The organism is Aquabacterium sp. TM01 (assembly GCF_057808345.1).
Window position 1 is genome coordinate 453085 of record NZ_AP046529.1, and the last position, 56270, is coordinate 509354.

Sequence of the window (56270 nt, forward strand, 5' to 3'; positions counted from 1 at the left end):
TCGCTCGCGCGCCAGGTCGGCCTGCTCGGTGTCGGCTTGCGAGCTGACCGACACATACTCGCCAGCGGCCATCGACATGGCGCCCGCCACCAGGCCGGCCACGCCCGCGACCAAGATGGCTTTGGCGTCGGCACCGGCCGCCGCCACCCCCAGCACCAGGCTCGCGGTGGAGACGATGCCATCGTTGGCCCCCAGCACGGCGGCGCGCAGCCAGCCAATGCGGTGAGTTCGGTGTCCTTCGGTGTGTCGCATGGGGTGCCTTCCTCGTTTGTGCCTGATGGGCTGCCGGGGCCCGGTGGGTGTGGAGGGTGCCACGGCAGCGTTGGGGCTTGATTGTGCGCCGCCCTCACTCCACCGACATCGCCCGCCATACGATGTTGAAAAACTCGTCGAACTGCTCGGTCAGCGGGCGGCGCTCGCCGCGCACGATGTGCATCAGGATCACGCGGCCGATGATGCCCATGAACACGTCCAGCAGCACCTTGGAGGACACGCTGTGGTTGAGCACCCCGCGCGCCTGCCCATCCTTGAGCACCCCGCGAAACGCGCCCATCAACTCGGCGCTCTCGTAGATGCCGATCTGATTGTGGCGGGACACCGGCACGGCAGTGAACAGCAGCAGGATCACGGCGGGGTGCTTGTCCATGTAGTCCACCGTCACCCACAGGGTCTTGCGCAGGCGCTCGCGGGCATCGTCAATGCCTTGCAGGTGGTCGAGCATGCGCTCGGCCAGGCGCCCCAGCATCACGTCGAGCATCGCGTACACCAGCACCTCCTTGCTGCCGAAGTACTTGTAGATCGTCTGCAAGGACACGTGGGCGGTGCGCGCCACATCCATCAGGCTGACCTCGTGGAAATCGCGCTGCGAGAACAGGCTCAGCACCGCGTTCTCGATGCGCTGCAGCGTGTCGGCGCGCATGGTTGCCAGCATGGCGCGGCGCTCGGCGTGGGTGCGGGGTGGAGGGGGGCTGGCAGCGGGCTCAGACATGAGGAATCCATCTTTCCAAACAGGTAATTCATATTACCAAATGAACGATCATTCGCCGAATCAGGCGCAATCCTCTTGCCTTGTCAGGCGGCCTTGATCAACATGAGATATCTGCCGCAGACGCGATGCCAAAAGGCATTCCATGCGACACGACGACAGAATGTGTCGTTCAGGATGTCTGTTCTACGGGTTTCCACCAACGGTAATTGAAGTTACCGTTAAGGGTCTGAAGGGAAGGCGTCGCGTCATGCGGTTCGCGCACCCACGTGTACGTGCCCGTACACGCCACCTCAGGAGACCCCATGCCCATTCAGAACTTCGAATCCACCTGGATGACCGACGAGCACAAGATGCTGCTGGAGTCGGCCACGCGCTTCTTCAAAGAACAGTGGGGTCCGAAGGACGAAGCCTGGCGCGCCCAGGGCATGATGGACCGCGAGGCTTGGCGCGAGGCTGGCGCCAACGGATTCCTGTGCGCCTCGATGCCGGAAGAGTACGGCGGCGCGGGCGGCGACTTCGGCCACGAGGCCGCGCTGATCCTGGCGCAGGCCGCCGCCGGTCAGTCCGGTTTCGGTGGTTCGCTGCACTCGGGCATCGTCGCGCCTTACATCCTGCACTACGGCACCGAAGAGCAGAAAAAGCGCTGGTTGCCCAAGATGGCCTCGGGCGAGCTGATCGGCGCCATCGCCATGACCGAGCCCGGCACCGGCTCCGACCTGCAGGGCGTGCGCACCTCGGCCGTGCTCGACGGTGACAGCTACAAGATCAACGGCAGCAAGACCTTCATCACCAACGGTCAGCTCGCCAACCTCATCGTCGTGGTCTGCAAGACCGACAAGAGCAAGGGTGCGCAAGGCATCTCGCTGTTGATGGTCGAGACCGATGAGGTCACCGGCTTCCGCCGCGGCCGCAACCTCGACAAGATCGGCATGGATGCGCAGGACACCTCCGAGCTGTTCTTCGACGACGTGGTGGTGCCCAAGGAGAACCTGCTGGGCCTGCAAGAAGGCATGGGCTTCTTCCAGCTGATGCAGGAGCTGCCGCAAGAGCGCCTGATCGTGGCCGTCGGCGGCGTGGGCGCGATGGAGCTCGCCATGCAGGAAACCCTGGCCTACACAAAGGACCGTCAGGCCTTTGGCAAGCCCATCTTCAACTTCCAGAACACCCGCTTCACGCTGGCCGAATGCCAGGCCCTCTTGATGGCCTCGCGCGCCATGGTGGACGCGGCCATGGTGTCTCACCTCAAGGGCGAGCTGGGCGTGGAGCGCGCCGCGCTGCTCAAGTACTGGATCACCGACCAGCAGTGCAAGCTGATCGACGAGTGCCTGCAGCTCTTTGGCGGCTACGGCTACATGAAGGAGTACGTGATCGCCCGCCTGTATGCCGACGCCCGCGTGCAGCGCATCTACGGCGGCACCAACGAAATCATGAAGGAGCTCGCGAGCCGTTTCCTGTGATCTGACGGTCGCGTCATCCAGCCATCTTTGAGGAACCTTCCATGATCGAAGCGTATATCTACGACACCGTGCGCACGCCGCGCGGCAAGGGCAAGAAAGACGGCAGCCTGCACCAGGCCACCCCCGTGTGGCTGCTGCGCACGCTGCTGCAGGCGCTGCAACAACGCCACCACCTCGACACCGCGCTGGTCGATGACGTGGTGCTGGGCTGCGTCACGCCGGTGGGTGAGCAGGGCGCCGACATCGCGCGCACCGCCGTGCTCGATGCCGGCTGGGCCGAGTCGGTCGCGGGCGTCACGCTGTCGCGCTTTTGCGCCTCGGGCCTGGAAGCCGTGAACCTGGCCGCCGCCAAGATCATGTCCGGCATGGAAGACATGGTGGTCGCAGGCGGCGTCGAGTCCATGAGCCGCTGGCCCATGGGCAGCGACGGCGGTGCTTGGGCCATGGACCCACGCGTCAACACCGCGCTGAGCTTCATCCCGCAGGGCGTCAGCGCCGACCTGATCGCCATGCTCGAAGGCTTCAGCCGCTCGGACCTGGACGCCTTCGCCGCCGAGTCGCACCGCCGCGCTGCCGCTGCGCAGGCCGCTGGCCACTTCGACCGCTCGGTCGTGCCCGTCACCGACCTCAATGGCCGCACGATGCTGGCGAAGGACGAAACCATCCGCCCCGGCACCTCGGTCGAATCGCTGTCCAAGCTCATGCCCTCGTTCGAGATGATGGGCACCATGGGCTTTGACGCCACCGCGCTCGACAAGTACACCACCATCGAGAAGATCCAGCACGTGCACCACGCCGGCAACTCCTCGGGCATCGTCGATGGCGCGGCCCTGGTGCTGCTGGGCAGCAAGGAAGCAGGCCTCAAGGCCGGCCTCAAGCCACGTGCCAAGGTGCGCATGTGCTCGGTCATCGGCTCCGAGCCCACCATCATGCTGACCGGACCCACGCCCGCTTGCCTGAAAGCGCTGGGCAAGGCCCGCATGCAGGCCAGCGACATCGACCTGTGGGAAATCAATGAGGCCTTCGCCACCGTGCCGATGAAGACCGCGCGCGACCTGGGCGTCTCGCTCGACCGCGTCAACGTCAACGGCGGCGCCATCGCGCTGGGCCACCCGCTGGGTGCCACCGGCGCCTTGATCTTGGGCACCGCCCTGGATGAGCTGGAGCGCACCGGCAAGGCCACCGCGCTGGCCTCGCTGTGCATCGGTGCCGGCATGGGCATCGCCACCATCATCGAACGCGTCTGATCGGGAGGCCTCGCACCATGACCGCATCCACCACATCCCCAGCTTTCACCCTCGCCATCGACGCCGACGGCATCGGCCTGGTCACCATCGACATGCCCGGCCGGGCCATGAACGTGCTGAACCCGACGCTGACCGCGCCCTTCGCCGAACTTGTCCAACGCCTGGAAACCGACGCCGCCCTCAAGGGCCTGGTCATCACCTCGGGCAAGTCCACCTTCATCGTCGGTGCCGACATCGACCAGCTCACGCAAATCACCTCGGCCGACGAGGCCTACGAGCTGTGCGAAAGCCTCAAGGGCATGCTGCGCCGCATGGAAAAGTGCGGCAAGCCGGTCGTCGCCGCGCTCAATGGCACCGCCCTGGGCGGGGGCCTGGAGCTGGCACTGGCCTGCCACGCCCGCATCGCGCTCGACGACCCCAAGCTCAAGCTCGGTCTGCCCGAAGTCAAGCTGGGCCTGCTGCCCGGTGGCGGCGGCACCCAGCGCGTGCCGCGCCTGATCGGCATCCAGAAGAGCATGGAGCTGATCACCCAGGGCAAGGAGCTGACGGCGGCCAAGGCCAAGGAAATGGGCCTGGTCACCGACCTGGCAGGCTCACGCGATGAGCTCATCGCCAAGGCCAAGGCCTGGTGCCTGGCCAACCCGAAGGCCGCCGCACCGTGGGACACCAAGGGCTTCCGCATCCCCGGCGGCGACAGCAAGAGCCCGGCCGTGGTGCAGGTGCTGGCCATTGCCCCGTCGATGGCCAACGCCAAGGCGCACGGCAACTACCCCGCGCTCACCCACATCATGAGCTGCCTGTTCGAGGGCTGTCTGCTGGACTTCGATGCCGCCTCGCAGGTCGAGTCGCGCTACTTCGCTGCTTGCGTCGTCTCGCAGGTGTCCAAGAACATGATTGGCACGCTGTGGCACCAGCTCAACTCCATCAAGAAGGGACAGTCCCGCCCGAAAGGCATCGCCGAAGGCAAGGTCAAAAAGGTCGGCATCCTGGGCGCCGGCATGATGGGCGCGGGCATCGCCTATGTGTCGGCCAAGGTCGGCATCGACGTGGTGCTGCTCGACACCACCCAAGAGAACGCCGACAAGGGCAAGGCCTATTCGCAAGGCATCCTCGACAAGGCCATCTCTCGCGGTCGCAGCACCGCCGAGAAGCGCGATGCGCTGCTGGCCCGCATCCAGACCACGACCTCGTACGACGACCTCAAGGGCTGTGACCTCGTGGTCGAGGCCGTGTTCGAAGACCGTGACATCAAGGCCGCCTGCACGCAAAAGACCGAAGCCGTCATCGCGCCCGATGCGGTGTTCGCGTCCAACACCTCGACCTTGCCCATCACCGGTCTGGCCAAGGCCAGCGTACGCCCGGCCAACTTCATCGGTCTGCACTTCTTCTCGCCTGTCGACAAGATGCCGCTGGTCGAGATCATCGTGGGGGCCGACACGTCGGACGAGACCCTGGCGCGTGGTTTTGACTACGTGCTGCAGATCGGCAAGACGCCCATCGTGGTCAACGACAAGCGCGGTTTCTACACCTCGCGCGTGTTCGCCACCTATGTGATGGAAGGCCTGGCCATGGTGGCCGAAGGCGTGCACCCGCGCTCGGTGGAAGTGGCTGGCATGAAGGCGGGCATGCCCATGCCGCCGCTGGCCCTGCAGGATGAGGTCTCGCTGAGCCTGTCGCTGCACATCTCGGCCCAGACCCGCAAGGACCTGACCGCCGAAGGCATCGACTACCCGGCCCACCCTGGCGAGGCCGTGCTGCAAGAGGTGTGTGGCGTGCGGGGCCGCGTTGGCAAGAAGAGCGGCCAGGGCCTGTACGACTACCAGGGCAAGGACAAGACCCTGTGGCCTGGCCTGCTGGAGATCTATCCACCCAAGGCCGCGCAACCCAGCCAGCAGGACATCATCGACCGCCTGATGTTCATCCAGGCCAACGAAGCCGCGCGCTGCTACGAGGAAAACGTGGTGCGTTCGGTGGCCGACACCAACATCGGCTCCATCTTCGGCTGGGGCTTTGCGCCCCACCAGGGCGGTGCGCTGCAGTTCATCAACGCGATGGGGGCGCAGGCTTTTGTGGCCCGCTCCCGCGAGCTGGCGCAGCGCCATGGCGCTCGCTTCGAGCCTGCGGCCATCGTGGTGAAGATGGCCCAAGAGGGCGGCCGCTTCGAGGATGTGCTGTGAGCTCTGCCCGCGGCGCGGCAGCCAGCCCGGTGGCCTCCACCGGGCCCGGCGCGACGGGCTTGAGCGGGCTGCTGAGCGGCTTGCGCGTGATCGACCTCACGCGCAACCTGCCGGGGCCCTTCAGTACCCGCATGCTGGCCGACCTGGGGGCCGATCTCCTCAAGGTCGAGCCGCCCGAGGGCGACCCTGCGAGGGCCCTGGGTTCGCTGTTTGACAAGCTGAACCACGGCAAGACCTGCCGCCACATCGATTTTCGGCAGGCCGATGACCTGGAGCAGTTGCGCGACTGGCTGGCCACCGCCGACGTGATGGTCGACAGCTTTCGCCCGGGTGTCCTCGCGGCCATGGGGCTGGATGCCGCCACCTTGCACGCCCGCAACCCGCGGCTGGTCATGGTGTCCATCACCGGTTATGGCCAGACCGGTCCCTGGGCGAGCAAGGCCGGACACGACCTCAACTTCATGGCGATCTCAGGCGCACTCGATCAGATGCGCGCACCCGATGGCGCCCTGGCCCAGTCCAATGTGCAGTGGGGCGACCTGGCTGGCGGCAGCGCCATGGCCACCATCGCCATCCTGGCGGCGGTGTTCGCGGCGCAGCGCACGGGCCAGGGCCGCCACATCGACGTCAGCATGACGCACGGCCTGCACGCGCACCTGGTCATGCCCCGCTCCACCGCAGCCCTGCTGGCGCCCATGCTGGGCCACCGCCCGGGCGCCGGCGAAGACATGCTCAACGGCGGCCTGCCTTGCTACAGCCTCTACCGCACGGCCGACGACCGTCACCTGGCCGTGGGGGCGCTGGAACACAAGTTCTGGCGTGCCGCCTGCGAGGTGTTCGGGCGCGCGGACTGGACCGACCGACATTGGCAGCGGGGCGCCCTGCCTGGCACCCCGGACGCTTTGGCGCTACGCGATGAAGTCGCTGCGCTGGTGGCGTCTCAGCCCTTGGCGGTGTGGGCCGAGCGATTCGCCGAAGCCGATGCTTGCGTGACCCCGGTGCTCACCCTGGCCGAGGCCGAGGATCACCCGCTGTTTGCGGGCGACGCCGGCACGCAACCCTGGCACGCCGTGACCGGAGGCTGACGCGGCGTTACGGCCCGTTGCACAATCACCCCATCAGGGGGGCGTCCCCGCGCAGCCCGCCCTCCTAGACTCCCTGACAAACGAATTTCATCCAGGGACACCATGATTTTGTCGGGCCGACCCGGTCAACTGGCCGGCATGCCGGGGCTGCCGCCATTGCCATCTTCTGCCGCGCCGCTGTGGCGCGCGCTGGTGGCTGCCTGGCACACCGACACCCGTCTTTACCGTCTCACATCGGCCAGCCGTGAACGTGCGCTGCCTGGCGACCTGATGGTCGAGAGCTTCACGCTCCACGATGCCGTCTCAGAGCCCTTTTCCCTCTACGTCAACACGCTGGTGCTCGACGCCCATGTCGAGCTCAAACAGCTGTATGCCCGTCCCATCACCTTGCTGACCACGTTGGCCGATGGCAGCCTGGCACGCCGCAGCGGCTACGTGACCGAAGCCTGGTCCCTGCAAAGCGACGGCGGCCTGGCCCGCAAGGCCTTGTTGGTGCGCCCCTGGATCGCGCTGCTCGGCCACAGTCTGCAAAGCCGCGTCTGGCAAGACAAAAGCGTGATCGAGATCGTCGAAGACGTGTTCGCCGACCACGCTGGCATCGCGGCTTGGCACTGGGACGAGGACGTGCCCACCTACGTTGCCCAGGGGCTGTCTGCTCGCAACGGTGGTCGGCGCAGCTACTGCGTGCAGTACCGCGAAACCGATCTGGCTTTTGTTCAGCGCCTGTTGGCCGAAGAAGGCATTGGCTGGCGGGTGGAAGAAGACGAGGCGGCGCCAGGCGGCCACCGCGTCGTCTTTTTCGTGGACAGCAGCCGCCAACCGCAAGACTTCACCAGCCAAAGCAGCCTGGGCGGGCATGGCATCCGCTTTCACGGCAGCAGCAGCCAGGAGGCGCAAGACAGCATCCAGGCCCTGGCCGCGCTGCGCGAGCTGGGCCCCACCGCCACCGTGGTGCAAGGCTGGGACTACAAGGCCAACGCCGCCATCAGCGCGGAGGTGCCCACGGCACACCACTGGGGGGGCACCGAAGCCAGCAGCCTGCAGGGCTGGCTGAGCAGCTACGACCCCAGCGGCGACTTCCTCTGGGGCACCGCCGCCGAGGCCCAGTTTGCCGCCACCCGCCTGCAGGAAGCGCTGGAGGCCCGCTACAAACGCTGGTTGGGCCGTGGCACGGTGCGCACCCTGCGGGCAGGCACCTGGGCCACCGTCACCCAGTCCACCCTCGATCCCCTGGCGCAGTTCGGTCAAGCCGAGGGTGACAAGGATTTCTTCTTCACCCGCGTGCACGCCCTGGGCATCAACAACCTGCCCAAGGACCTGAGCGAGGCGATTGCCCGCAGCCTCGGCGATGCCGAGTTGCCCGTGCCAGACGACATACGGGGCTCGTCGGCTGGCGATGTGGGCGAGGCGGTGGCCGACACCGATGCCTTGCGCGAGCGTGCCCAACGCACAGGCTATGCCTGCCAATTCGAGGCGCTGCGCCGTAAGGTACTCTGGCGTCCCGTGCTGCTTGACGACACCGGGGCCCGGCCACGCCCGCGCCCGACGGCGCTGGGCCCGCAAACGGCCATCGTCGTGGGCCCCCAGGGGCAGACCAGTCCCCAAGGGGCCGACGAACTTCACACCGATGCGCTGGGCCGCATCAAGGTGAAGTTTCATTGGCAAGCCAACCCCTTTGCCCCGCAGCGCGCCAACAGCGACCACAGTTGCTGGGTGCGGGTGGTGCAGCGCGCCGCCACGGCGGGCGGTGGGCATCAGTTCATCCCCCGCATCGGGCAGGAGGTGCTGGTGGGCTTCCTGGGCAACGACATCGACCGGCCGGTGGTCATCGCCAGCCTCTACAACGGTCGGGGGGCGTCGGGCGTGCCGGCCACCCCAGGCGGTGCAGCCGCAGCGTCAGACACGGCCGCCCTGGCCGAGTCCGCCGACCATCGCCCCAGCAGCCAGATGAACCAGGTCAACAGCGGCAGCGGTGGCCACAGCCCGGCTTGGCATGGTGCAGCTCCCGGGGCCGCCACTGAAGGCAGCCCGGGCCAGGCGAACGCCGCCGCACTCAGTGGCGTCAAGAGCAAGGAATTTGGGGGCAACGGCCACAACCAGCTCGTGCTCGACGACACGCCCGAGCAACTGCGCACCCAGCTGCACAGCACCCAGCATCAGACCTGGCTGCAAATGGGGCACCTGCTGCACCAGGCCGACAACCACCGCGGCAGCTTCCGGGGCCAGGGCTTTGAGCTGCGCACCGATGCCTGGGGTGGCCTGCGCGCCGCGCGCGGTGTGATGCTCACCACCTTTGGCCTGCGCAACGGACTGGGGCAAACGCCTGAGCCGGCCGGAGACAACGCGCCCGGCATGGCCTTGGCCAAACAAGCTCAGCAGCTGAGTCAGACCTTTCACCAGGCGGCCACCACGCACCAGACCGTCGGCGTGGCGACAGCGGTGGGCAGCCAGCAAGCCGGCCAAAGCGCCTTGGACGACCAGGCAGCACCCGCTGCGGCCTTGACCAAGAGCCTGAGCGGCATGGTCAGCCACACCAGCTTGCCCAACGCCCAGGCCGATGCGGCCGCCAAGCTCACACAAGGAGGTGCCGACAAGGTGCCTCACAGCGCTGACCCGGACATCGCCCTCGTTGGCAAGGCCGGCATCGGATTGACCGCCGGACAGGACTTGCACCTGAGCAGCGGCGACACAACCCAGATCGCCAGCGGGCAAGACACCCACTGGGCGGTAGGGGGGCAGGCGCGGGTTCAGACCGGGCAGGCCATTGGCGTGCTGGCTGGGGCCATCCAGCCCGGTGGCGAAGCGGCGGGCAAAGGCCTGACGATGATCGCCGCCCAAGGCCCCATCGACTTGCAGGCGCAGGCCGGGCCTGCGCAGGTGGCCGCCAAGCAAACGCTGGAGTTGAAGACGGCCAGTGGGGTTGTCAACATCGCCGCGGCCAAGAAGGTCGTGCTGGCGGTGTCGGGTGGGGCGAGCATCACCATCGAAGGGGGGCAGTTCACGGCGCAGTGTCCGGGGAAGATCACGGTGAAGGCTGGGAAGAAACCGATGGTGGGGCCCGGAACAATGGGGTGGAGCTTTCCGGCCATGCCCAGGACTGTTTGCGTCGAGTGCTTGCGCAAAGCCATGGCTTCTGGTAGCCCAGTCGCTGCACTGAATTGAGAAGGTCGCCCGGATGTCCGTATCAAGAAAATGTCTGAGCTACGCCTTGTCTCACCATTCGAAAACCATCTGGAAAGAAGATGAGGCAGGTGGGTTGGCGTTGATCGACGCTGGACAGATCAATGGGTTGGCTATGCGCCTACGCAAACTGTATCCGCCGGAGAAATGCTTCTTGCTGTACGAGGGCACTTTTGCAGAAAACGTGGCCGAGCTTTCTCCGATGTTGGTGGAGTTGAGCTCAGACCCACATCAATTGGCACTGGAGTTGCGTGATCTGGACGGGCTGTGCGCAAGCTTGCCCATCCTGACATTGATTCAGACACACAAGAGTACCGCTCAATGGCTGCGGCACCTTCGCTCCTTGCTGCGTCTTCAAATGGATGGTTCCGAATACTTATGGCGCTTCGCAGACACGCAGATGCTGCAAGCAACCAGCATGATCATGACCCCAGAGCAGCGCATCGCGGTATTTGGTGGGTGTCGATCATGGTGGATCGTGACGGCTGATGGCACACCCAAAGACATGGCGTTCTCGACCGCCAAACTAAATGCTGAAACCACTCAGCCTCTGCGGTTAGATGCCAGCCAGGAGCATGCACTGTTGGCCCAGATCGCCCCCTTTATGCTGGCAAGCCAGTTGAGGTCAATGGACGCGCGTTTCAAAAATGAACTCACCCACGCAGAGCAAAGCACCTTCTCAGCGAAGTGCATCGAAGATGCGAGAGGCGAGTTCCTTGATGAGGACACAGAGCTGCTGTCCTGGGCATTGTCGAAATGGCAAGAGGTTCCCCATGCCCAAGACTGACATCTCTCTCATGCGTGCACATGTCATGTTCATGCTGCTTTGCCTGGTCGCTGCGCTGGTCGGCTGCAAGCCGGTCACACCCATGACCAACGTCGGTGCGTCTGCGTCATCCGCTCATGCCAATCAGGCAGGCGATGCGAACAGTTCGGTTATGAGCGACAGCGTCAACTACATGCACGACAGGGGGGTGAAGTACACCCTGTATGACTTGTCCACCACCCCTCCAACGGCCATTGGTGGATCGATCGTGGACATGCTGGGCACTGGCGGTGAAAAAGGCTGCTGCCTCAGTCTTCCCAAAACCTGGCGGCCAGGCATCAAGTTACGTCTGGTCTGGGATGAAGCCGACCGGCAGCAAACCTACCCCGAGAAATACGCCCGCGACTTTGAAGTACCCAAGTACGACGAGCCCGCTGATCTGTACGTGGTGTTCTACCCAAAGAACGAGGTCGAAATCGTGGTCTCCAAGGGAGAGCCTGGTCATCCAGACTGGAAAGGTCGTGTCAAGGAAACGCCCTGGGAAAGCTGTCTGGCTCACCTTGAGCGCAAGGTCTGCAAGCGAGCTACTGCGAGGATTTTTGATACGAACGCTAAAGGCTATTGCGCCTACACGAAGGATGCTGATTATCCAAAGGAAAACTACGACGGGGAACTGCTCTGCGCGGCAGCCATGCATCAGTGCATGCAGGACTATGAGGATGAGCCTTTCTGCAAAGGCATTCTGTGGGGGCCAAGAAAAAAATGAATGTGCGCTTTTCAGAACCGTGCCGATCCAGCCACTTGACCTTCTCGGCGCGGAACAAGATATTAGCAACGTCAATTACCTTGATGGCCGCACCCAAAAAGAACTCGCCCTGACCTGCCAGAAAGACATCTTCATCGGCGTCTTCTTCGACGGCACCAACAACAACAAATTCCGCGACACGCCAGGCTTCGTGTGCCAGGAAATACCGCATCTCCAATGACGATAATTACATCACTCGGTCCTGCGCCGATTCTGCCTGTGCGCGGACTTGCCGTGCTCGTGCTGCTTTGCTTGGTTACTCTGCTGGTTGGTTGCAAGCCAGTCACACCCATGACCAGCGTCGGGGCGTCTGCGTCATCCGCTCCTGCCAATCAGGCAGGCGATGCGAACAGTTCGGTCATGAGCGACAGCGTTAACTACATGCACGACCGGGGTGTGAAGTACACCTTGTATGACTTGTCCACCACCCCTCCAACGGCCATTGGTGGATCGATCGTGGACATGCTGGGCACTGGCGGTGAAAAAGGCTGCTGCCTCAGTCTTCCCAAAACCTGGCGACCAGGCATCAAGTTACGTCTGGTTTGGGATGAAGCCGACCGGCAGCAAACCTACCCCGAGAAATACACCCGCGACTTTGAAGTACCCAAGTACGACGAGCCCGCTGATCTGTACGTGGTGTTCTACCCAAAGAACGAGGTCGAAATCGTGGTCTCCAAGGGAGAGCCAGGTCATCCGGACTGGAAAGGTCGCGTCAAGGAAACGCCCTGGGAAAGTTGTCTGGCGCACCATGACCGTAAGGTCTGCAAGGCCGCTTTGCCCGTCTATGGAGGCTTGAGTTGGGATGAAATGCAGGGATATTGCACATACATCAAAGAAGAGAAAGAGGACATGCAGAACTGCGATTCCGCTCTGATTCAGTGCATACGCAACTACGAAGACGAAGAGCGATGTAATAAAGCGCTGTTTGGGGAGCGGAAAAAATGAATGTGCGTTTTTCGGAAAGCTCTCGTGAAAGCCCGCTTGAGTTGATGGGGCCAGAGATCAAAGTATTTAATGACAGTGTGACGGACGGCCGCACCCAAAAAGAACTCGCCCTGACCTGCCAGAAAGACATCTTCATCGGCGTCTTCTTCGACGGCACCAACAACAACAAATTCCGCGACACGCCAGGATTCGCGCACAGCAACGTGGCACGTCTGTACGAGGTTTACCCCGGCACCAATGCCGCTCAAACCCCACCGACTCTGTTGCCCAAGGTCAAACCCAATGGCAGCAAGGAAGCGAGACCGGTCTTTGCCGACAAGTCGTTCAAGTCCCCATCGGTGCCTGCGGACGACCAGCCCTACTACCGCAAGATCTACATACCTGGGTTAGGCACACCAATGCCTGATATCCGGGATACCGGTACGGGGCTGCAAAAAGCCGGTGGTCTCGCAACTGCCCTGCTGGGACAGGCGCGGCTGGATTGGGCCTTGCTGCAGTTTGTCAATCAGCTTCATGCTGCAGTGTTCAGAACGCCTCTACACGCCACGGTGGACCTGGGGCAGTTGTACCAACGCAAGACCACTGAGGCTCAGGTGCCCGCGTGGTTGAAGACGCTGGGCATCCATGGGTTGGTCGCGAGCATGGCCCAGCAGCAGCTCAAGAATGCCTGGGACAGCTACGCTCAAACCACAGGGACGTATGATTCCACCGCTTTCAACAGGTTGCTCGACAGTTACGTTCAGAAGCTATCTGCTGCCCTCAAGGCGCGTGGCACCAGCAAGCCAGATCTGCGCAAAATCCGCTTGTCGGTGTTTGGCTTCTCTCGGGGGGCAGCAGAAGCGCGAGCGTGGGTGAACATGTTGAGCAACCGCTGGGGAGGTGCCTTGGCGGGCATCCCTCTGCAGGTCGATTTCTTGGGCATCTTCGACACGGTCGCTTCGGTCGGCTTGGCACATTCGACACCGCCTGTGTTTGGTCAACAATTTGATGGCCACGGAGCCTGGTCAGAGGGCCAGAACATGGTGGTACCTCCCCACGTCAAGCGCTGTGTGCACCTGGTTGCCGCGTTTGAAATCCGTGGCTCGTTTCCCTTGGATTCAATCTGCCAGGGTGGTGTCCTGCCCGCGAACTGCAAGGAAATCGTTTACCCAGGTGTCCATTCTGATGTCGGCGGCGGCTACCCCCCGGATGATCAAGGCCGCGCCTTGGGTGGCGCTCAGGGCGATCCGCTCAAGCCGTCGCAAATTGCACTGGCGCAAATGTACCGGGAGGCACGTATGGCGGGCGTTCCTTTGGCACCACCCAATGCCATGTTGGACTACCAAAAGACTAACTTCGCGATTTCTCCCAAGCTGCGCGAAGACTTCAATGCATACGTCGCTGCCACGCGCACAGGCAGCGTGCCGCCTACCCAAGGTAAAGGGCAACAAGCTTTTGCCAGCATGTTCCCGACCGAAACACAGCCACGCGGTGAGTTGCACCGTGTGATGCGTCACCACTATGGCTTCTTGCTTCGTTGGCGAAAAGCCCAGATGAACCGACCGGGCGGTGCCAGCGCGTTGCCGGGTTTGATGGCCAGCCCCAGCGTTTCGAAATATCAGGACATCGAAGACATTCGAGGCGCTGAGCAAGAGTTGCGCAAAGAAATCATCTTCCTGGAAAGCAAGGACCCCAAGAAATTTGATGTCATCGATGACACATTTTTTGATAAGGTATTTAGCTGGGCTAGCATCGTCTCGAATGTTGCCGGCGTCAGTCGAATCCCCCCAGCTCAGCTGTTGGCACTGAGCTCGACGGCATTGACTTGGGACTTGAAGTCCGCCTTGCGCGCCGTGATGCAGGAGAAGCAGCAGCAGTGGGATACGTGGTTGCATGCCGAATGGGCAAGTCATTCAACCAATGCCCTGCCCGCAGCCGCCGCGCATTGGTTTGAACACTACGTCCATGATTCCCGCGCCTGGTTCAAGCCGTTCATGCGCTCAGATGTTGAAAGTATGGTGCCGGACGATGAGGCTTGGTTCGTTTTTGGCGAGCGCGAAAAGGACTTCAAAATTCAGATGAAAGCAGCCGAAGATCGTATCGCTGACGCCCGAGATTCAGGTGAGAAGAAGGCCTTGGCTGAAGCAGAAAAGAGCTTTCAGAGATTGAAGCAAGATGGGCAACCCTTGCTCATGGGGGGGCGAGAGCCATATCGATTATGGGGGTACGTCCGGCATCGGCGTATTTTTCAGGCAGGGCAACTCAACGATCCCGGCTATCGCAGCAGGCAAGCTGCCATTGAGCGAGAAGAAGAAGACCGAGTTCGAGAGAGAGCGCGTATCGACCGAATCGCCAAAGAGAACGCCCGCCATGAAGAAAAGATGCGCAGCCTCATGGCGCGTGACGCTGAAGTGCGGGCAGACTCAAGGTTGCCGTCCCACAAGAAGGATGAGTTCACTGAGGGCACCCGTGCTCAAATTGCACGAGAGAAGCGCGAGCATGCAGAGAGCATTGCTCAGATTGAGCGCACGACGACGCCGAGTAAATGAGTTGGTGTTAGAGCAGAGGATGATGCGGGCGGCGTCCCATCCGCCAATGACGTTGGTATTGCGCACAATCACCCCTCCATGCCCCGGGGGCCGCAGTTACAGATACTGGGCCGATCTTTCTTATGCCTCAACTTCTGCGTGTCGCACATACTCGCAAGACACTGTTCCTAGGCTTGATCGTCATCGCGCTGGTGATCATGGTGGTTGGTGCGTATGGCGTTCAACGCCACTTCTTTCCCAGAGATACCCGCATGACCATCACTGCCACACCCGACATGGCCGGCCTGAGGCCCGATGCCGCCTTCACCTGCGCCAAAGAAGCTGACCGCATTCCCCCGCGAGATCCTGAAGCCGAGCAGCTTTACCAACATGCCCGGTGGCTGCGGCGCAACAACCTGCTCAAGGACGATCCAGCCGTCTACCCGGCCATCGAGCGCTTGGTGCGAATTGCGACCGCACATGGGCACGACAAAGCCAACCTGGCCCTGCGCGGTATGCTCAAAAACGGCCAAGCCCAAAGCCCCAACCCCATAAAAGAGAGCGTTGATCTGGTCGAAGACATGATTCAGCGCGGCATCCCTGGCGGCTACTACGACATGGGCAACTACCTCATGCAGGGCTACGGCGTGGTCGGCGACTTTGATCTTGGCAAGCGCTACTACCGCAAGGCCGCAGACTTGGGTAGCCCTGATGCGCAGTATCTGATTGGAGACAAACTCATTGACACAAGGTATCAACCGCCCGAGGTGGTGGGGATCGGTCTGCAGATGCTGCGCTGTGCAGCAGAGCAAGGTCACAAAGAGGCAGCCTTGGGCCTTGGCGTCTACATTTACGAAGAAAAGCCAAAGGAGGCCATGGAGGCATACCAGTGGGGCGCCAAGGCAGGTCATGCTCAATCTGCGAGTCGGCTGGCCAAAGGATTCAAACTTGTAGACCCCGCGGAAATTGGATACTTGGGCGTGGAGCCTGACCTTGAGCGTGCGAGGCGCTACAAGATCATTTGGGATTTCCTTGCCGACTACGACTATCTCGACCCCAAAGTCCCCGAGATCGACGAGATCGTGCCCTTGCCCCCGACCCAGCTGCCACCATGGGACGGCAAGTTCAAGTGGCTGGAGGAGCACAAGGCCAACGTGCCGCCGCCTTTGCCAACTGAGAAGCGCATCGAGGAGATGGCACGGTCCAAGGGTCTCGACCCCAAGACAGGGCGGCCTGTGAGTGCGCGCAAGTAAGCGTCTCTGTGACACGATCAGCCCGCAAGGCGCAGACGAGCGCTACACCGACCGCCTGGGCCGCATCAAGGTGAAGTTTCACTGGCAAGCCAACCCCTTTGCACCGCAGCGCGCCAACACCTTTGCAAGGAAGTTGAGATTGGACCTGTGGGAAAAGCATCTCGGTTTTCACATCAAGGCCGGTGATGGGAGCGTTGTGCAGTCAGGTAGAAGCGAGTTCTCTGCCGCAATACAGATGCCTGCTGCGGGCGAAACAATCGAAATGCTTCAAGACTTGGCTGCAAGCAACGAGAGGCAATATACAAAGATATTCAATTTTGTGCCCGTTGGTTTCTCGAGGGAGCATAACGGCAGCTTATGGCCTACATTGCCTGCCGCGCAAAGACGTGACGAAGACGCTGCCAAACAGGCGGCTTCCGAGATGCCCTTTAGTGAAGATTTTTGGCTCAGGCCGTTTGCTGATGCAATGAATAATGATGGCGTGAAGGGATTCTTCTGCCGTCTCCCAAGCTATTGGACGTTTGAAGAAAACAATCATCCAGCGGGCATGAGCATCAAGGCGTTGTCTGACGCCAATCAACACATTCATTCGGATCCCCATTCAGTGGGGGTAAGCCATGCAGCTTAAGGCCTTTGTCCTCACAATCGCGGCGCTCTTGAGTGCCATGCTCGCCGAGTCGCACGCCACCAATCTCAGAATTTTCTCTGGCAAGAATGAGCGCGCTGCGCAGCCCTCCGTTTGTCTTGGCCTGCTGGCCATCCAAGTGCCGGGTTCCGTGATCATGGGCGAGTCCACCAAAAAGGTACTCGCCAATCCTGGCGGGGCCGGCTTTCAGAGGATGGGTACGCAACTGCCTGGCTATCCACTCTCGACTCATGGCGCGCGCGTTGCAGTGTGGAATCTGGAGGAGCTTGGGACGAATCACAAACAGTCTGTCGCCGAGATCAAGTCCGAAGGCGAGGAGTTTGTGCAACGGTCTCGAACGCTGAAATATGGATGGTTGGAGCACGACTACAAGGACATGGTGAAGTTTCTCCAAGACCAAGAGAGAAAAAATCCTGGGGCAGCGAGCTACGTTCAGAATAATTTAGCGATGTGGGGACGACGGGCTGCGGAAGTACGTTCTTCGATTGCCGCAACCGGCACGGCCACCCTTCCGTCAGCGGCTCCACCCACCGGCTTTGCCTATCGGTGGGGCAATAACTTCGCCGCAGGTTTCCAAGACCCCAAGGACAAGCGTATTCGGATCATCACGGGCGCTGTCAGCCGCCCTGAGCTGGGAGTGCAGGCCGCCGCTCACGAGTGGCAGTCCTTTCATGGCCGCTTCAGCAGCCGCCGACCTGAAGAGTTGCCCCGGCAACCAGGGGTGTGCACCGCCTTTGGCTTTGTGGCCGATGATCCGCAAGACCCCACGAAGGGCGACTACAGCCTGGACATTCCCTTCTTCGTCAAGGCGCAGCCCAACCTCGTGTTTGAGCTGGAGACCTGGATGGTGCGAGCTGAATCCAAGCCTCGTCCTGACATCCGTGATGGTGGCGACCCGCACGTTCTCACCGCCGAAGACCTCAGTCGCTCATCGGGCGTGGGGTTCTTGAGCGGCATCATCAACATGGCTGGCATCAGCCACAGCTACGGCCCGATCTATGTGAACGTGGCGGGCCAGGTGGGGCGCATCATCGGCAGACGCTATGCCAAAGACAGCGGGATGGACGTCACCTATGAGTTCGAGTTCATGGCCCACGGTGTGCCTGGGCAGCTTGACAAGCCGTATATCAAGCTGACGATGGCAGGCGTGTTGCCTGGGAAATACCGTACTGCCATTGGCAATAAGCAGCCACCGAAGTTCAAGGAGGCAGAGGAGGTATTTCGCAAGATGGTCGGCTCCATGCGCTTGCACTCGCCTGTCTCGCCTGCGCACTGAGTCACCCCCACACCACCTCCCCCACTGTGCGGCGCACAATCACCTTCCCGTGCCGCACCGACAGCAGCGCATGCCCTTGCGTGCGCAGCACCTCATAGTCGTTCTCGGCAGACAGCACCACCAGGTTCGCAGGTCGGCCCACGGCCAGGCCGTAGCCCTCGCCCAGCGCCATCGCTTGGGCGCTGTGGTCGGTCACGAAGTCCAGCGCACGTTGCAGGTCCTCGTAGCCCAGCATGTGGCAGATGTGCAGCCCCGCGTCCAGGATGCGCAGGATGTTGCCGTTGCCCAGCGGGTACCAGGGGTCCACGATGGAGTCCTGCGCAAAGCACACGTTCAGGCCCGCGCGGTCCAGCTCGGGCACGCGGGTCAGGCCGCGGCGCTTGGGGTAGGTGTCAAAGCGGCCCTGCAGGTGGATGCTCTCAGTGGGGCAGGAAATGAAGCTCAGTCCCGCCTGCTTCAGCAGCCGGAACAGCTTGGAGCAGTAGGCGTTGTCGTACGAGCCCATGGCCGTGGTGTGGCTGGCCGTCACGCGCTCACCCATGTCCTTCACACGGGTGAGCTCGGCCAGCACCTCCAGGAAGCGCGAGTGAGGGTCGTCGGTTTCGTCGCAGTGCACGTCCACCAGGCGGCCGTGGCGTTCGGCCAAATCCATCAGGAAGTGGAGGGACGAGACGCCCTGGTCGCGCGTGTTCTCGAAGTGGGGGATGCCGCCCACCACGTCCACGCCCATCTCCACGGCCTCGGTCATCAGCGCGCGACCATTGGCAAACGATTCAATGCCTTCTTGCGGGAAGGCCACGATCTGCAGGTCCACCAGGTCGCTGGCCTCGTCGCGCACGGCCAGCATGGCCTTGAGCGTGCCCAGACCCGGTTCGGTGACATCGACGTGGGTGCGCACGTGCTGGATGCCGTGGGCGGCCAGCATGCGGATGGTGCGGTGTGCGCGCGACTTCGTGTCCTCGGACGTGACCAAAGCCTTGCGCTCGGCCCAGCGTTCGATGCCTTCGAACAGGGTGCCGCTGAGGTTCCAGTTGGGCTCGCCCGCGGTGAGGGCGGCGTCCAGGTGGATGTGGGGCTCAACCAGGGGCGGGATCACGAGCTTGCCGGCGGCATCGAAGCCGGTCGAATCTGCTGCAGGTGGGGGCAAGGTGTCGGCTTGTGCCTCAATGGCACTGATCCGGCCGTCAAGCCAGCGCAGGGTGAACAAGCCAGGGCGGCCGCGCAGGCGCGCATTGATGAGGTGGTTCATGCGGGATTCCTCGTGGAGTGGTTGTGGGTCGACAGTCGCCAGATCATCAACGCAATGGCGATGTTCAGGCGGTGTTGGGCATCGTTCAGGTCCAGCCCGGTCAGGGTCTGGATCTGCTGCATGCGGTAGTTCAGGGTGTTGCGGTGCACGCCCAGGCGCTGCGCAGCGGCCACCAGGTTGCCGTTGGCCTGGGTCCAGGCCTCCAGCGTCTGCGTGAGCACGGCGTGGTGTCCCAGGTCGTGCTGCAGCAGCGGGCCCAGGGTGGTGTGCAGGAAGCGGTCCAGCAGGCTGCGGTCGCGGATGGCCACCAGCAGTTCGAGCACGCCCAGCTCCTCAAAGCAGCACAGGCCCAGTCGCTCGGGAAACGACTGGGCGGCCATCAGGGCCTGGCGTGCCTGGCCCAGCCCGCGCGGCAGCTCGGTGGGCTGCGGGCAGGTCGCACTCAGGCCGGCAAAGACGCGCAGCGGCGTGTCTCCCTGGTTGAGCGTGTGCAGCAACTGTTCCACGCTGGCGCGGTGGCGGGCGAGCGCGTCGGCTTCGCCAGCCGGCAGCAGCGCGATCCACTGCTCGGCCTGGCTGATCACCGGCAGGGGCTGACCCAGGGTGGCCAGGCTCCGGCTCAGCTGCGACAGCACCTCTTGCCGAAACGATTGCAGCAAGGTCTCTGCCATCTCGGGCGCAAACGAGCGGAACATGGCGGCGGTGCCCGCCAGTTGCAGCACCAGCACCTGGCGTGGTTGACGCAGGTCGATGGCCAGGCGGTCCGCCCGGTGGGCGAGCACCGTGGTGTCGGCGAGGTTGCCATCGAGCAATTGCTCGATGAGCTGCTGGCGGGAGCTGCCCAGCAACTGTGCCTGCACCAGGGCCGAGCCGATCGCCTCGGTCACTTCGATCATGGGCAGGGCGTAGGGCTGCTCGATCAGGGGCACGCCCAGCGCATTGGCGTCGGCCAGGACGCTGTCGGGGATGTGGCGGATGTAGCGCGGGCCGGTGAGGATGACCAGGCCCGCGCAGCGCCGTTCATGCGCTTCGCGCACCAGTTGCCGCAGATTGGCCTCATCGCGCGGCTGGTTGATGCCGGTGACGAACACCAGTTCGCCCCCCAGCACCCACTCAGCAATCGACTCGTTCTCGGCCACATAGGGCCAGCGCACGGTCTGGTGCTCACCGGCCTGCCCGGCACGCAGGCGCATGGCCTGGAGCCGGGGCAGGAGCAGCACATCTCGGATGCTCAGGCTCATGCGCCCACACCCGCGTTCGCTTCACCCAGCTGGCGACGGCCCACGCGCACGCGCTGCACCTCGAACAGCACCACATAGCTCAGCGCCGCTACGCCAATGCCGACCAGCGGTGCCACCCAGGGCGAGACATAGGCACACACGGCGCCGATCGCATAGGCGCCCAGGCCGACGCCGTTGAAGCGGGGCAGGGTGGTGGTGCTGAGCTGCGGGTAGCGGCCTTTGTGGCCGTGGAAGAAGTCGGCCATGATCACGCCGCCGATCGGCGGGATGATGGAGCCCAGCAGGATCAGGAAGGGGATCAGCATGTCCGACATGCCGGCAATCGCCAGCAGCGTGCCGATGCCGGCGCCGACCAGGGTGATGGTGCCGCGGCGATCCTGGCGGACCAGGTTGCAGCCGGCGGCGGCGAAGTTGTAGATGGTGTTGTCCTGGGTGGTCCACAGGTTCAGGAACAGCATCACCACGGCCGCGACCGACAGACCTTGCAGCACCATGACTTCGACGATGTCCGGCTGCTGGTACACCATCGCGCCGTAGGCGCCCACGACGATCATCAGGCCATTGCCGATGAAGAAGCCCACCAGGCTGGAGAGCACGGCGGTCTTGCCGTCACGGGCAAAGCGGGTCCAGTTGGTGGCCTGGGTGGCGCCACTCACAAAGGTGCCAAACACCAGGGTGATGGCCATGTGCCAGCTCATGCTCTCCTTGGGCTGGATGGCGAGCAGCCCTTCGAGGCCGCCCACGTCCCGCGTGGCGATCCACAGCGACCACACCAGCAACGCGAGCATGGCGGGCACGGCGACGCGCGACAGCAGGTCCAGACCCTTGTAGCCGATGAAGGCCGTCAGGCTGAAGCCGAAGCCGAACAGCACCATCAGCGGGATGGTCCAGCTGGTGGGCAGTGACAGCATCTTGACCAGCACCAAAGCGATGGTGGCCGTGCCCCAGGCGTACCAGCCGATCTGGGTGAAGCCGAGCAGGACGTCCGACAGCTTGCTGCCGGTCTCGCCGAAGCAGAAACGGCCCATCAGCACGGAGTTGAGGCCGCTGCGGCAGGCGATCAGGCCTAGCACGGCGGCATACAGGCCCAGCAACAGGTTGCCCGCAATGGCGGCCCAGATCAGGGTCTTGAAGTCGAAGGCCATGCCCATCTTGCCGCCGGCAAACATGGTGGCCGTGAAGAAGGTGAAGCCGAACAAGAGGATGGAGGTGGACAGCAGCCCCTTGCGGGCGCCGGCGGGGACTTCACTGAGGGGATAGTCGTGATCGAGGTCGGGGGCTTGGGCCATGGTGGTGACTCCGTTGGGGGTTGGACCCTGGTGACAGTGCAAACCCTGTGCCATCGATCCACGCGTTGAGTTGACGATGCCGCCGTTCAGCCCGAACAAACGGATTTGTGCAGATTGCACAAATGTCCGGCCGGAGGACGGTGCGTTGCACCATGCGCAGGCGGGCCAGTCGGCCCGTGCCTCACGGCGGTGCGCTCAAGCCCGACTTCGGTGTGGGGCCTTGCCCTCGCGGTAAGCTGCCAGGCAATCCTTCCGAAAGCCACCGCCATGCTCACCCTTGTTGCCCCCCTGCGTTCCTGGATCCTGTCTGGCGTGTTCGCGGCCCTGAGCGGCGTCAGCGGCCTGACCCAGGCGGCCCCGCCTGCCACCGCAACGCCTGCGGCCTTGCCCGTCCCGGCCGCCACCTCTTGTCCGGCGCTGCTCAACAAGACCTTCCCGCGCCTGCAGGACGAAAAGCCTCAGTCGCTGTGCCAGTACAGCGGGCAGGTGATCCTGGTGGTCAACACGGCCAGCTACTGTGGCTTCACCTCGCAGTACAAGGGGCTGGAGGCTTTGTACGCCAAGTACAAGAGCCAGGGGCTGGTGGTGCTGGGTTTCCCGTCCAATGACTTCGGTCAGCAGGAGCCCGACTCGGGCCAGCAGATCGCCGAGTTCTGCGCCAACACCTTCGGGGTGAAGTTCCCGATGTTCGCCAAGAGCAGCGTCAAGGGGGCGCAGGCCAATCCGCTGTTCGCCGAACTGACCCAGCTGTCGGGTACAAGCCCCAAGTGGAACTTCTACAAGTACCTGATCGCCCGCGATGGGCGCACGGTGGAGGCCTACAACAGCCTGACCGCGCCCGACAGTCGCAGCCTGGTGGCCGACATCGAACGGGCGCTGGCGGCCAAGCCCTGACCGAGACAGGGGCGCGCGCGAGGGGCAAGAGCGCGGCGCGCCCAAGAAAATGGCCCCGACGGTAACCGACGGGGCCATTCATGCGTGATGTCTTCTTTTTCTTGTCTTTCCCTGGTGTTCCGTTAGGCGGAACCGTGTGACAGCACTGGGTGCAACTGTAGAGGGGAAGCGCGTCCGGCGCATCCCTCTCAGGGGGGAGGTTCACACAGCTTTTCCAGCTTGGGGGGAAATGTGCACTTGGACACACCTTGGTCATTTTCCTGTGCGCCGGTCTTCAAGCCGGGGGGCGCCAAGCCGAAGAAAGACCCATGATGGTCTTGCAGACCGCGGCCCCGGCCCGATCTGCTGACCTGAAAGATGGATCACACCAGGAGTCACATCCATGCACATGCTCTACAACTCCGACAGCTATGCCGTGGTGCAGATCGAGATGCTGCCAGCGCTGGGGGTCGCCACGACCGAGGGCACCAACCCGACGCTGACGCGTGGGGGCTACGAAATCGTCGACAAGCACGCTCGCAAGGAGCTGTTCCTGGAAGGCGCGCTGGCCGAGTCCTTCAAAGAAGGCGTGGACGCCCTGATCGAGGCCGCCCACAGCGTCGAGGACTTCGACGCCTTTCTGGAGCGCTTCGCCGGGATGGCGCAACAGCCAGTCGTGATGCATTAACGAAAACGCGCGCGGGGTGGCCCATCGGCCCCCTGCAGCTGGGGTGAGTGCCCATGACGGTGGCACCGACCCCTGCCTAGACTGCGAAACCTTTCAAAGCCCTTTCGCATGTCACCGCCCTTCATGGACGCCCATTTCCAGCTGTCGACCCAGCTCCTTGCCTGGTCGCTCGGCTTGTACGCCCTGTTCCTGCAAGGAACGGTGGTGCGCTGCGTGCGGGCCAACGACCGGGATGCCGGCCTGGGCTGGTGGCTGGGCGGCGCGCTGTGCGTGGGCACGGGCTTCTGGGCGCAGGCCCTGCTCAACCTGGCGGCGCTGCAACTGCCCATCCGGGTGGGCTTCGTGGCACCGGTGGTGCTCGCCGCCTGGATGCCGGCCGTGGTCATCAGCGCGGCGGCGATCTGGATGCAGATCCGCGTGCACTTCCCGGTGCGCCTGCGCATCATCGGTGGGGTGCTGGTCGCCCTGGGCTTGTGCCTGCTGATCTTCATCCATGCGTCGGCCATCATGTTCCAGCCCAGCGTCACCTGGGATGTCGGGCGACTGGCCGGTGCCGTGCTCCTGACCCTGACCGGTTGCCTGCTGGGCTCGCTCGCCTTGCGACGCAGCTTGGTGGCCGAGCCGCCGTTGTGGCGGCGCGGCCTGTTGGTGCTGGGGATCAGCGCCCTGTTCAACGCCGGTCAGGTGTGCATGGTGTGGGCCATGCGGGTGCCAGCGGGGGCCGAGTGCCTGAGCGTGGACCACCTCTCTGGCGAGGGCCTGGAGCTGCTGTTGTTCGGGGCCGTGCTGATGCTGCTGCTGATGGGGCACCTCAGCATGCGGCTGGATGCCCGCGCGCGGCGGCGCCAGCAGGCGCTGGTCGACTCGCTCAAGGTGGCCCAGGCTGCCCTGGAGGATGCCGCCCAGCATGACCCCCTGACCGGCTTGCTCAACCGCTCCGGCTTCGAGCGGATGCTGCGCCAGCGCTTCGAGGACGCCAGCGCCCCGGCCGTCGGGCCCTTGTGCGTGATGCGCCTGCACGTCGATGGCGTGCGCACCTTGACCGAAACCTATGGCCACGCGCAGGGTGATCAGCTGATGCGTCACCTGGCCCTGCGCCTGCAGGTGGCCATGCGGGAGGGCGATGTGCTGGCGCACGCCGAGTCCGATGAGTTCCTGCTGCTGTCGTGCGGCCTGGCCGAGGAGCACGAGCTTGCGCAACTGGCCCAGCGCCTGTCGGCCGCCGTGCACGAACCCTGCCTGTTCGAGGGGCACGAGTTGTCGGTCAGCGCCTCCATCGGCATAGCCCGCTACCCGGAGAGCTTCAACGCCCGCCTGCTGCTGACCCATGCCAGCGACGCCATGCTCACGGCGCGCAAGGCCGGCGGCGGCGTCTACTGCTTTCACCGCAGCGGTGAAGACCAGGTGGGCGTGGACCAGGTTGCTTTGCAGCGCGATCTGCGCCATGCCATCGCCCGCGACGAGCTGATGCTGCACTACCAGCCCAAGCTGCGCGCCGGCAGCGGTGAGCTGGCCGGGGTCGAAGCCCTGCTGCGCTGGCAGCACCCGGTGCGTGGTCTGGTCAGTCCCGCCACCTTCATCCCCGTGGCCGAACGCTTTGGCTTGATCGGCGAGCTGGGCCTGTGGGTGCTGGACGCCGCTTGCCGCCAGATGCGCCTGTGGCACGAAGCCGGCGTGGACGTGCCGGTGGCGGTGAACCTGTCCGCCCATCAACTGCGTCAGCCCGATCTGGCGCAGCGCGTGCGCGAGGCCCTGCTGCGCCACCGCGTGCCCCCGGCCATGCTGATCCTGGAGATCACCGAATCGGTGGCGATGGACGACATCGAGGCCTCGATCCGGGTGTTCGACCTGCTCGACGAGATCGGCGTGCGGCTGTCGATCGATGACTTTGGCACGGGCTACTCCAGCCTGAGTTACCTGCGCCGACTGCCTGCGCGCCAGCTCAAGATCGACCGCAGCTTCATTGGCGACCTGGAAGTCAGCCGCGACGCCCAGGCCATCGTCGAGGCCGTGGTCCGCCTGGCCCATGCCCTGGGTCTGAAGGTGGTGGGCGAGGGCGTCGAAACCCCCGCACAGGCGGCCATCCTCACCCGCCTGCAGTGCGACGAGTTGCAGGGCTATCTGTTTGCCCGGCCCATGCCCGCCCAGGACCTGCTGCCGTGGCTGGGGCAGCGAGGTGCCGTGCCCCTGGCGCATGTGGTGCGGGGGGCTGTGCAGGTGGCGCAGGACGCGCCGATCGACCGTGACGGGGTCGACGACGAGGCGCTCACCAACTGGTCGGATTTGGGGATGGAGCCCCTGCTGCGCGCCGTCAAGCGCTAGTTGCGCACCGACGCGCTCACCGACGTCATCGTCCCAGCAGATCGGCACCGCATCGCCAGCAGTAGCGCCCTTGCGGGTGCTGGTCGATGGCATCGCAGCGCGGACAACTCACGTCCGAGAACTGGCTGGGGGTGGGGCTCAGCGGCGCACCGATGGCGGCCTGGCGGCGCTTGGCCGTGAGCTCGGCGGTCACGATGCCTGTGGGCACGGCCAGCACGCTCCAGCCCATCAGCATCACGAACGAGGAAATCAGGCGGCCGATGTCGGTCTTGGGCGTGATGTCACCAAAGCCCACCGTCGTCATCGTCGTGATGGCCCAGTACATCGCCGTGGGGATGCTGGTGAAACCGTGTGCGGGCCCTTCGAACACATACATGGCCGTGGCCATCAGCAGCGAGATCATCAGCACGAAGGACATGAAGACCATGATCTTGCGCCGGCTCGCCAGCAGCGCCATGCCCAGGATGGTGTACTCCGAGACAAAGCCGGTCAGCTTGAAGACGCGGAACACCCGCATCAGGCGCAGGATGCGCACGTCCAGGAAGAACAGGGCGCCCGGCTCGATCAGCGCCAGGTAGGACGGCAGGATGGACAGCAGGTCGATGATGCCGAAAAAGCTCAGGGCGTATTTGCGCGGGCGCTCGATGCAGGCCAGGCGCAGCACATACTCGACCGTGAAGACCACGGTGAAGCCCCACTCCAGCACGTGCAGCAGCGGCCCGTAGGCGTCGGCGATGCTCGCCACGCTGTCGAGAATGACGGCCACGATGCTGATCAGGATGGTCCAGATCAGGATCTGGTCGAAGCGTCGTCCGGCGGGCGTGTCCGACTCGTAAATGACGGCGTAGAGAGTGCGGCGCCAGCCTTGGGTGGGTTTGTCCAGATCGGTGTGCATCCTCGCTTTATAAGCTTTCCGCAGGGGGATGCACATGGGGCGGGCGCAACACGCAGGCAAACTCTAAAATGGGCGCATGAATGCCTCTGCTTCCCCCGCTGCCCGCACCGACGCCACCCCGGTTTTGCCCCCGGTCGAGCGTCGCCCCTACACCCGTGCGGCCCAGTTGCCCCAGATCATGCGTGAGCGCATCGTCGTGCTCGATGGCGCCATGGGCACCATGATCCAGCGCTACAAGCTGACGGAAGCCGACTACCGGGGCAGCCGTTTTGCCGACCACCCGAAAGACCTCAAGGGCAACAACGAGCTGCTGCAGCTCACCAAGCCCGAGGTGATTCGCGAGATTCACGAGCAGTACCTGGCCGCTGGCGCCGACCTGATCGAGACCAACACCTTCGGCGCCACCACCGTGGCCCAGGACGACTACGAGCTGCCCGAGCTGGCCTACGAGATGAACCTCGTCGCTGCCCAGCTGGCACGCGCCTGCTGCGACAAGTACAGCACGCCCGACAAGCCGCGCTTCGTGGCCGGCGCCATCGGCCCGACCCCCAAGACGGCCAGCATCAGCCCGGACGTGAACGACGCGGGCGCCCGCAACGTCGACTTCGACACGCTGCGCCAGGCCTATTACGAGCAGGCCAAGGCCCTGATGGAGGGCGGCTGCGATGTCTTCCTGGTCGAGACGATTTTCGACACGCTCAATGCCAAGGCCGCGATCTTCGCGCTCGACGAGCTGTTCGAGGACACCGGCGAGCGCCTGCCCATCATCATCTCGGGCACCGTGACCGACGCGTCGGGCCGCATCCTGTCGGGGCAGACGGTGAGCGCCTTCTGGCACTCGGTGCGCCACGCACACCCCATTGCCATCGGCCTGAACTGCGCGCTGGGTGCCACGCTGATGCGCCCCTACATCGAAGAGCTGGCCAAGATCGCCGGGGACACCTACATCAGCTGCTACCCCAACGCCGGCCTGCCCAACCCGATGAGCGACACGGGCTTTGACGAGACGCCCGAGATCACCGGCAGCCTGGTCGAAGAGTTCGCCAAGGCGGGCTTTTTGAACATCGCCGGCGGCTGCTGCGGCACCACGCCGGACCACATTGCCGAGATCGCCAAGCGCGTGGGGGCCTGGAAGCCGCGCTGCCTGCACGATGGCGGCACCACGGGCTTCCTCAGTGGCTTGAAAGCGGCCTGAGCGCCGCCATGGCGTGGTGATGACGCCCCGCCCGCTCAGTTCGTGGCGTAAGGGTCGTCGAAGCCCAGCGCGGCCAGGATCTCGCGTTCGCGCTGCTCCATGGCCTGGGCTTCATCCTCTTCCAGGTGATCCCAGCCCTGCGCGTGCAGGGCGCCGTGCACCAGCATGTGGGCGTAGTGCGCCACCAGCTCCTTGTGCTGCTCTTGCGCTTCGCGCTCGATCACGGGCGCGCACAGGATCAGGTCGGCCATGACGACCGGCTCTTGCGTGTAGTCGAAGGTCAGCACATTGGTGGCGTAGTCCTTCTGGCGGTAGTCGCGGTTGAGGGTTTGGCCTTCTTCGGCGTCCACCATGCGCACGGTCAGTTCGGCGTCGGTCTCCAGCGCGGCTTTCAGCCAGCGGGCCACCTTGTGGCGGGGCAACTGGTCGCGGTGGCGCTTGTCAGCAAATTGCAGGCTCAGGCTCAGGCTCAGGGTCGGTTTCATAGCGTGGGCAAGTCGGAGTCGGGTGCATCGGCACCAGGGCGCGCGGTGGCGCGCGGAGGGCGGCCGGTGCGCGGCGCCTCGGGCTCGCTGGCCTGTGCCGCATCGTAGGCCTCGACGATGCGCTGCACCAGCGGGTGGCGCACCACGTCGGCCGAGGTGAAGCGGGTGAAGGCCACGCCATTGACCCGCTTGAGGATGCGCTCGGCCTCGATCAGGCCGCTGCGCGCGCCGCGTGGCAGGTCGATCTGGCTGACGTCGCCGGTCACCACCGCACGCGAGCCAAAGCCGATGCGGGTGAGGAACATCTTCATCTGCTCGGGCGTGGTGTTTTGCGCCTCGTCCAGGATGATGAAAGCGTGGTTGAGCGTGCGCCCGCGCATGAAGGCCAGCGGCGCGATTTCGATCAGGCCCTTCTCAAACGCCTTGGTGACGCGGTCAAAACCCATCAGGTCGTAGAGTGCGTCGTACAGCGGGCGCAGGTAGGGGTCGACCTTTTGCGTCAGGTCGCCGGGCAGGAAGCCCAGGCGTTCGCCGGCCTCCACCGCCGGGCGCGTCAGGATGATGCGCTGCACGCTGCTCCGCTCCAGCGCATCCACCGCACAAGCCACCGCCAGGAAGGTTTTGCCCGTGCCCGCGGGCCCGATGCCGAAGCTCAGGTCATGGCCCAGCACCTGGCGCAGGTAGCTCACCTGGTTGGGCGTGCGGCCTTGCAGGTCGGCCCGTCGGGTGTGCAGCGTGGGGCCGTCCGCGCTTTCGTCCGGCAGGGGCGCCGCTTCATCGGCGCGGCCCCGTTTGGGTTGCAGGGCGCGTTGCCGGGCCGCCAGCACGGAGGTGATGGCCAGTTGCACCATCTCGGCGCTCAGCGGCCGCGCACATTGCGCATAGAGGGATTCCAGCAGTTCGACGACCTGCTGCGGCACGCCGCGCGCGCCCTCGATGCGGAAGTGTTCGCCGCGCCGGCTCAGCGTCACATTGAAGGCTGCTTCGATGGTGCGCAGATGTTCGTCCAGCGATCCGCACAGATGTGCAAGTCGGGAGTTATCCGGGGGTGAAAAGCTGTGGCGCAGTTGCATGGAGGCCTGTATTGAGCGAAAGCAGGCAAATTGTCGCTTGCCGTGCGCGTCAATGCACGACATCTCTTGCGAAAATCAATTGATCTTTGGAGCGCACGGAGGCCGTGCCGCAGCAGGAGTCGTTTTGAGCATGTCGTATCGCGGGTGGCAATCATGGGCCCGCCGTTTCCGTCAGGAGTGGAGTGCCGCCGAAGAGGTCGGGGGCGACGCCGTGCCCGATCGCACCGGCGGGGTCTCGCGGCGCCTGTTCTGGATGGCATTGTTCATGGGCTTGCTGCTGGCCGGGGCTGTGGGCTGGGGCCTGCTCTTGCTCAACCGCGAGGCGGTGCGCCTGAGTCATCCGGCCGCCGGCAACCTGGCTGGCGCGGGCGTCCAGACGCTCAGCCAGGCCTGGGTGGTGGCCAGCGACACGCCGCGCTTCCCGGAAGGGGCGACCGGACGGGTGCTGTCCTTGCCGGACGAATGGGCGATCAACCACCCGCGTTATCAGGGCGGCATCTGGTATCGCTTCCAGCTCGATGCGCCCATCCGTCACCTGGGTGGCGATGGTCTGCGCGCCATCTACATCGAGCGGGCCTGCTCCAACGTCGAGGTGTACCTCAATGGCCAGGTGCTCTACCGGGGTGGCCGCATGACGGAGCCCTACGCCCGCCATTGCTATCGCTCGCACGTGGTCTCGCTGCCGCTCGCGTTGCTGAAGGCGCAGGGCAATGTGCTGGACCTCAAGGTGGTGGGCTACCCGCTGGAGCAGGTGGCGGCCCGCCAGCGTGCCGGGGGCCTGGCGTCGGTGCGCATCGGCTCACTGGCCGACATCCGCGTTTTGCACGCCGATCAGGAGTTCTGGACCTCGACCCTGGCCGGTGTGTTGGGCGGCATCCTGGCCGTGATGGGCCTGTTCGCGCTGGGTCTGGCCTGGATCCGTCGCCTCGATTACCTGGCCTACTTCGGCCTCTTGACCACGGGCTGGGCCCTGGCCACGGCGCGCTTTTGGCTGACCGAGCTGCCCGCGCCCAATGCCACGGTCGAGGTGCTGATCGCCATGATGTTTGCCCCCTTGGTGGGCTGCGCGGTGCAGTTTGTGCTCTGCTATGCCGGGGCACGCTTGCAGCCCATGATCAGTGCCGTGTGGATGTGGCGGGTGCGGGCGTGGCTGTGGGTGCAGTGCGTGCTGGTGCCGCTGACCCTGGTGTGGCTGGGCTTTGATCGCATTTTCGAGGGGGTGAGCCTCTGGTACCCGGTCTTTGCCGTTGAAATCTGCGCCGGCATCGGCTACTTCCTGTGGGCGGCCGGCAAGCGGCGCCGCCCCGAGTTCTGGTTGATGTCGGTGATCATGGGCGTGGTCGTGGCCGTGCTGGGCATCGAGCTGTCGTACCAGGCGGGCTGGATCAAGCTCTGGGGCGTGCACGTCACCCACTTCGTGATGCCGCTGCTGTATGCGGCGGTGGCCACCCGACTGATGCAGGTCTATGCCAAGGCCCTGCAGGCGGCGCAAGGCGCCAAGGCCAAGCTGGAGCAGCGCGTCAAGGAGGTCACGGCCGAGATGGAGCGCAACTTCAATCAGATCGCCGAGTTGCGCGCCGAGCAGGTGGCCGAGAAGGAGCGTAAGCGCATCGCCTCCGACCTGCACGACGACCTGGGCGCCAAGCTGCTCACCATCGTCCATACCAGCAACAACGACCGCATCTCGACCCTGGCACGCGAGGCGCTCGAAGAGATGCGCCTGTCGGTGCGCGGCCTGACCGGGCGGCCCATGGTGCTGTCCGACGCCTTGGCCGACTGGCGCGCCGAGGTGGTTTCACGCCTGCGCCAGGCCGGCATCGAGTGCGAGTGGCGCAACCCCCACGAGATCATCGAAGAGCCGCTGTCCTCGCGCACCTATGTGCAGACCACGCGCATCCTGCGCGAGGCCGTGAGCAACGTCATCAAGCACAGCGGAGCCTCGCACGTCGTCGTGTCGGCCGAGGTGCACCTGGACCTGCACGACTTCGTGCTGGTGATCCAGGACAACGGCAAGGGCATTGCGCTGGAACTGGATGACCGCACCGACCGCGGTCACGGCATGACCAGCATGAAGCACCGCGCCAAACAGCTCAGTGGACAGTGTCTGGTGGAGTCCGGCCCCGGTTTCGGGACCATCATCCGCCTGACCTTGCCCCTTGAAGTCGCCACCATGCAGCATCCCGGGCCCGCCCTGGCGCCGCGCATGGTGGATCACGTGCGCAGTCAGTGAGCGCGCCCGTTCCATCCGTAGAGAGAGGTCACCCCCCATGAAGCAAATTCTGCTCCTCGAAGATCTGCCCGAGATCCGCGCCTGGCTCAAGGCCCTGGCCTTGCAGGTGTTCCCGGATGCCCAGATCAGCGAGGCATCCCGCATCCATGACGCGCTGGAGTTGGTCAATGCCGTGCGCTTCGATGTGGCCATGCTGGACCTGGGCCTGCCCGATGGCTCGGGCGTGGAGGTGGTGCAGGCCCTGCGCGAGAAGCAGCCCGAAGCCCAGTCGGTCGTGGTGACCATCCACGAAGACGACGATCACCTCTTCCCCGCCTTGCAGGCCGGCGCGTTTGGCTACCTGCTCAAGGAGCAGTCGCGCGAGCAGCTCTCCGAGCAGCTGCAGCGCATCAGCCAGGGCGAGCCGCCGCTGTCGCCCTCGATCGCCCGCCGCGTGATCCAGTACTTCACCGCGCAGGCCCGCCAGCAACCCATGCGCGAGCCCGACAACGTGACGCCGCACGTGCAGCTGACCGACCGCGAAAACGAGGTGCTGCTGCGCGTGGCCAAGGGCTTCACGCTGCCCGAAATTGGCGTGCAGCTCAATCTGTCGCGCCACACCATTGCCGATTACGTCAAGCAGATCTACCGCAAGCTCAATGTCTCGTCACGGGCCGAAGCGGCGCTGGAAGCGCAGCGCCTGGGCCTGTTCCGCCGCTAAACTGCTCGCATGATCTCTCGACTGACCGGGGTGCTGGCTGAAAAAGCACCCCCCTTTGTGCTGGTGGACGTCAACGGCGTCGGCTATGAAGTGCAGGTGCCCATGAGCACCTTCTACAACCTGCCCGAGCTCGGTGCCAAGGTCACGCTGCTGACCCAGTTCATCGTGCGCGAGGACGCACAGCTGCTCTACGGCTTCCTCACCCCCCCCGAGCGGGCCTCGTTTCGCGAGCTGATCAAGATCAGTGGCGTGGGACCGCGCATCGCGCTGGCGCTGCTCTCGGGTCTGAACACTGACGAGCTGGCCCAGGCCGTGTCGACACAGGATGCCAGCCGCCTGGTCAAGGTGCCCGGCATCGGCAAGAAGACCGCCGAGCGCCTGCTGCTCGAGCTCAAGGGCAAGATGGCCCCGGTGCTGGCCACGCCCGACTGGAGCACGGTCAGCGACGCACAGACCGACATCTTGCAGGCCCTGATCGCCCTCGGCTACTCCGACAAGGAGGCGCAGTTGGCCCTCAAGGCGCTGCCCCCCGATGTGTCGGTCAGCGACGGCATCAAGCAGGCCCTCAAGGCCCTGGCGCGCTGAACGCCACGCGTGGCGTGAAGTGCATGATGCCGGTATCATCGGTCATCATGCGTTTCTTTCGTTCATTTGCCTGGCTGGCTGGCTTGAGTGTGCTGGCCTCGGCCGCCGCGACCGCCGCCCCGGCCCCTGTTCGTGAGGCGGGGCGTCCGCCCGCGTCGATCCAGTCTCACGCACGCTTTTGCGAGCTGATGACCGTCAAGCTGCCGAATGTGACCCCGGCGCTGTGCGCGCTGGCGCAGTTGCAGCCCGGCCCAGCCCGCTCGGTGCAAGGCCACAACCTGCTGACCCGCGATGTGGTGGCCCCGAATGCCGCCCTGCGCGTGCTGGTGGTGGGCGGGGTGCATGGTGATGAGCTGTCCTCGACCTCGCTGGTGCTGCACTGGATTGGCGCGGCGCAGGACGCGCCCGCCAACATCCACTGGCGTTTCGTGCCGCTGATGAACCCGGACGGCATGCTCAAGGCTCGCCCCACGCGCACCAATGCCAATGGGGTGGACCTGAACCGCAACTTCCCCACGCCGAAGTGGGACCAGGAAGCGCCGCGCTACTGGCAGCACCGCACCAGCAAGGACCCGCGTCGCTTCCCGGGGTACCAGGCCTTGTCCGAGCCGGAAACCCGCTGGCTGCACGACGAGATGGAGCGCTGGCAGCCTCATCTGATCGTGGCCGTGCATGCGCCCTATGGCGTGCTCGACTATGACGGCCCGGTGGTGGCCCCCAAGAAGCTGGGCAGCCTGGTGCTGGACCAGGTGGGCATCTTCCCGGGCAGCCTGGGCAACTATGGCGGCGTGCACAAGAAGGTGCCGGTGGTCACCATCGAGCTGCCCAGCGCCCTGCGCACCCCGCAGGAAGCCGAGATGCGCAAGATGTGGCAGGACCTGCTGCGCTGGACGCAGCTGCGTCTGCGCCCCCCGACCAGCTGACCGTCAGGCGGTCGGCGGCGCGGCCTGCGTGCTGGGCAGCGTGGCCAGGATGGACAGCAGACGCTGGATTTGCAGCGGCTTGACCAGGTAGTGGTTGAAGCCGGTCTGCAGCGCGCGGGCGATGTGCTCGGGCAGGGCGTCGGCGCTCAGCGCAATCAAAGGCAGTTGCTTGAGCGTGGGGTTGGCGCGCACGCGCCGGCACAGGTCCAGGCCGCTGCCGTCGGGCAGGTTGATGTCGACCAGGGCCACATCGGGGTGAATGCGCTCGATGCTGGCCAGGCCCTCTGTGGCGGTTTCGGCCGAATGCAGGCGCACCTGGGGATAGGCCGCAAACAGCGCTTCGACCAGGCTGCGGTTCAGGGCGTTGTCCTCGATGTGCACCACGCGCAGCGGCGGCAACATCACGGCGGGCTCCGGGTGATGGGTGCCGGGCGTGTGGGGGCCGACGGCGCTGTCGGCCAGGGGCAGACGCAGGGTGAAGATGCTGCCGCGCCCCAGGGTGCTGGTGACGTCGATGCGGCCGTGCATCAGCTCGGCCAGACGTTGGGAGACGGCCAAGCCGAGGCCGTTGCCGTGGCTGCGCCCGTTGGCGGTTTCGAGCTGGACGAAGGGCTGAAAGATGCGCGCCTGGTCACCGGGCTCGATGCCGAAGCCCTGGTCGCGCACCTCGATCAGGGCCACACGCTCGTTGGGGGCCGGTCGGGCTTGCAGCCAGACCGAGGCCCCGCTCGGGCTGAACTTGATGGCGTTGCGCGCCAGGTTCAGCAAGATGGCGCGGGTGTGCTGCGGGTCGGCCCACAGGGTCAGGGGCGGGCCGTCGAGCAGCACATTGATGTCATGGGCCAGGGCTTCGCCCTCCAGCTCGTTGCGGATGTCGCGCAGCAGCAGCGACAGCTCAATGCGCTGGGGGCGCAGGTTCAGCGGCCGGGTCTCGAGGCGGGCGTACTCAAGGGCCTGGTCGAGCAGGCCCAGCAGCTGCTGGCCCGCCGTGTGGATGTGGCCGACCTGGCGACGCTGCGCCTCGGGCAGCAGGCCGTCCACGCTCATGTCCAGCAGCTGGGTGAAGCCCAGGATGGCGTTGAGCGAGGAGCGCATGCTGTGGCTCATGCGCGAGAGGAACTCGGCCTTGTTGGCCAGGGCCACCTCGGCTTCGAGGCGGCGGGCGTGCTCGGCTTCGGCGCGGCGCCGTTCGCTCAGGTCGCTGAGCACCTCGATGTGGTGGCTGACCTGGCCCTCGGCCCCGATCACGCGCTGCACCGAGCGCGCCACCCAGAAGGGCTCGCCGTCCTTGCGGTGGTGGCAGACCTCCAGACGCTCGATGCTGTCGCCCTGGGCCAGTGCCTGGTTGATGTGGGTGATGGTGGCCGAGTCGGTGTGGGGGCCGCTGAGCAGCTCTTCGGGTTGCTGGCCGTGGCTTTCGGTGAGGGTGAAGCCGGTCAGGCGCGTGAAGGCCGGGTTGACCCAGGTGATGCAGCGCTGCAGGTCGCAGATCAGGATGGCATCGCTGACCCGGTCGGCGATCAGGGCGAGCTCCTGGTTGGTGCTCTGCGCGCGTTGCAGGGCCGTTTGCAGTTGGCGGACCAACTGAGCTTGCTGCGCCAGGGTGTCGTCGCGCACGTGCAGTTCGTCGAGCAGGCGCGGCGCTTCGTCGCTGAGTTGCTCGGAAATGCCGGCGGGCAAGGGGCGGCGTGCGGCCGTGGCGCGTCGGGAGGGCATCTCCGTGTCCGACGATAGATCGGAGTGACGGGTGTCTGCGTCGTGCATGAGGGGCTCCTCGGTCTTCCTGTTTGTGTGGGGTGGCCGATTCGTGTGCCGGCGTCACCATGTGTGTCGCAGTCTAGGCGTTTCGGACACCCTTGACCACATGGGTCCTCCCTGAGGGGGGCGGTGAATCCCCTGTGCCCCAGTCGGATTTCGTCTTTCTGTGAACCTGACAGGCTTCGGCAAACCACGTTGGATCACGACACATGAGTACTGTTTACGATTTCGAGGCGCAGACCATCACCGGTCAGCCGGTCAAGCTGGACCAGTACCGTGGCCAGGTGCTGCTGATCGTCAACACGGCCAGCAAGTGCGGTTTCACGCCGCAGTTCGAGGGGCTGGAGAAGCTGTGGCAGAGCCACGGTCCGAAGGGCTTGGCCGTGTTGGGCTTCCCCTGCAACCAGTTCGGCGGGCAGGACCCCGGCGCCAACGAGGAGATTGCCTCCTTCTGTCAGCTCAACTACGGCGTGAGCTTTCCGATGATGGCCAAGGTCGATGTCAATGGTGCGCAGGCCCACCCGCTGTACCAGTGGCTGGTCAAGGAGGCGCCGGGCATCCTGGGCACCAAGGCCATCAAGTGGAACTTCACCAAGTTCCTGATTGGCCGCGACGGTCAGGTGCTGGGCCGCTATGCCCCGACCGAGGCGCCCAAATCGCTCATCGACGACATCGAGAAGGCGCTAGCCGCCTCCGCCTGAACGGGATTGATCCGGGTCAGACCCTCGGCACAAAGAGGGCTTGCTCTGTGACGAGGTCCTCTTGAAAATGGTCGCGGCCCCACACATCTGGGGCTTGTCACACCCACTTCGACAGGAGGACACCATGAGCAAACTGACCCGTTACACCAACCCGGTTGACGAACTGTTTCGCGGTTTTTTCGTCAAGCCGATGGACCTGCCGTCTGACCTGACGCCTCAGCAGATCAAGATGGACGTCAAGGAGCAGGACAAGACTTACGAGGTACACGCCGAGATCCCCGGCGTGAAGAAGGAGGACATCCACGTCGAGATCGACGGCAACCAGGTGTCGATCAGCGCCGAGGTGCGTCAGGAAAAGGACGTGAAGGAAGGTGAGCGCGTGCTGCGCTCGGAGCGCTACTTTGGCCAGGTGTCGCGCAGCTTTCAGTTGGCCCACGACATCGACGAGGCAGCGGCCACCGCCAGCTTCAAGGACGGCGTGCTGGAGCTGAGCCTGCCCAAGAAGACCGTCGCCGGCGGCAAGCGCTTGGAGATCAGCTGACGGCACCGTCGTGATACGAACCCCCAGGGAGTGATCCGTGGGCGGTCGCGCCGGACTTGGTGCTGCCACGCACCTGTGTCATGCTGGCTGGCATGAGCACACCGCATGAGACGCAGGAGGCCGCACGCCAGGCGCTGGGTGCCTTGGCCGCACAGTCGGTCGAAGACGGCCTGCGCGCACTCGGCAGCTCGCTGCAAGGCCTGAGCGACGCCGAGGCGGTCGAGCGGCTGGCACGCGTCGGGCCCAATGAGGTGCGCGCGGCCCCTGCGGCGGGGGCGGTGCGCCAGTTCCTCAAGCGTCTGGTCAACCCGCTCAACTTCTTGTTGCTGGCACTGGCGCTGGTGTCGGTCTTCACCGGCAATGTCCAGTCGGCCATCATCATCGCCCTGATGGTGCTGTTGAGCATCACGCTGGGCTGGGTGCAGGAGCACCGCTCCGGTCAGGCGGCGCAGGCCTTGCGCGCCATGGTGCACACGACCGCCACCGTGTTGCGGCGCGGTGGGGTCAGCGTGCCGCAGTCGGCGTCGGAATCGTTGTCAGAGTTGGGCACGCAGGAGCTGCCGATCTCGCAGCTGGTGCCCGGTGACGTGGTGCACCTGTCGGCCGGCAACCTGGTGCCTGCGGATGTGCGGGTGCTGTCGGCCCGCGATTTTTTCATCAACGAGTCGGCCCTGACAGGTGAGTCGCTGCCGGTGGAGAAGCACGCCCTGGTCGAGGCCAGCGGCGTGGAGGTGCTGGCGCTGCGCAACATGGGCTTCATGGGCACGCACGTGGCCAGTGGCACGGCCACGGCGGTGGTGGTGCACACGGGCGAGCGCGCGGTGTTTGGCGGCATTGCCCAATCGATGATGGAAGCCGAGCCCCCCAGCAGCTTTGCGCTGGGCCTCAACCGCTTCACCTGGTTGATGCTGCGCTTCATGGCGGTGATGGTGCCGCTGGTCTTCCTCATCAACGGCCTGACCAAAGGCAGCTGGCTGGAGGCGCTGCTGTTTGCCAGCGCCGTGGCCGTGGGCCTGACGCCCGAGATGCTGCCCATGCTGGTGACGATGAACCTGGCCAAGGGCGCGCTGGCGCTGTCGCGCAAGCAGGTCATCGTCAAACGGCTGGACGCGATCCAGAACTTCGGGGCGATGGACGTGCTGTGCACGGACAAGACCGGCACGCTGACCCAGGACCGCATCATTTTGGAGAAGTACGTGGACCTGGATGGCCAGCCCAGCGACCAGGTGCTGGACTTTGCCTACCTCAACAGCTACTACCAGTCGGGCCTGAAAAACCAGCTCGATGTGGCCGTGCTCAAGTACGCCGAGGTGCATGCGAAGCTGCACGAGGAGGGTCAGTTCCAGAAGATCGACGAGATCCCCTTTGACTTCCAGCGCCGGCGCATGTCGGTGGTGGTGCAGCGCGGCGAGGAGCGCCTGCTGATCTGCAAAGGGGCGGTGGAAGAGGTGTTCAGTGCGTGCCGCGAGGGCGACTTTGGCGGGCAGCGTGCGCAACTGGACGACAGCCATCTGCCGGCCATCCAGGCGGCCGCGCGGGCCTTGAACGAAGATGGCTTTCGGGTGATCGCCCTGGCCTACCGGCCACTGACGGCGGCCACGCACACGATGTCGGTGGCCGACGAGGCCGACATGATCCTGCTGGGCTTCATGGCGTTTCTGGACCCGCCCAAGGAGTCGGCTCAGCCGGCGCTGGCGGCGCTCAAGCGTCATGGCGTGACCGTCAAGATCCTGACGGGCGACAACGAGGTGGTGACGCGCAAGGTGTGTCAGCAGGTGGGCTTGAGCGTCGAGCGGGTGATGCTGGGCCACGAGGTGGAGCCCTTGTCCGACCGGGACTTGCAGGAGGCCGTGGGGGGCACGCAGGTGTTTGCCAAGCTCTCGCCCACCCAGAAGGCGCGGGTGATTGCCGCGCTGCGCGCCCGCGGGCATGTGGTGGGCTACATGGGCGATGGCATCAACGATGGCCCGGCGCTCAAGGCGGCCGACGTGGGCATCTCGGTGGACACGGCGGTGGACATTGCCAAGGAGTCGGCCGACCTGATCTTGCTGGAAAAGAGCCTGATGGTGCTGGACGCCGGGGTGCGGGAAGGGCGGCGGGTGTTTGCCAACCTGCTCAAGTACATCCGCATGGGGGCCAGCTCCAATTTCGGCAACATGTTCAGCGTGCTGGGCGCGAGCGCCTGGCTGCCGTTTCTGCCCATGGCGCCCATCCAGGTGCTGACCAACAACCTGCTGTACGACCTGTCGCAATCGGCGATCCCGACCGACCGGGTGGACCCGGAGGAGCTGCGCCAGCCCCGGCGCTGGGAGATTGGCCAGATTGCGCGCTTCATGTTCTGGATGGGGCCGCTCAGCTCGGTGTTCGACTACGTGATCTTTGCGGTGATGTTCTACGGCTTTCAGGCGCAGACCCCTGCGCAGGCCGCGCTGTTTCACACCGGCTGGTTTGTCGAGTCGCTGCTGTCGCAGACGCTGGTGATCCATGTGCTGCGCACGGCGCGTGTGCCGTTGGTGCAAAGCCGCGCCAGCTGGCCCCTGATCGCCACGACCCTGGGCGTGTGCGCGGTGGGCGTGATGCTGCCGTATTCACCGCTGGCCGGGGCGCTGGGGCTGGTGGCCTTGCCCTGGTCCTATTGGCCCATCGTGCTCACCGTTCTGGTGGCGTATCTGGGGCTGGCGCATGGGCTGATGCGGCGCGTCTGGCGCCCGGCGCATGGGGTGGTCAAGCGGGTGGCGCTGCCCCCCTCTTGAGGGGGCTGCCTGGCGTCGCTGCCAGCGCGAGAATCTGCCCATCTTCAGCGTGGATGGCCAGCGGCCAGGAAAGCGACAGCGATGCGGACAATCAAGACGTGGCTCGTGTTGGGCATGGTGTGCACCTTGGCAGCCTGTGCCAGCAAGGGGGTCGATCGGGTGACGGATGCGGCCACGCGCCCCTTGGGCGACCTGAACCTGGTGCGCGAAGAGATTCCCGATGTGCTGCGCCAGGCGCAGGCCAAGCCTTACCAGCTCCCGACCGAGGTGGACTGCGTCTCCCTGGTGCAGCGGGTGCACGAGCTGGACGGCGTGTTGGGCGCGGATCTGGACACGCCGCCCACCAAGGACAACCCCGGCTTGATCGAGCGCGGCTCGGATGCCGCCGGAGACGCCGCGATTGGCGCCCTGGCACGCACGGCCGATGGCCTCATCCCGTTCCGGGGCTGGGTGCGCAAGCTCAGCGGCGCGGAGCGGCATTCGCGAAAGGTGGAGGCGGCGATTGCCGCGGGCACGGTGCGCCGCGCCTTCCTGAAGGGCGTGGCCACCACCAAGGACTGTTCGTGGCGTGTGGCTCCGGCGCAGACGGTGGCGTTGACCTCGACCACCGCACCGTGATCGCCCTGGGCACAACGATCAGGTGCAGATCCGGTTGGTGATTCGGCGCAAGTGGGATATCGTGTGCGGATTGACCATTTGAAAGAGCTGCGTGCCACCTAAACCCAACTATTCGTTCGAAAAACGTCAGCGCGAGCTGGAAAAGAAGAAAAAGAAGGCCGAAAAGGCCCAACGCAAGGCCGAGGGCGGCGATCAGGCCAGCGCTCAGCCGGACGACGCGCCACACGACACACAGCAAGAAGCTGAACCGACGTCGGCCGCAGCGGAGCCAGGCGCCACCGCCTGAGGCTTTGGCCCAGTGTGGCCAGGGGCGGGCGTTTGTGGCCCGACCCTGGCGCGACGTCTCAGCCGATCAGGCCCTGCGCGTGATGCGCCAGGTGGTCGGCCACAAAACTCTGGATGAAGTAGTAACCGTGGTCGTAGCCTTCGTGGCGACGCACCGCGACGGGCTGCTTCATCTGCGCGCAGGCCTCTTCAAAGGCCTGTGGGTGCAACTGGGTGGCCAGGAATTTGTCGGCCAGCCCCTGATCGATCAGGATGCCTTGCGGATAGGGTGCGGTCGTGGCCCGGCCCATCAGCGCGGTGGCATCGTGCTCGGCCCACACATCTCGATCCTCGCCCAGGTAGCCGCTGAAGGCCTTTTCGCCCCAGGGGCAACGGCTGGGGTGCGCAATCGGTGCGAAGGCCGACACCGTGCGGTACTGGCCCGGATGGCGCAAGGCCAGGGTCAGGGCGCCATGCCCGCCCATCGAGTGCCCGAAGATGCCCGCACGGGCCAGGTCCACCGGCAGGTGCTGACCCACCAGCGCGTGCAGCTCTTCGGTGATGTAGGTTTCCATCTGCCAGGCCGCTGACCAGGGCCGCTGCGTGGCGTTCAGGTAGAAGCCGGCGCCCACGCCGAAGTCCCAGCTGTCGGCCTGACCGGGGATCTCGGTGCCGCGCGGGCTGGTGTCGGGCGTGACGATGGCCAGGCCCAGGCGCGCCGCGTGTTGTTGCGCCCCGGCCTTGATCGCGAAGGTCTCTTCGGTGCAGGTCAGGCCGGCCAGGTAGAACAGCACGGGCACCTTGGCGCCACCGTGCAGGGCCTGCGGCGGCAGGAACACACCGAACTGCATGGGCAGGCCGATGGCGCCGGAGGCGTGGCGGTAAAAACGTTGCACGCCACCAAAACAGGCGTGCTCGGACAGCAGTTCCAGGGTGCTCATGGTCGGCTCCAGTGCGGTGTTCGGGGAGTGGCGTTCACTATCCCACAACATGGGAAACCTGGCGCGCTTTCGGGTTGTCCGGGCGGCCGATAATCGAGGGCATGTCAGCTGCGCCCTTGCCGTGAGGGCGCCCACAGGAGACCCATCCATGTTCCGTCACGTTGACGCCTACCCTGGCGACCCCATCCTCACCCTCAACGAGGACTTCCAGAAAGACCCGCGTCAGGGCAAGATCAACCTCAGCATCGGCATCTACTTCGACGAGGAAGGCCGCCTGCCGGTGATGGACGCCGTGCGCGCCGCCGAGACCGAGCTGCTGTCCCACATCGGCCCCAAGCCCTACCTGCCGATGACCGGCAACCCCGCCTACCGCCAAGCCGTGCAGGAGTTGCTGTTTGGCGCCCAGCACGAGGCCGTGACCAGTGGCCGCATCGCGACCATCCAGACCCTGGGTGGTTCGGGCGGTCTGAAAGTGGGTGCCGATTTCCTCAAGCGCTACTTCCCCGGCTCGCAGGTGTGGGTGAGCGACCCGACCTGGGACAACCACAAGGCGATCTTTGAAGGCGCGGGCTTTCAGGTCCACACCTACCCCTACTACGACGCCGCCACCAAGGGCCTGAAGTTCGACGCCATGGTCTCGGCCATCGAGGCCCTGCCGGCGCAGAGCATCGTGCTGCTGCACGCCTGCTGCCACAACCCCACCGGCGTGGACCTGAACCCGGCGCAGTGGACCCAGCTGATCGAGGTGATCCGCGCCCGCAAGCTGCTGCCTTACCTCGACATCGCCTACCAGGGCTTTGGCGATGGCATCGACGAGGATGCGTTTGCCTTGCGCGCGTTGGCGGACGCGGGCGTGAGCTTCTTCGTGGCCAACTCCTTCTCGAAGAGTTTCTCGCTGTATGGCGAGCGCGTCGGTGGCCTGAGCGTGGTGTGCCCGGACAAGGAACAGGCGAACCTGGTGATCGGCCAGCTGATGTCGGCCGTGCGCCGCAATTACTCCAGCCCGCCCACCCACGGCAGCGTGTTGGTGGCCACCGTGCTGCAGACGCCCGCGCTGCGCCAGCAATGGGCCGATGAGCTGACTGCCATGCGCGAGCGCATCAAGGTGATGCGCCAGCGTCTGTACGACGGCGTGGTGGCGAAGCTGCCGGGCCGGGACGTGCGCTACTTCATCGACCAGCGCGGCATGTTCAGCTACACCGGCGTGAGCCCCGAGCAGGCCGAAACCCTGCGCACCGAGCACGGCGTGTACGTGCTGCGCTCGGGCCGCATGTGCGCGGCCGGCTTGAATGCCAACAACGTCGACCGCGTGGCCGAGGCTTTTGCGGCCGTGCTGGCCAAGGGCTGAGCCCGCCGGCCAAAGCAAGGTGCCGCTTGAGCGGCCCCGGTGCGGTGGCGGACCCGCGGTGCGGGCTGTCCGTCAACCGCGCAGCTTGAACCAGCTCACCGCCTCGGTCAGGCGCGCGGTCTGCTCCTGCAGGCTGGCTGCTGCCGCCGCCGATTCCTCGACCAGCGCGGCGTTCTGCTGCGTCATCGCATCCAGGTGCGACACCGCCTCGTTGACCAGGCCGATGTCGCGGGCTTGCTCCGAGGCGCCATCGGCGATGCGGGCAATGGTCTGATCGACCTGCTCGACGCTGGCCAGGATGGCCTGCATGGCGGTGCCCGCCTCCTGCACCAGACGTGAGCCGGACTCGACCCGCTCGGTGGACGCGGCGATCAGGCTCTTGATCTCGCGGGCGGCCTCGGCGCTGCGCCCGGCCAGGGTGCGCACCTCGCTGGCCACCACGGCAAAGCCACGGCCTTGCTCGCCGGCACGGGCGGCTTCCACCGCGGCGTTCAGCGCCAGGATGTTGGTCTGGAAGGCGATGCCGTCGATCACGCCGATGATGTCGCCGATCTTGCGCGAGCTGGTCTGGATGTCGTCCATGGTGCTCACCACCTGGCTGACCACCTCATGGCCGCGCACCGCGTTGTCGCGGGCCGAGGAGGCCATCTGGTTGGCCGCGCGTGAGGCTTCGGTGTTCTCTTGCACCGCCTGGTGCAGCATGCCCACCGATGAGTGGGTTTCTTGCAGGCGTGCCGCGGTCTGTTCGGTGCGTTGGCTCAGGTCCTGGCTGCCGGTGGCGACTTCTTGGCTGGCGGTCGCCATGTTGTCCACGCTGCCGCGCACCTGGCCCACGGTGCGGTTCAGGCCGTCGGCCATGGCCTGCAGCGCGGCCATCACCTCGCCAATTTCGTCCTTCACGCGCCACTGGATCGATTGGCTGATGTCACCTTGGGCAATGGCGTTGGTGAGGTCGCGTGCGCGACTCAGTCGGGTGGTGATGGACACGCTCATGCTGCGCATGACGAACCAGAGCAAGGCGGCGCCGGCCAGGGAGATGGGCAGGTAGAGCAGGGCGCGCCGGGCGTAGAGGGTCTGCAGGTCTTCCAGGTACACGCCCGAGCCGATCACCCAGCCCCACGGAGCGAAGGGGGCGAGATAGGTTTCCTTGATGGCCGGCTGGCCGGTGCTGGGACGCTTCCAGCTGTAGTGATGCACGCCGCCGCCGGGCTGTGAGCCGACCCGCACCAGGTCGTTGAACAGGGGCTTGCCGTCGGCGTCTTTCACGGAGGCCATGTCCTGGCCGTCCAGCTTGGGCTGGTCGGCGTGCATGACCATGCGCACATCCTGGCTCAGCACGAAGAGGTAGCCGTCTTCGCCATTGCGCAGCTGTCGCAAGACGTTGGCGGCCTGCGTGCGCGCCTGCTCGGGGTGCAGATGCTGCTGCTCCACCTCTTTTTGCAGCCAGGTCACGACGGCGACGGCGCTGTTCACCTGGTCACGCATGGCCTGTCGGCGGTCGTCCAGGCTGAGCTGGTACTGGTTGTAGAGCAGGAAGCCGGTGATGCCGATCACCACCAGGACGGTGCCGATGGTGGTGGCGCGCAGCTTGGCCGCCAGCGAGGTGGTGTTGATCCAGGAAGCCATGGGGTCAGAAGCGGGGGGAGCGTGTCCCCAGTCTCTGCCACGAAAGCCGGCGCCGTCAAAGGCGGATACCCGAGGGGTGCCACCATGATCGAGCCTGTGCGTGCAATGTCGCACGATATCCCCAGGGGCACTGGGGCCCGCCAACTCAGGCGTCCGGACCCATCAGCTTGATCGGGGTGATCTCGACGCTGTCATGAACCCCGTCGTTGACCCACAGCGTGCCGTCCTGCACCGTGATCTGCAGTTGCATGCCGCGTTGCGCCAACTGGGCCAGCGCCTGGCTTTGCTCGCTCGGGATCTGCCACACGGTCAGGTTCTGTGCGCGGGTGAGCTTGGTCGCGACTGTGTTCCACCAGACGTTGGTGCTGCTCTGGAAGGCGTAGAGGCTGACGCGGCGGGCGCGGCCGGCGGCCTTCATCAGGCGCTTGTCATCGGGCTGGCCCACTTCCACCCAGTGCAGGATCTCGTCGGAGTAATTCTTCTGCCACAGGGCGGGCTCGTCGGGCTCCCACATGTCTTTGGCCAGCTCGATCGTGCCTTCGGACGTGTCGGCGGGCCAGCCCAGGGCCAGGGCCAGCACGCGGATCATCATGCGCTCGTCCGACTCGGACGGGTGGCGGGCGATGGTGATGTTGGTGTCGACATAGACGTTGCGGTCCATGTCGGCCAGGTTGAGCTGGGCTTTGTAGATCGTGGCTTTGATGGCCATGGCGGGAACCTGTCAGGGACGGAAAAGGGCAAAGACCACGATCATCCCGCAAAAACACCCGCCAGCCAGTCGCTCAGGGTCTGGAGCACCTGATCTTGCACGACTTCGTTGAAGATTTCGTGGGCGAGACCGGGCCAGGGGTGGGCTGTCACCCACTGCGCGGGCGCGGCGGCGGCGAAGGCGACCGAGCCGGCCGGGTCCACGCAGCGGTCGTCTTCGCCCCACATGATCAGGGTGGGCGTGCGCCAGGCGGCGCTGCGCTGGCGCACGACCGCGCCGGCATCGAGCAGGAAGTGGCTGAGGCGGCCGCTGATGCGGTCGTGCACCAGCGGGTCGGCGATGTAGGCGGCCACGGTGATGGGGTTGTGGCACACCCACTCGGGTTTGAGGCCATTGCCCACTGCCAGATTGGGCGTGAGGCGGGCCACGGTGTTGAGCAGCAGCTTTTGCATCGCGCTCAACGGGATGGCCAGGGCAGGGGAGGACAGTACCAGCGCATCGACCGGGCGGGCCCATTCGGCAGGCTCGATGGCCGCGCCCGGACCCGCGTGGGCTGCGACGAAGCGCGCCGCCACGGCCCCACCCAGGCTGTGTCCGATCAACAGCAGGCGCTGGCCGGGGTAGCCGGCGCGGACGAGGTCGATGGCGCTGGCCAGGTCGTGCAGCAGGTCGTCGTCTTGCTTCAGCACACCGCGGGCGCCGGGCGACTGGCCGTGCCCTCGGTGGTCGTAGCTGACCACGCTCCAGCCCTGGCGGTTGAGGTGGGCGGCCACATGGGCGTAGCGGCCGGCGTGTTCGCCCAGGCCGTGCACGATCAGGGCCACTCCGCGGCCGAGGACCTCGGGCGGCAGCGGCCAGTGGTGAACGCGCAGGTCCAGGCCGTCTCGGGTGCGGACGGTGGCGGGGATGCGATGGGGCATGGAGGGCTTTCGTGAGGGCCGCAAGGGGCGGATCAGAGGGCGTGACCGGCGGTGCGCAGGCGGCGCAACCAGCTCAGTCCGGCCGAGGTCGTGGTGCGGGGGCGGTATTCGCAACCGATCCAGCCGGACCAGTTCAGGCGGCGCAGTTCGTCGAACACCCAGGGCCAGGCCAGTTCACCGTCATCGGGCTCGCCCCGGTCGGGCACGGCCGCGATCTGCAGGTGTCCGACCTGGCCAGTGGGCAGCCACTGACGCAGGTGCATCGTCACGTCGCCTTCGACGATCTGGCAGTGGTACAGGTCCATCTGCACCTGCAGGTGGGGTGAGCCGATGCGCTGCACCAGCGCATGGGCGGCGGCCTGATGGGTGAGCAGGTAGCCGGGCATGTCGCGCGGGTTGATGGGCTCGATCACCAGGATGCGGTCGTGGGCGCGTGCCTGCTCGGCGGCCCAGCGCAGGTTCAGCTCGAAGCGCACCCAGGCGTCGGCGCGTTCTTCGGGTGAGTTCAGCGGGGGCAGGCCGGCCATGATGTGGATGCGCGGACAGCCCAGCGCCACGGCGCGCACCAGGGCCTCGCGCACCACGCGCTGAAAGTCGGCCTGGCGTCCGGGCAGGCTGGCCAGGCCGCGCTCGCCGTGGGCCCAGTCGCCGGGCTCGGCGTTGAACAGCACCAACGCCAGATTCAGGTCGCTCAGGCGGGCTTGGACCTCGGCCGTGGGGTGTTCGTGCAGCAGCAGGCACTCAACCCCCGTGAAGCCATCACGGGCGGCGGCGGCAAAGCGGTCCAGAAACGGCAGCTCGGGGTACAGCCAGGACAGGTTGGCGGCAAATTTCAGGGTAGACATGGCACCGAAGCGTAGCCGAGAACGCACCTTGCGCCGGGGGGCGGGGCCCAGGGGGTCACGGGGGTTTCCTACAATCGACGCATGTCCTCACCTTCCACCGACCCGGCCCGCGTGCCTGTGACCCGCCGTCTGATGTTCTGGGTGGCCCTTCTGTACTTCTCGGAAGGGCTGCCGCTGGGCATTTTTTATGATCTGTTTCCGGTGCACATGCGCCAGGCGGGGGTGGGCCCGGCCGAGATCGGCTTGCTCAGCCTGTTGGGCCTGGCCTGGACGGTGAAGTTCCTGTGGGCCCCGCTGGTAGATGCCTGGCGCGGGCACCGCCTCTGGATCGCCGGGGCCAATGTGGGCATGGCGGTGGTGCTGGCCGTGCTGGCCAGTCAGCCGCAGGCGCTGGGGCAGGGTGCGACCTGGCCCTGGGTGCTGCTGGCGGCCTTCACCTTCTTGTCGGCCACCAACGACATTGCCACCGATGGCTACACCATCGAGCTGCTGTCCAAGGGGCAGTACGGCGTGGCCAATGGCCTGCGCATCGGCTTTTACCGGGTGGGCATGCTGGCCGCCGGGGCGCTGCTGGTGGTGGCAGGCTGGTCGGGCACGCCGGGGCAGCCCAACTGGGCGGCGGCCTATGGCATGGGGGCGGTGCTCATGCTGTTCAACGCCATGGTGATCTTGACGGCACCGCCGCAACCGGCGCGCGTGGCGCGCGTCGAAGGCGCCTCGGCCCGGGAGTGGGCGGCCGTGCGCGCGCAGCCAATGTGGCTGGTGGCCCTGGGCCTGTTGCTGGCCGGTCTGCTCTGGCCGGTGCTGGGCCCGGTGGGCAAGGCCTTGCAATGGGACTGGGTGCAGGCGATCAGCGGCACCTGGTGGTTCAAGGGCGCGGTGCCCGTGGGCCTGATGTTCGCCGGCGCCATCCTGATGGTGCGCGCGGCCCGAGGCCCCCAGGCGCACATCATGTCCGAAGGCCCGGTGTTCGGCGCCTGGGTTGACCTGCTGGCCCGTCCGGGCATGCTCGCCGTGCTGGTCTTCATTTTGACCTTCAAGCTGGGGGACGCAGCCATGGGCTTCATGGTCAAGCCCTTCTGGGTGGATGCCGGCTTCACGCCCGCCCAGATCGGTCTGGTCAGCGTCAACGTGGGCCTGGGCCTGTCCATCCTGGGCGGGTTGATCGGCGGGGCCTATGTGGACCGGGCGGGCATCTTCAAGGGCCTGTGGGTGCTGGGGCTGTGGCAGGCTTTGTCCAACCTGGGCTATGCGGGGGCGGCCTGGTACGTCCCGCCCACCGAGCCTGGCATGCAAGTGAGCGTTCACTATCAAGCGGTGGTGTACGCGGCCAGCGGCCTGGAGAGTTTCACCGGCGGCCTGGGCACGGGGGCCTTCCTGGCCTTTTTGATGGGCATCACCAGCAAGGCCCGGGCCACCACCGAGTACGCCATCTTGTCGTCCATCTTCGCGTTTTCGCGGGCGGTGGCGGGTTGGGCCGGCGGCCTGGGCGTGGAGCAGATGGGCTATGCGTCCTTCTTTTTCCTCACCTTCTGGCTGTCCTTCCCCGCCTATTTGTTGCTGCCGGCGGTCCGGCGTATGCTCCAACGCGACGAGACGCGTTAAGGTCTGTGTCCACCGCTTGTTTTTGATCGATGCGTGCCATGAAACGTTCTGCCTTTGCCCTGCGTGAAACCTCCCGTCGCCTGCTGTCGCTGGGCGTGGTGTCGCTGGCGCTGGCCAGCCCTTGGGCGCTGGCCCGCGAAGGCGTGGACGTGAGCAAGCAGCAGTCGGGCTTCACGCGCCTGGTGCCGGCAGACCAGGTGGAAGCGGCCGCGCAGCAACAGTACGCCCAGATGGCCACGCAGGCCAAAGCGCAAAATGCGCTGCTGCCCGACAACCACCCGCAGGCCGTGCGCCTGCGCGCGATCGCACAGCGCATCATCCCGTACACGCTGGAGTGGAACAACCGGGCCCGACAGTGGCAGTGGCAGGTGATGGTGCTGAACTCGAAAGAGCTCAACGCCTTTTGCATGCCGGGCGGCAAGATCGCCTTCTACACCGGCATTCTGGAAACGCTCAAGCTCACCGACGACGAGACCGCGATGATCATGGGCCACGAGATGGCCCACGCCCTGCGCGAGCACGCCCGTGAGCGCATGGGCAAAACCTCGGCCACGCAGATCGGCGCCAGCCTGATCTCCAGCCTGCTTGGCCTGGGCAGCACGGGCGACACCCTGCTCAACATGGGCGGTCAACTGCTGACGCTCAAATTCAGCCGTGCCAACGAGTCCGAGGCCGATCTGGTCGGCATGGAGCTGGCCGCCCGCGCTGGCTACGATCCGCGCGCCGGCATCAGTCTGTGGAAGAAAATGGCCGCTGCCTCCAACGGGGCGCCGCCGCAGTGGCTCTCCACCCACCCGGCCAGCGGCACCCGCATCCAGGAAATGGAAGCGGCCATGCCCCAGGTGATGCCGCTGTACGAACGCGCCGCCAAACCGCCGCGCCGCTACGACGCCCCGGCGCGCACCGGCGCGTACTACCTGACGCAGGAGCCGCTGGCCTTCTGGGGCCTGGGCACCTCGCCGCTGCTGACGCGTCACTGAGGCTGAACTGAGGCCGCACGGACATCGTGCAGAAGCCCCACGCAGGACAGCGCGGCGGGGCTTTGTTAACATCGGTCCATGCCTCATCGCCTGGTCCTCAACCCCTGCAGCCTGCTGCGCGACGCCCGCCTGCCATGCGGGACGGGGCTGTTTGCGGATGGGCACTGGCGACACAAGCCGGTTGCACATTCCCCGGCCCGGCGATAACCCCCCACCTTCTTTGCGCACACCATCATCGCCGGGCCCCTGCTCAGCGCGATCGCGACCCTCAGCACCTTGCTGATGCCTGAGGCCGCCCTGATGGAGATGCGTCATGTCGACGAAACCTGCCACGCTGCCCGCACCGAATGGTGCCGCTGCGATGGAGTTCACCAAGCGCTTTTTGCGCGCCAAAAACCCCTGTGCCAACGGCTTTCGCTGGTTCGTGCGCCATGTTGAAGATGGCGCCAGCTACCAGGAGGCCCTGGACACCCTGGTGCAGGCCGGACGCGTGGAGGATGCCTGCTGGCTGCTGACCCAGTTCGGCCCCACCGATGCCGTGCTGACGGTGGACGCGATCGAGGCCGAAGCCATCGTGTTCTCGGGCACGCTGGAGGTGCGCGGTCACATCGAGGTGAACACGGTGCTGCGCGCGGGCCGCATGATCCGCGCCGGCGGGGGCATTCGAGCGGGTGAGCAGATCATCGCGGGCGATGGCATCCGGGTGGGCGGCGGCATCCGCTGTGACGGCAGCCTGAGTTCGGGGGGCGATGTGCGCGCCGAGTGGGGCATCGAGGTACAGAAGGCGCTGAACTGTGCCGATGATGTGCGTGCCGGCTGGGACCTGATCAGCGGCGACAAGCTCAACGTGGGCGGCCACATCATGGTCGGGCAGGACCTGATCACGCAGGGCGCCGTGACGTGCGGCAAGAGCGTGCGCGTGGGCGGGCGCCTGACCGCTGCCGACAGCGTGCGGGCCGAGCAGGGCATCTGGACGGGTGACGACATCGCGTGCGGCATGCACCTGGAGGCCAGCTGGGGGATCAAGTCCGGGGGCACCATCGAGGCGCAAGGCGCCGTGAAGGCCGGCGAGAGCCTGTGCGCGCACGGCGAGATCTGCGCCGGGGCGGGCTACGGCGTGTACGCCGGCCTGAGCGTGCAGGTGGACACCTGGGCGGCCAGTGCCCAGGTCATGGCCACCACCAAGCCCGAGGGCCTGATGAGCGGCTGCTGGGCGGGGCCGTCGCCGCTGGCGTGAGCGGGGTGCGCGACGCGCCTGCTCTGTGCGGGCGCTCAGCGCGCCTGCAGGAAGGGGTTGTAGCGCCGCTCTTCGCCGAAGGTGCTTTCGGGGCCGTGGCCGGGCGTGAAGGTCACGTCATCGCCCAGCGGCAGCAGCTTGGTCTTGATGGCGTTGATCAGGTCGGCGTGGTTGCCTTGCGGGAAGTCGGTGCGGCCGATGCTGCCGGCAAACAGCACATCGCCCACGAAGGCGTGGCGCGTGCCCGCGTGGAAGAACACGACGTGGCCGGGCGTGTGGCCGGGGCAGTGCAGCACCTGGAGCGTGTGCTCGCCGATGCTCACCGCGTCGCCATCTTTCAGCCAGCGGGTGGGCGTGAACAGTTCGGCCTGCGGGAAACCGAACATCTGGCTCTGCTTGGGCAGGCCGTCGATCCAGAACTGGTCGCCAGGGTGCGGGCCGATGATGGGCAGGTCCAGCTCGCGCGCCAGCGTGCCGGTGCCACCGGCATGGTCGATGTGCGCGTGCGTGAGCCACAGGGCCTTGAGGGTCAGGCCGCGCTCTTCCACCGCTTCGAGCAGCTTGCCCAGGTCGCCGCCCGGGTCGATCAGGGCCGCCTCGTGCGTGGCGTCGCACCAGACGAGGGAACAGTTTTGTTCAAACGGGGTGACGGGGATGGTGAGGCGCTGGAACATGGGGCAGAAGGATTTGGATAACAAAGTTTCAAAATTCCAAACATAGTTTCAAAACTGGGCTTTCACGGTTCCGCGAAAAGCCAAACATAGTCTCAAAACGCGTTGATCTGAAACGGCTTTCGGGAGCGTAGCATCTTCGGGTGCTGTGTTCATGTACGCGCCTATCAAAGGCGCTCCAGCATCAATCAGACGACAGCCACTAGGTCCACTGGTTGAGACCTGCGTTCGGCAGCGCCGATCCAAATGGTGAACGCCGTCATCTCTCTTCCTTCGCAATCGAGGACGAGTCCATCAAGGTCTGCCTGGCAGCCCATCTCTGTGCTGGCTGCACAGCGAAAACACCGACACCGAGCTCTCGCGCGACACGCAAAGCAATGGCCAAACCTACAGAGCCAGTGGCCTTCTCGAGATCGCTGAGTGTCTGCTTGGAGATCCCCATGGCGGCGGCCGCATCCATCAAGGTCATGCCCGACGCCGTGCGCGCAGCACCGATAGCCTGACCAAACAACACAGGATCCTGCACCCATGGATCTACGGGTGCAGGGGTGGGTACGACACGTTTCATAAAGGCCAGAATAGAAGGATTTAAGCAGCTCCTGAGCACAAGTGCACCTTTAGGGGTGCTTTGATAGGACTTTAGGCCACCATCTTGGTGAAACTATCGGCTGAGGGCTCAGTTCTGGGCAAAGGCTCGCTTGACTGATCGGATGCGCTGATGGCAAAGGCGGTTCAAGCATCTTGCGAGCGGTGGAAGAGCCTTTCCAGTTGCGTGGGAGTTCTTAACCAGCACGGCAATGCTGTTGTTCCCGATGCGATTCACGACGCAGTCAACTACGGACCTCACGTGGAACTGGAATAAGCCTCTAGCGCTTCGGCTTTGGTCAAAAGAACATGGGAGGACGCAAACACGTAACGCCTGTTCATGTGCATCTCATCTCAGCGGTAATAATTGAACGCGCCGCAGCTGTAATCGCGCAAGCCGATGTGGCCTCATCGTGGCCGTTGGCGCAGAGGTGAGAGAACTCATTTTTTCCGCTGAAGCGTAAGCGTCCGACGGCCACCCTCTAGCCAAGGCGTGATGGCAGCGTGAAGATCGCGTCCACTATGGAGAAGATGGTGGACGCGATCGCAAAACAAGACTCAGACGCCAAGACAGGCGTTGTGGGTGTACGCAAGCGGCGGACGTACAGCAAACAGTTCAAGGCCGAGGTGGCGGCGCAATGCCTGATGCCCGGCGCATCGGTGTCGGCGATTGCCCTGAGCCATGGCATCAACGCCAACGTGATTCGCAAGTGGCTGCCGCCAGGGCCTGCGCCCATGGCCCGTGCGCCAGTGCTGTTGCCGGTGATGATAGAGCCCGATGCACCACCTGCACAGCCAGCAGCCACGCAGCCCATCGAACTGAACATCCATGGCGCCACCCTGTGCCTGCCGCCTGGCTTTGCCGCGCAGGATCTGCGCAGCATTCTGCAAGTGCTGCGCTCACTGCCATGATCGGATTGCCTGCTGGCACCCGCGTCTGGCTGGCTGCAGGCCACACCGACATGCGCAAGGGCTTCGATGGTCTGGCTGCTGTGGCACAAGAGATCTTGCTGCAAGACCCGTTCGGCGGCCATGTCTTCGTCTTCCGTGGCCGGCGAGGTGACATCATCAAGTTGCTGTGGTGGGATGGACAAGGCCTTTGCCTGCTGAGCAAGCGCCTGGAGAAGGGCCGCTTCGTGTGGCCGCAGGCCGATGGCGGCAAGGTCAGCCTGAGCCCGGCGCAGTTGTCGATGCTGTTGGAGGGCATCGACTGGCGCATGCCAGAGCGCACCTGGCGACCAGAACGTGCAACCTGAATCTGGTTGACATCGCATCTCCTGTGGCGTGATCACTGTCGCTTGGGCACAGTATCGTCATGCCACACGATCCGCACCCGCATGACCACTGCGAGCTGTCTCGCCAGTTGCGCGACAGCCGCCAGGAACTGGCCCATGCCAAGCTGCTGATTGACAAGCTCAAGACCGAGATCGCCTACCTGCGCCGCATGCACTTTGGCCGCAGCAGCGAGCAACTCGATGTGGCCGCACAGATGGAACTGTTGGCACCCGCGACAACGGTGGAGCCACCAGCGGCCAACGACGAGCCTGAAGGTGGTGCCAACAACCGCAAGCGCTCACGCAAAAGCCGCCAAGGCCTGCGCGACTTGCCAGCCCATCTGCCACGCGAGATCGTGGTGCACACGCCCGATGCGGGCTGCGCTTGCGGCGCCTGCCTGGACGCGCTGCGCCCCATTGGCCAAGACGTCAGTGAAGTGCTCGACTACCTGCCCGGTCAGTTCAAGGTCATCCGCCATGTGCGGCCCCGCCTGGCCTGCCCGGCGTGCGACAGCATCGTACAAGCCAGTGCGCCCAGCCGTCCGCTCGATCGTGGCATGGCCGGCGCCGGCCTGCTGGCCCATGTGCTGGTGAGCAAGTATGCCGATCACACTCCGCTGTATCGCCTCTCGCAGATCTATGCCCGTCAGGGTGTGGATCTGGAGCGCTCGACCCTGGCTGACTGGGTGGGGGCAGCGGCTGCGTTGCTCAGCCCCTTGGCGCAAGCCATCGGCCGTCATGTGCTGGCCGCCGCCAAGATCCACACCGACGACACGCCGATCCGGGTTCTGGGTGGCCAGGGTCAACAGGCACGCACTGGGCGATTGTGGACCTATGTGCGCGACGACCGCGCCAGCGGTGACGCCAGGCCACAGGCTGTATGGTTCCAATACTCCCCCAATCGCAAAGGCGAGCATCCCAGGCGTCACTTGGCCGGCTTCAAGGGCATCGTGCAGGCAGACGCCTTCGCGGGCTACGACCGGCTGTTTGACAGCGGCGAGATCATCGAGGCCGGCTGCTGGGCCCATGCCCGGCGCAAGTTCTACGACGTACACATGCAGCAGCACCAGCAGCCTGGCACCTTGGCCCACCAGGCCCTGCTGCGCATCGCCCGAGTGTTCGCCATCGAAGCTGACATCCAGGGAGAACCACCTGATGAGCGACGAAGGCAGCGACAGCAACGCACCGCGCCCATCCTGGCAGACTTGCACACATGGCTCATCGAGACGCAGGCAAAGCTGTCTGCCAAGTCACCGATGGCACTGGCCATCGGCTACAGCCTGAGCCACTGGCGGGCACTCACGCGCTTCGTGGACGATGGTCTCATGGAGGCGCACAACAACATCGCCGAGCGATCACTGCGCGGCGTGGCCATCGGGCGCAAGAACTACCTGCATCTGGGCTCGGATGCGGGTGGCGAGCGAGCCGCCATCGTCTACACGCTGCTGGGCACGGCCAAGCTGCATGGGATCGATCCGTATGCCTACTTGCACCAGGTGCTGACACGCATTGCCGATCATCCGATCAATCGCGTTGATGAGCTGCTGCCGTGGCGGCTGTGCCCGCCGCAGCAAGCCACACCTGAACAACGCCAGGCGGCATGAGCGAGCGGACCATCGGCACAATGTGGGCCATGGTCACCTCATCGAACAGGCCCTCACTCAAGCTCGTGGGGTCACCCACCAGAAACATCAAAGTGCTGCAACTCAAGGTCGAGTTGCAAGGCGTGCGCCCCAAGGTCTGGCGGCGCGTGTTGGTGCCATCGAGCATCCGCCTGCCCAAGCTTCATGTGGTTTTGCTGCGTGCCATGGGGTGGGACGGCGGGCATCTGCATGAGTTTGAGTTCGCCGAAGGCAGATATGGCGTGCCGGATCCAGATTGGCCCGATGAGTCGCTGGACGACGAATCCAAGGTGACGTTAAACAAGGCACTCGGCTACAGCGCCACGTTCAACTGGACATATGACTTCGGCGACAACTGGACTCACAGGATCAAGGTCGAGCGGGTCGACACCATGCCCGCCGAGCTCAAGCTGCAGTTCCCCATGTGCCTGGCAGGCGCTGGAGCCTGCCCACCTGAGGACGTGGGTGGCGCCCCTGGCTATGCTGACTTCTTGCAGGCCATCGCCGACCCGACGCATCCGGAGCATGACAACATGACCGCTTGGATCGGGCGCCCCCTCGATCCCAATGCCTTCAACGTGCAGGACGTCCAGGATCGCTTGTATGAAATCAAGCTCTAGCTGACCAGTCGTGCGCTGCCCAGTTGGGCCTTGGTCGGACGCTTACGCTGAAGCCGTGCCTCGTGTGCCTGATACCGTAGGCGTGCATCCTCAAGGTCCTTCTTGCGTGCAAGCTCTTGTTGGGCCGCCAGCTCTTCAGGAGTTGGTAGAGGCTTCGTCCACGCCTTGAGGGCAGGCAGGGTGAGGCGTCCAAAGCCGTCAATGCTGGCACGGTAAGGCGACTCCATCTCAAGTATGCCCTCCGGGTGATCGGCCAGCATCTGCTGGTACCAAGACACATAGACATCATCGTGGCCACGTGCAGCCTCTGCCAGGTGAGGGTGTCGCGACAAAATGTCATCGGCGACCTCTTCTGCCGTGGCTCCCGAGAAGATGCCCCAGCCGGGCAATGAGCCACCCTGCTTCGGTCCTTGCCAAGCCCCGATGTTGTTTGGGAATTCATCCGAGGCGAAGATCCAATGCCGCCATGCCCCCAGGCCATCTTTAACGTAGCAGAAGAGCTTGAGCCGCCCGTAGCCCCGCTGGTGCAAGACGGCTAGGGCCTCCATTAGGAGCCGAGCCTGTTGGCGTGA

At 65.1% G+C, this 56270-nt stretch carries 51 protein-coding genes (2 of these 51 only partly in view); 34 read left to right on the plus strand and 17 right to left on the minus strand.

Annotated elements, in window-relative coordinates:
- Together AC3WW4_RS02150 and AC3WW4_RS02155 are read right to left on the minus strand one after the other, a co-directional pair.
- Window positions 1–252: the 5' end (the start) of a VIT1/CCC1 transporter family protein gene (locus AC3WW4_RS02150; RefSeq protein WP_488826751.1), read on the minus strand. It extends 438 nt beyond the left edge of the window; only the first 252 of its 690 coding nucleotides appear in the window; it begins with the start codon at window positions 250–252; the stop codon falls past the left edge of the window.
- 94 nt (window positions 253–346) lie between these two features.
- Window positions 347–988: a TetR/AcrR family transcriptional regulator gene (locus tag AC3WW4_RS02155; protein WP_488826752.1), complete on the minus strand. Its 642-nt coding sequence runs from the start codon at window positions 986–988 to the stop codon at window positions 347–349.
- Between the two features lie 302 nt (window positions 989–1290).
- Between AC3WW4_RS02155 and AC3WW4_RS02160 the strand changes: the two genes are divergently transcribed.
- The 13 genes from AC3WW4_RS02160 (at window position 1291) to AC3WW4_RS02220 (ending at window position 18332) form a co-directional block, all read left to right on the plus strand.
- Window positions 1291–2445, plus strand: coding sequence for an acyl-CoA dehydrogenase family protein (locus tag AC3WW4_RS02160; RefSeq protein ID WP_488826753.1), 1155 nt, complete (start codon window positions 1291–1293; stop codon window positions 2443–2445).
- Between the two features lie 41 nt (window positions 2446–2486).
- Window positions 2487–3692: an acetyl-CoA C-acetyltransferase gene (locus tag AC3WW4_RS02165; protein WP_488826754.1), complete on the plus strand. Its 1206-nt coding sequence runs from the start codon at window positions 2487–2489 to the stop codon at window positions 3690–3692.
- A gap of 17 nt (window positions 3693–3709) precedes the next feature.
- Complete coding sequence (locus AC3WW4_RS02170; protein ID WP_488826755.1) at window positions 3710–5869, plus strand: 3-hydroxyacyl-CoA dehydrogenase NAD-binding domain-containing protein; 2160 nt, start codon at window positions 3710–3712, stop codon at window positions 5867–5869.
- The gene (locus tag AC3WW4_RS02175) at window positions 5866–6954 is read left to right on the plus strand and encodes a CaiB/BaiF CoA transferase family protein (RefSeq protein ID WP_488826756.1); all 1089 of its coding nucleotides are present in this window, start codon (window positions 5866–5868) and stop codon (window positions 6952–6954) included. The genes AC3WW4_RS02170 and AC3WW4_RS02175 overlap by 4 nt, the downstream gene beginning before the upstream one ends.
- A gap of 102 nt (window positions 6955–7056) precedes the next feature.
- Complete coding sequence (locus AC3WW4_RS02180) at window positions 7057–10116, plus strand: type VI secretion system Vgr family protein (protein WP_488826757.1); 3060 nt, start codon at window positions 7057–7059, stop codon at window positions 10114–10116.
- Window positions 10117–10162: 46 nt separating this feature from the next.
- Window positions 10163–10921 (plus strand): DUF4123 domain-containing protein, encoded by a 759-nt coding sequence (locus AC3WW4_RS02185; protein WP_488826758.1) that lies wholly within the window; start codon window positions 10163–10165, stop codon window positions 10919–10921.
- Entirely contained in the window at window positions 10908–11666 is a 759-nt protein-coding gene (locus AC3WW4_RS02190) for a DUF3304 domain-containing protein (protein WP_488826759.1), read from the plus strand. The genes AC3WW4_RS02185 and AC3WW4_RS02190 overlap by 14 nt, the downstream gene beginning before the upstream one ends.
- The gene (locus tag AC3WW4_RS02195) at window positions 11620–11886 is read left to right on the plus strand and encodes a hypothetical protein (protein ID WP_488826760.1); all 267 of its coding nucleotides are present in this window, start codon (window positions 11620–11622) and stop codon (window positions 11884–11886) included. Before AC3WW4_RS02190 ends, AC3WW4_RS02195 begins: the two co-directional genes overlap by 47 nt.
- Window positions 11887–12065: 179 nt before the next feature.
- Window positions 12066–12650, plus strand: coding sequence for a DUF3304 domain-containing protein (locus AC3WW4_RS02200; protein ID WP_488826761.1), 585 nt, complete (start codon window positions 12066–12068; stop codon window positions 12648–12650).
- Window positions 12647–15178 carry a T6SS phospholipase effector Tle1-like catalytic domain-containing protein gene (locus AC3WW4_RS02205; protein ID WP_488826762.1) on the plus strand — a complete coding sequence of 844 codons (2532 nt, stop codon included), beginning with the start codon at window positions 12647–12649 and terminating at the stop codon, window positions 15176–15178. The genes AC3WW4_RS02200 and AC3WW4_RS02205 overlap by 4 nt, the downstream gene beginning before the upstream one ends.
- Before the next feature lie 173 nt (window positions 15179–15351).
- A complete protein-coding gene (locus tag AC3WW4_RS02210; RefSeq protein WP_488826763.1) occupies window positions 15352–16410 on the plus strand; it encodes an SEL1-like repeat protein in 1059 nt (352 codons plus the stop codon).
- On the plus strand, window positions 16397–17038 hold the full coding sequence (locus AC3WW4_RS02215) for a hypothetical protein (RefSeq protein WP_488826764.1): 642 nt from the start codon (window positions 16397–16399) through the stop codon (window positions 17036–17038). The genes AC3WW4_RS02210 and AC3WW4_RS02215 overlap by 14 nt, the downstream gene beginning before the upstream one ends.
- Window positions 17028–18332, plus strand: coding sequence for a hypothetical protein (locus AC3WW4_RS02220; RefSeq protein WP_488826765.1), 1305 nt, complete (start codon window positions 17028–17030; stop codon window positions 18330–18332). The genes AC3WW4_RS02215 and AC3WW4_RS02220 overlap by 11 nt, the downstream gene beginning before the upstream one ends.
- A gap of 1 nt (window position 18333) precedes the next feature.
- On the opposite strand, the gene codA is transcribed toward AC3WW4_RS02220, so the two are convergent.
- Genes codA through codB form a run of 3 tightly spaced genes read right to left on the minus strand, consistent with a single transcriptional unit; the run spans window position 18334 to window position 22111 of the window.
- The gene (codA, locus tag AC3WW4_RS02225; protein ID WP_488826766.1) at window positions 18334–19581 is read right to left on the minus strand and encodes a cytosine deaminase; all 1248 of its coding nucleotides are present in this window, start codon (window positions 19579–19581) and stop codon (window positions 18334–18336) included.
- The gene (locus tag AC3WW4_RS02230) at window positions 19578–20822 is read right to left on the minus strand and encodes a PucR family transcriptional regulator (protein WP_488826767.1); all 1245 of its coding nucleotides are present in this window, start codon (window positions 20820–20822) and stop codon (window positions 19578–19580) included. Before AC3WW4_RS02230 ends, codA begins: the two co-directional genes overlap by 4 nt.
- Window positions 20819–22111 (minus strand): cytosine permease, encoded by a 1293-nt coding sequence (gene codB, locus AC3WW4_RS02235; RefSeq protein ID WP_488826768.1) that lies wholly within the window; start codon window positions 22109–22111, stop codon window positions 20819–20821. The genes AC3WW4_RS02230 and codB overlap by 4 nt, the downstream gene beginning before the upstream one ends.
- Before the next feature lie 267 nt (window positions 22112–22378).
- Here codB and AC3WW4_RS02240 point away from each other — a divergent pair, with 267 nt between their 5' ends.
- The 3 genes from AC3WW4_RS02240 to AC3WW4_RS02250 all read left to right on the plus strand — a co-directional run bounded on the left by AC3WW4_RS02240 (window position 22379) and on the right by AC3WW4_RS02250 (window position 25994).
- Window positions 22379–23005, plus strand: coding sequence for a glutathione peroxidase (locus tag AC3WW4_RS02240; protein ID WP_488826769.1), 627 nt, complete (start codon window positions 22379–22381; stop codon window positions 23003–23005).
- A gap of 382 nt (window positions 23006–23387) precedes the next feature.
- Window positions 23388–23672, plus strand: coding sequence for a BTH_I0359 family protein (locus AC3WW4_RS02245; protein WP_488826770.1), 285 nt, complete (start codon window positions 23388–23390; stop codon window positions 23670–23672).
- 108 nt (window positions 23673–23780) lie between these two features.
- The gene (locus AC3WW4_RS02250) at window positions 23781–25994 is read left to right on the plus strand and encodes a putative bifunctional diguanylate cyclase/phosphodiesterase (RefSeq protein ID WP_488826771.1); all 2214 of its coding nucleotides are present in this window, start codon (window positions 23781–23783) and stop codon (window positions 25992–25994) included.
- 25 nt (window positions 25995–26019) lie between these two features.
- On the opposite strand, the gene AC3WW4_RS02255 is transcribed toward AC3WW4_RS02250, so the two are convergent.
- The gene (locus AC3WW4_RS02255; protein ID WP_488826772.1) at window positions 26020–26889 is read right to left on the minus strand and encodes an ion transporter; all 870 of its coding nucleotides are present in this window, start codon (window positions 26887–26889) and stop codon (window positions 26020–26022) included.
- Window positions 26890–27067: 178 nt separating this feature from the next.
- On the opposite strand from AC3WW4_RS02255, the gene AC3WW4_RS02260 reads away from it, so the two are divergent.
- Window positions 27068–28084: a homocysteine S-methyltransferase family protein gene (locus AC3WW4_RS02260; protein WP_488829678.1), complete on the plus strand. Its 1017-nt coding sequence runs from the start codon at window positions 27068–27070 to the stop codon at window positions 28082–28084.
- Between the two features lie 35 nt (window positions 28085–28119).
- Here the strand turns inward: AC3WW4_RS02260 and ybeY are convergent, their stop codons facing one another.
- Together ybeY and AC3WW4_RS02270 are read right to left on the minus strand one after the other, a co-directional pair.
- On the minus strand, window positions 28120–28569 hold the full coding sequence (gene ybeY / locus AC3WW4_RS02265; RefSeq protein WP_488826773.1) for an rRNA maturation RNase YbeY: 450 nt from the start codon (window positions 28567–28569) through the stop codon (window positions 28120–28122).
- Window positions 28566–29642 (minus strand): PhoH family protein, encoded by a 1077-nt coding sequence (locus tag AC3WW4_RS02270; protein WP_488826774.1) that lies wholly within the window; start codon window positions 29640–29642, stop codon window positions 28566–28568. Before AC3WW4_RS02270 ends, ybeY begins: the two co-directional genes overlap by 4 nt.
- 130 nt (window positions 29643–29772) lie before the next feature.
- Here AC3WW4_RS02270 and AC3WW4_RS02275 point away from each other — a divergent pair, with 130 nt between their 5' ends.
- From AC3WW4_RS02275 to AC3WW4_RS02290, 4 genes are read left to right on the plus strand one after another with little or no spacing between them, the layout of a single operon-like run.
- Window positions 29773–31872, plus strand: a complete 2100-nt coding sequence (locus AC3WW4_RS02275) for a sensor histidine kinase (protein WP_488826775.1) — start codon at window positions 29773–29775, stop codon at window positions 31870–31872.
- 37 nt (window positions 31873–31909) lie between these two features.
- Window positions 31910–32572, plus strand: coding sequence for a response regulator (locus AC3WW4_RS02280; protein WP_488826776.1), 663 nt, complete (start codon window positions 31910–31912; stop codon window positions 32570–32572).
- Window positions 32573–32581: 9 nt separating this feature from the next.
- Window positions 32582–33157, plus strand: a complete 576-nt coding sequence (gene ruvA, locus AC3WW4_RS02285) for a Holliday junction branch migration protein RuvA (RefSeq protein ID WP_488826777.1) — start codon at window positions 32582–32584, stop codon at window positions 33155–33157.
- A 47-nt stretch (window positions 33158–33204) separates the two neighbouring features.
- Window positions 33205–34080 (plus strand): M14 family zinc carboxypeptidase, encoded by an 876-nt coding sequence (locus AC3WW4_RS02290; RefSeq protein WP_488826778.1) that lies wholly within the window; start codon window positions 33205–33207, stop codon window positions 34078–34080.
- A gap of 3 nt (window positions 34081–34083) precedes the next feature.
- On the opposite strand, the gene AC3WW4_RS02295 is transcribed toward AC3WW4_RS02290, so the two are convergent.
- The gene (locus tag AC3WW4_RS02295) at window positions 34084–35844 is read right to left on the minus strand and encodes a hybrid sensor histidine kinase/response regulator (protein ID WP_488826779.1); all 1761 of its coding nucleotides are present in this window, start codon (window positions 35842–35844) and stop codon (window positions 34084–34086) included.
- Between the two features lie 203 nt (window positions 35845–36047).
- Here AC3WW4_RS02295 and AC3WW4_RS02300 point away from each other — a divergent pair, with 203 nt between their 5' ends.
- The 5 genes from AC3WW4_RS02300 (at window position 36048) to AC3WW4_RS02320 (ending at window position 40737) form a co-directional block, all read left to right on the plus strand.
- Entirely contained in the window at window positions 36048–36539 is a 492-nt protein-coding gene (locus AC3WW4_RS02300; RefSeq protein ID WP_488826780.1) for a glutathione peroxidase, read from the plus strand.
- 124 nt (window positions 36540–36663) lie between these two features.
- Window positions 36664–37080: an Hsp20/alpha crystallin family protein gene (locus tag AC3WW4_RS02305; RefSeq protein WP_488826781.1), complete on the plus strand. Its 417-nt coding sequence runs from the start codon at window positions 36664–36666 to the stop codon at window positions 37078–37080.
- Window positions 37081–37172: 92 nt separating this feature from the next.
- Window positions 37173–39833: a magnesium-translocating P-type ATPase gene (gene mgtA, locus AC3WW4_RS02310; RefSeq protein WP_488826782.1), complete on the plus strand. Its 2661-nt coding sequence runs from the start codon at window positions 37173–37175 to the stop codon at window positions 39831–39833.
- 81 nt (window positions 39834–39914) lie between these two features.
- A complete protein-coding gene (locus tag AC3WW4_RS02315; protein ID WP_488826783.1) occupies window positions 39915–40451 on the plus strand; it encodes a hypothetical protein in 537 nt (178 codons plus the stop codon).
- 91 nt (window positions 40452–40542) lie between these two features.
- Window positions 40543–40737, plus strand: coding sequence for a hypothetical protein (locus tag AC3WW4_RS02320; protein WP_488826784.1), 195 nt, complete (start codon window positions 40543–40545; stop codon window positions 40735–40737).
- 58 nt (window positions 40738–40795) lie between these two features.
- Here the strand turns inward: AC3WW4_RS02320 and fghA are convergent, their stop codons facing one another.
- On the minus strand, window positions 40796–41656 hold the full coding sequence (gene fghA, locus AC3WW4_RS02325; protein ID WP_488826785.1) for an S-formylglutathione hydrolase: 861 nt from the start codon (window positions 41654–41656) through the stop codon (window positions 40796–40798).
- A gap of 148 nt (window positions 41657–41804) precedes the next feature.
- On the opposite strand from fghA, the gene AC3WW4_RS02330 reads away from it, so the two are divergent.
- Window positions 41805–43004, plus strand: a complete 1200-nt coding sequence (locus AC3WW4_RS02330) for an amino acid aminotransferase (RefSeq protein ID WP_488826786.1) — start codon at window positions 41805–41807, stop codon at window positions 43002–43004.
- A gap of 72 nt (window positions 43005–43076) precedes the next feature.
- Here the strand turns inward: AC3WW4_RS02330 and AC3WW4_RS02335 are convergent, their stop codons facing one another.
- The 4 genes from AC3WW4_RS02335 to otnI form a co-directional block, all read right to left on the minus strand.
- The gene (locus AC3WW4_RS02335) at window positions 43077–44630 is read right to left on the minus strand and encodes a methyl-accepting chemotaxis protein (RefSeq protein ID WP_488826787.1); all 1554 of its coding nucleotides are present in this window, start codon (window positions 44628–44630) and stop codon (window positions 43077–43079) included.
- A 145-nt stretch (window positions 44631–44775) separates the two neighbouring features.
- Window positions 44776–45339, minus strand: coding sequence for a YaeQ family protein (locus AC3WW4_RS02340; RefSeq protein ID WP_488826788.1), 564 nt, complete (start codon window positions 45337–45339; stop codon window positions 44776–44778).
- Between the two features lie 41 nt (window positions 45340–45380).
- Window positions 45381–46259, minus strand: a complete 879-nt coding sequence (locus tag AC3WW4_RS02345) for an alpha/beta hydrolase (protein WP_488826789.1) — start codon at window positions 46257–46259, stop codon at window positions 45381–45383.
- Between the two features lie 32 nt (window positions 46260–46291).
- Complete coding sequence (otnI, locus tag AC3WW4_RS02350) at window positions 46292–47104, minus strand: 2-oxo-tetronate isomerase (protein WP_488826790.1); 813 nt, start codon at window positions 47102–47104, stop codon at window positions 46292–46294.
- 81 nt (window positions 47105–47185) lie between these two features.
- On the opposite strand from otnI, the gene AC3WW4_RS02355 reads away from it, so the two are divergent.
- The 3 genes from AC3WW4_RS02355 (at window position 47186) to AC3WW4_RS02365 (ending at window position 50926) form a co-directional block, all read left to right on the plus strand.
- The gene (locus AC3WW4_RS02355) at window positions 47186–48709 is read left to right on the plus strand and encodes an MFS transporter (protein ID WP_488826791.1); all 1524 of its coding nucleotides are present in this window, start codon (window positions 47186–47188) and stop codon (window positions 48707–48709) included.
- A 38-nt stretch (window positions 48710–48747) separates the two neighbouring features.
- Window positions 48748–49689 (plus strand): M48 family metallopeptidase, encoded by a 942-nt coding sequence (locus AC3WW4_RS02360; protein ID WP_488826792.1) that lies wholly within the window; start codon window positions 48748–48750, stop codon window positions 49687–49689.
- A gap of 361 nt (window positions 49690–50050) precedes the next feature.
- Window positions 50051–50926, plus strand: a complete 876-nt coding sequence (locus tag AC3WW4_RS02365) for a hypothetical protein (RefSeq protein ID WP_488829679.1) — start codon at window positions 50051–50053, stop codon at window positions 50924–50926.
- A 35-nt stretch (window positions 50927–50961) separates the two neighbouring features.
- Here AC3WW4_RS02365 and AC3WW4_RS02370 read toward each other — a convergent pair whose 3' ends face one another.
- Together AC3WW4_RS02370 and AC3WW4_RS02375 are read right to left on the minus strand one after the other, a co-directional pair.
- Window positions 50962–51600, minus strand: a complete 639-nt coding sequence (locus AC3WW4_RS02370) for an MBL fold metallo-hydrolase (RefSeq protein WP_488826793.1) — start codon at window positions 51598–51600, stop codon at window positions 50962–50964.
- 256 nt (window positions 51601–51856) lie between these two features.
- Window positions 51857–52165 (minus strand): helix-turn-helix domain-containing protein, encoded by a 309-nt coding sequence (locus AC3WW4_RS02375; RefSeq protein WP_488826794.1) that lies wholly within the window; start codon window positions 52163–52165, stop codon window positions 51857–51859.
- A gap of 521 nt (window positions 52166–52686) precedes the next feature.
- Between AC3WW4_RS02375 and AC3WW4_RS02380 the strand changes: the two genes are divergently transcribed.
- From AC3WW4_RS02380 to AC3WW4_RS02395, 4 genes are read left to right on the plus strand one after another with little or no spacing between them, the layout of a single operon-like run.
- A complete protein-coding gene (locus tag AC3WW4_RS02380) occupies window positions 52687–53094 on the plus strand; it encodes a transposase (protein WP_488826795.1) in 408 nt (135 codons plus the stop codon).
- Window positions 53091–53438, plus strand: coding sequence for an IS66 family insertion sequence element accessory protein TnpB (gene tnpB, locus AC3WW4_RS02385; RefSeq protein WP_488826797.1), 348 nt, complete (start codon window positions 53091–53093; stop codon window positions 53436–53438). The genes AC3WW4_RS02380 and tnpB overlap by 4 nt, the downstream gene beginning before the upstream one ends.
- Before the next feature lie 59 nt (window positions 53439–53497).
- Window positions 53498–55060, plus strand: coding sequence for an IS66 family transposase (gene tnpC / locus AC3WW4_RS02390; protein WP_488826798.1), 1563 nt, complete (start codon window positions 53498–53500; stop codon window positions 55058–55060).
- Entirely contained in the window at window positions 55057–55698 is a 642-nt protein-coding gene (locus AC3WW4_RS02395; RefSeq protein ID WP_488826799.1) for a plasmid pRiA4b ORF-3 family protein, read from the plus strand. The genes tnpC and AC3WW4_RS02395 overlap by 4 nt, the downstream gene beginning before the upstream one ends.
- Here the strand turns inward: AC3WW4_RS02395 and AC3WW4_RS02400 are convergent.
- On the minus strand, window positions 55695–56270 hold the 3' portion of the coding sequence (locus AC3WW4_RS02400) for a hypothetical protein (protein ID WP_488826800.1). Its footprint extends 6 nt past the window's final position; the window shows 576 of its 582 coding nt (coding positions 7–582); the start codon falls outside the window, past its right edge; the stop codon is at window positions 55695–55697. The genes AC3WW4_RS02395 and AC3WW4_RS02400 overlap by 4 nt on opposite strands.

Bases quoted from the DNA above. Each gene is read 5' to 3' on its own strand.
- AC3WW4_RS02160 (WP_488826753.1), top strand. From the start codon at position 1,291: ATGCCCATTCAGAACTTCGAATCCACCTGGATGACCGACGAGCACAAG.
- AC3WW4_RS02200 (WP_488826761.1), top strand. From the start codon at position 12,066: ATGAGCGACAGCGTTAACTACATGCACGACCGGGGTGTGAAGTACACC.
- AC3WW4_RS02335 (WP_488826787.1), bottom strand. From the start codon at position 44,630: ATGGCTTCCTGGATCAACACCACCTCGCTGGCGGCCAAGCTGCGCGCC.
- AC3WW4_RS02360 (WP_488826792.1), top strand. From the start codon at position 48,748: ATGAAACGTTCTGCCTTTGCCCTGCGTGAAACCTCCCGTCGCCTGCTG.
- ruvA (WP_488826777.1), top strand. From the start codon at position 32,582: ATGATCTCTCGACTGACCGGGGTGCTGGCTGAAAAAGCACCCCCCTTT.
- AC3WW4_RS02250 (WP_488826771.1), top strand. From the start codon at position 23,781: ATGTCACCGCCCTTCATGGACGCCCATTTCCAGCTGTCGACCCAGCTC.
- ybeY (WP_488826773.1), bottom strand. From the start codon at position 28,569: ATGAAACCGACCCTGAGCCTGAGCCTGAGCCTGCAATTTGCTGACAAG.
- AC3WW4_RS02365 (WP_488829679.1), top strand. From the start codon at position 50,051: ATGGAGTTCACCAAGCGCTTTTTGCGCGCCAAAAACCCCTGTGCCAAC.
- AC3WW4_RS02340 (WP_488826788.1), bottom strand. From the start codon at position 45,339: ATGGCCATCAAAGCCACGATCTACAAAGCCCAGCTCAACCTGGCCGAC.
- AC3WW4_RS02395 (WP_488826799.1), top strand. From the start codon at position 55,057: ATGAGCGAGCGGACCATCGGCACAATGTGGGCCATGGTCACCTCATCG.
- AC3WW4_RS02255 (WP_488826772.1), bottom strand. From the start codon at position 26,889: ATGCACACCGATCTGGACAAACCCACCCAAGGCTGGCGCCGCACTCTC.
- AC3WW4_RS02280 (WP_488826776.1), top strand. From the start codon at position 31,910: ATGAAGCAAATTCTGCTCCTCGAAGATCTGCCCGAGATCCGCGCCTGG.
- tnpB (WP_488826797.1), top strand. From the start codon at position 53,091: ATGATCGGATTGCCTGCTGGCACCCGCGTCTGGCTGGCTGCAGGCCAC.
- AC3WW4_RS02165 (WP_488826754.1), top strand. From the start codon at position 2,487: ATGATCGAAGCGTATATCTACGACACCGTGCGCACGCCGCGCGGCAAG.
- fghA (WP_488826785.1), bottom strand. From the start codon at position 41,656: ATGAGCACCCTGGAACTGCTGTCCGAGCACGCCTGTTTTGGTGGCGTG.
- AC3WW4_RS02260 (WP_488829678.1), top strand. From the start codon at position 27,068: ATGCGTGAGCGCATCGTCGTGCTCGATGGCGCCATGGGCACCATGATC.
- AC3WW4_RS02300 (WP_488826780.1), top strand. From the start codon at position 36,048: ATGAGTACTGTTTACGATTTCGAGGCGCAGACCATCACCGGTCAGCCG.
- AC3WW4_RS02290 (WP_488826778.1), top strand. From the start codon at position 33,205: ATGCGTTTCTTTCGTTCATTTGCCTGGCTGGCTGGCTTGAGTGTGCTG.
- AC3WW4_RS02240 (WP_488826769.1), top strand. From the start codon at position 22,379: ATGCTCACCCTTGTTGCCCCCCTGCGTTCCTGGATCCTGTCTGGCGTG.
- AC3WW4_RS02190 (WP_488826759.1), top strand. From the start codon at position 10,908: ATGCCCAAGACTGACATCTCTCTCATGCGTGCACATGTCATGTTCATG.
- AC3WW4_RS02220 (WP_488826765.1), top strand. From the start codon at position 17,028: ATGCAGCTTAAGGCCTTTGTCCTCACAATCGCGGCGCTCTTGAGTGCC.
- AC3WW4_RS02170 (WP_488826755.1), top strand. From the start codon at position 3,710: ATGACCGCATCCACCACATCCCCAGCTTTCACCCTCGCCATCGACGCC.
- AC3WW4_RS02180 (WP_488826757.1), top strand. From the start codon at position 7,057: ATGATTTTGTCGGGCCGACCCGGTCAACTGGCCGGCATGCCGGGGCTG.
- AC3WW4_RS02330 (WP_488826786.1), top strand. From the start codon at position 41,805: ATGTTCCGTCACGTTGACGCCTACCCTGGCGACCCCATCCTCACCCTC.
- codB (WP_488826768.1), bottom strand. From the start codon at position 22,111: ATGGCCCAAGCCCCCGACCTCGATCACGACTATCCCCTCAGTGAAGTC.
- mgtA (WP_488826782.1), top strand. From the start codon at position 37,173: ATGAGCACACCGCATGAGACGCAGGAGGCCGCACGCCAGGCGCTGGGT.
- AC3WW4_RS02155 (WP_488826752.1), bottom strand. From the start codon at position 988: ATGTCTGAGCCCGCTGCCAGCCCCCCTCCACCCCGCACCCACGCCGAG.
- AC3WW4_RS02355 (WP_488826791.1), top strand. From the start codon at position 47,186: ATGTCCTCACCTTCCACCGACCCGGCCCGCGTGCCTGTGACCCGCCGT.
- AC3WW4_RS02345 (WP_488826789.1), bottom strand. From the start codon at position 46,259: ATGCCCCATCGCATCCCCGCCACCGTCCGCACCCGAGACGGCCTGGAC.
- AC3WW4_RS02230 (WP_488826767.1), bottom strand. From the start codon at position 20,822: ATGAGCCTGAGCATCCGAGATGTGCTGCTCCTGCCCCGGCTCCAGGCC.
- AC3WW4_RS02245 (WP_488826770.1), top strand. From the start codon at position 23,388: ATGCACATGCTCTACAACTCCGACAGCTATGCCGTGGTGCAGATCGAG.
- AC3WW4_RS02270 (WP_488826774.1), bottom strand. From the start codon at position 29,642: ATGCAACTGCGCCACAGCTTTTCACCCCCGGATAACTCCCGACTTGCA.
- AC3WW4_RS02370 (WP_488826793.1), bottom strand. From the start codon at position 51,600: ATGTTCCAGCGCCTCACCATCCCCGTCACCCCGTTTGAACAAAACTGT.
- codA (WP_488826766.1), bottom strand. From the start codon at position 19,581: ATGAACCACCTCATCAATGCGCGCCTGCGCGGCCGCCCTGGCTTGTTC.
- AC3WW4_RS02295 (WP_488826779.1), bottom strand. From the start codon at position 35,844: ATGCACGACGCAGACACCCGTCACTCCGATCTATCGTCGGACACGGAG.
- otnI (WP_488826790.1), bottom strand. From the start codon at position 47,104: ATGTCTACCCTGAAATTTGCCGCCAACCTGTCCTGGCTGTACCCCGAG.
- AC3WW4_RS02315 (WP_488826783.1), top strand. From the start codon at position 39,915: ATGCGGACAATCAAGACGTGGCTCGTGTTGGGCATGGTGTGCACCTTG.
- AC3WW4_RS02275 (WP_488826775.1), top strand. From the start codon at position 29,773: ATGTCGTATCGCGGGTGGCAATCATGGGCCCGCCGTTTCCGTCAGGAG.
- AC3WW4_RS02195 (WP_488826760.1), top strand. From the start codon at position 11,620: ATGAGCCTTTCTGCAAAGGCATTCTGTGGGGGCCAAGAAAAAAATGAA.
- AC3WW4_RS02205 (WP_488826762.1), top strand. From the start codon at position 12,647: ATGAATGTGCGTTTTTCGGAAAGCTCTCGTGAAAGCCCGCTTGAGTTG.
- AC3WW4_RS02305 (WP_488826781.1), top strand. From the start codon at position 36,664: ATGAGCAAACTGACCCGTTACACCAACCCGGTTGACGAACTGTTTCGC.
- tnpC (WP_488826798.1), top strand. From the start codon at position 53,498: ATGCCACACGATCCGCACCCGCATGACCACTGCGAGCTGTCTCGCCAG.
- AC3WW4_RS02375 (WP_488826794.1), bottom strand. From the start codon at position 52,165: ATGAAACGTGTCGTACCCACCCCTGCACCCGTAGATCCATGGGTGCAG.